Here is a 54,834-nt window from a genome sequence, read left to right as displayed (position 1 = left end):
CGCAGCGTGCTTGTCCTTCAGGTAGGCGTGCAGGCCGTGTTCGAAAGCCAGGATCTTCTTGACTTCCACATCGTCCATGAAGCCCTTGTTGACCGCGAACAGCGTGGCGCCCATCAGGCTGATGGGCAGCGGGCTGTACTGTGCCTGCTTCAGCAGCTCGGTGACGCGGGCGCCGCGGTCGAGTTGCTTGCGGGTGGATTCGTCGAGGTCGGAAGCGAACTGCGCGAACGCAGCCAGTTCACGGTACTGCGCCAGGTCGGTACGGATACCGCCAGACTGGCCCTTGATGATCTTGGTCTGGGCCGAGGAGCCGACGCGCGACACGGAAATACCGGCATTGATAGCAGGGCGGATGCCGGCGTTGAACAGCGAGGTTTCCAGGAAGATCTGGCCGTCGGTGATCGAAATCACGTTGGTCGGCACGAAAGCGGACACGTCGCCGGCCTGCGTTTCGATGATCGGCAGCGCTGTCAGCGAACCGGTCTTGCCCTTGACAGCGCCCTTGGTGAAGGCTTCGACGTAGTCGGCGTTCACGCGCGCGGCGCGCTCGAGCAGACGGCTGTGCAGGTAGAACACGTCGCCGGGGTAGGCTTCACGGCCTGGCGGACGGCGCAGCAGCAGCGAGACCTGGCGGTAGGCCACGGCCTGCTTGGACAGGTCGTCATACACGATCAGCGCGTCTTCGCCGCGGTCGCGGAAGTATTCGCCCATGGTGCAGCCCGAATAGGCCGACACGTATTGCATGGCGGCGGATTCGGAAGCCGAAGCGGCCACGACGATGGTGTAGTCCATCGCGCCGGCCTGTTCCAGGGCGCGCACCACGTTCTTGATCGAGGAAGCCTTCTGGCCGATCGCAACGTAGACGCAGGTCATGTTCTGACCCTTCTGGTTGATGATCGCGTCGATGGCCACGGCCGTCTTGCCGGTCTGGCGGTCGCCGATGATCAGCTCGCGCTGGCCACGGCCGACGGGCACCATCGAGTCGATGGACTTCAGGCCGGTCTGCATCGGCTGGTCGACCGATTTACGGGCGATCACGCCCGGTGCAACCTTTTCGATCACGTCGGTCATCTTGGCGTTGATCGGACCCTTGCCGTCGATTGGCTGGCCCAGTGCGTTCACCACGCGGCCGATCAGCTCGGGGCCGACCGGCACTTCCAGAATGCGGCCCGTGCACTTGACGGTGTCGCCTTCGGAGATGTGTTCGTATTCGCCCAGAATCACCGAGCCGACGGAGTCGCGCTCGAGGTTCAGGGCCAGGCCGAAGGTGGGGGTGCCGTCGGCGGTGGCTGGGAATTCCAGCATTTCGCCCTGCATCACGTCGCTCAGGCCATGGATGCGCACGATGCCGTCGGTCACGGACACCACGGTGCCCTGGTTGCGAATGTCGGCGCTGGCCGTCAGGCCTTCGATGCGGCTCTTGATCAGCTCAGAAATTTCTGCGGGATTGAGTTGCATGACTCTTTCCTTCTTTCTTTGGTTTAGCAAACAACCGGAGCCACAGGCTCTGGCCGAAAACGAGAGGCTCGCCGCTGTTAAGCGGTCAAGGCCAGTTTCATTTGTTCCAGGCGGGCTTTGACCGAGGTGTCCAGAACCTCGTCACCCACCACGACACGGATCCCGCCAATCAGCTCAGGCTGCAGCGCAACCGAGAGGTTGAGTTTGCGACCGAACCGCTTCTCCAGCACCGAGGACACATCCGCCAACGCGGCCGCGTCCATGGGAAACGCGCTGAACACCGTCGCATCCGACGAGCCACCCAATGCGTTTTTCAACGTACGGAACTGGTTCGCGATTTCCGGCAGGGCACTCAGGCGCCCGTTTTCGATGACCGCGCGCAGGAAGTTTTTCGCCGCGTCGGGCAATGCCGTCTTGGCGACGCCCGCGATCACGTCGAACACCTGGTCGACACCAGCATTCGGGTTGCCCGCGAATTGCTGGAGCTGCGGATTGGCGGCGATGGCCGCCAACTCGTCGAGCCAGACGGACGCGCCAGCCGCATCGCTCGCAGAGGCCTTGAACAAGGCTTCTGCGTAAGGGCGGGCAATGGTTGCTAATTCAGCCATGGTCGTTCTTTACAGCCTAGAGTTCGGTTTTCAGACGGCTCAACAGGTCAGCGTGCACACCGGCATTGACTTCCTTGCGGAGAATCTGCTCGGCGCCCTTCACGGCCAGCGTGGCGACCTGCTCGCGCAAGGTTTCACGCGCCTTGACGGTCTGCTGTTCTGCTTCGACACGGGCGGCAGCCACAATCTTGTTGGCTTCTTCCGTGGCGCGAGCCTTGGCCTCTTCGATGATGGCCTGACCACGGCGTTCGGCGTCTGCCAACCGGGTCGCGGTCTCGGTGCGCGTCTTGGCCAGTTCCTCTTCCACGCGCTTGTTGGCGCTGGTGAGTTCGGACTTGGCCTTGTCGGCGGCTGCGAGACCGTCAGAGATTTTCTGCGCCCGCTCGTCCAGCGCCTTCGTGATCGGCGGCCACACGTATTTCATCGTGAACCACACCAGAATCGCAAAGACAACGGCCTGCAGGAACAGGGTTGAATTAATGTTCACGGCTTAATTCCTTTCGGTCGTGAAAGGTCGCCCGAAATCAGATCGCAAAAGGCTTGGCGAAGGCGAACAGCAGCGCGATAGCGACGCCGATCAGGAAGGCCGCATCGATCAGACCAGCCAAGATGAACATCTTGGTTTGCAGTTCGTTCATCAGCTCAGGTTGACGTGCCGACGATTCAAGGAACTTGCCGCCCATCAAGGCGATGCCGATGGAGGCGCCCATTGCGCCGAGACCGACGATCAAACCACAAGCCAGAGCGACGAGACCGAGAATGTTTTCCATGATTGCTCCTAAAAAGTACAGGTAAAAAGAAAAAGAAAAGCTAAGAACGAACCTAGTGCGCGTCGTGGGCCTGTCCCACGTAAATCAACGTCAACATCATGAAGATGAAGGCTTGCAAGGTAATCACCAGAATGTGGAAGATGCTCCACACGGCTCCGGCGATGACATGCCCAATACCCAGCCAGAACCCGCCTTCGAGCGGATTGAATTGCCAGGCCCACACGCCACCCATCAGGGCGATCAGCATGAATACCAGTTCGCCGGCGAACATGTTGCCAAACAGCCGCATGCCGTGCGAAATCGTCTTTGCCAGGTATTCGATCATCTGCATGAGGAAGTTGATCGGATACAGAAACCAGTGATCGCCGAAGGGCGCTGCGACGAGTTCGTGGGCCCAGCCGCCCACACCCTTCATCTTGACGTTGTAGACCAGGCAGACGAACAGCACGCTGACCGACAGGCCGAGGGTGGTGGACAGATCGGCCGTCGGCACGACACGCAGGTAGGCATGGTGCGGATCATGGCCAGCGGCACCGTAGATCGCGGTCCAGAGGCTGGGCAGCAGGTCGACCGGCAGCATGTCCATGGCGTTCATCAGGAAAATCCAGACGAACACGGTCAATGCCAACGGGGCCACGAGCTTGCGGCTCTTGGCGTTGTGGATCACACCCTTGGCCTGGCTTTCGACCATTTCGGAAAGGATTTCGACCGCAGCCTGGAACCGGCCGGGCACACCCGGCGTGGCCTTGCGGGCGGCGCGCCAGAGAAAGAAACAACCGACCACGCCGAGAATCACCGAATAGATCAGCGAGTCGAGGTTGAAAAGACTGAAATCGACGATCTTGGCTTGCTTGACGCTCTCGAAGGAGAAGTCACGCTGCAGATGCTGCAAATGGTGAACGATGTAGTCGCCGGCCTTGGGGCCTTCCGTACCAACGTGCTCAGTCGCCATATAAAAACAGTCCCTTAATTCGGCTTGACTGGAACCCGGCGCCGCGAATGCAGCACCAAAGCCAGCCAATACACTTTTATCGTCACCACAAAGCCAGCCAGCAAGGCCAACCAACTCAGCGCCTCGACCAACCGGGGCGCCGCGAATAACATCGCAACCGTCAGGGCGATCTTGACCAGCTCCCACACAAAAAAGCCCAGCATCGCACCACCGGGCAAAAGTCGCATGAAACTGCTGGACACGCCGCGCGCGAACAACGCCGCAGGCACGACCACCGCCAACGCACCATAACCTGCAGACCATCCAACGGACGGCCTGCCGGTGAAGAGCCACGCGGCCAGCGCCACGACACCCCCCACCACCGCCTGCCAGAACGGCACCCGCCAGAGCGACACCACCGACAGAGAGGCTGGGTTCCGCTGCCGCCAGGCTTGCGCCTCTTCCGCGCTCAAGGGCTTGAATTCAGGCTTGAATTCGAGATCCTCGCCCCTAGCTTCAGCTTCCGCCTTCATGTCCGCTTGCATTGTCACCCTGTGAAATTACAACCAGGTTACAGCCTGACCAATTCAGCAAAGCCCCTGATTATACGTAGAAACCCCCCTCGGTCCACACAAAGTGACAGCAACGTGGCAAAGGCGTGACGCCGCACTGTCAAGTGCCACAGGTCACAATGCACAGACAAACCGAGGGCTTTCATGGATATTTTCTCAAAGCTGCTGCATCTTGCGGCAGCCATCGTCTGGCTGGGCGGCATGACTTTCATGCTATGGGCGCTGCGCCCGGTGGCGCTCGCGCAGCTGGCGCCACCGCTGCGCATTCCGTTGCTGACCGGGGTGATGGTGCGCTTCTTCATGCTGGTATGGGCCTGCATCGTGGTGATTTTGGTAACCGGCTTGTTCGCGATCGCCGCCGTCGGCATGAAGGCCGCCCCGATCGGCTGGCATCTGATGCTCGGCCTGGGCTTGCTCATGATGGCGATCTTCGGCCATCTGTTTTTCGGCCCTTTTCGCAGGCTCAAGGCGGCCTCAGCCCGGGCCGACTGGCCAGCGGCGGGGCAGCAACTCGCGCGCATGCACCCCTGGGTGCTGGGCAACTGCATCCTCGGCTGGATCGCCGTGGCGGCCGTCCTGCTGCTGCGCTGAGCCGCCATGGGGTTGCGCAGACGCTTCGGCACCTCGATCCTGGCGGCGGTGCTCACGGCCTGCCAGGGCGCCAATCCCTACGCCGACGCCGGGTTCGCTCATCGCACGGCGGAGGGCTTCCGCAACAACCATACCGACAGCGTGCCGGGCAGCGCGCGCGACCTGGTGCGTTGGCGCTGGAATGCGTGGCGCATGGATCTGCCGCCCGCACCGAAGCAGCCGACACCGGTGGTCGCGGCCGATCTCGCCGGCATCCGCGCCAACGCCGTCGCGGGCCAGGCAATGCAGCCGGCCGCGACCTGGATCGGCCATGCCACCGCGCTGGTGCAGGCCGGCGGCCTGAATGTGCTCACCGATCCGATGTTCAGCGAAAGGGCTTCGCCCGTGCAGTGGATGGGGCCACAACGCACGCAGCCGCCGGGCGTGGCGCTGGCCGATCTGCCGGCCATCGATGTGGTGCTGATTTCGCACAACCACTACGACCACCTGGACGCGGCCAGCGTGCAGGCGCTGAATGCCCGCGCCGCGGGCCACACGCTGTTCCTGGTGCCGCTCGGCCTGAAGGCCTGGTTCGCCGACCTGGACATCACCAACGTCGAGGAGCTCGACTGGTGGCAGTCGCGCGAGGTGCGCGGCGTGTCGTTCAACCTCACGCCGGTGCAGCATTGGTCGGCACGAGGCATCGGCGACCGCCTGCAGACCCTGTGGGGCGGCTGGGCGGTCTTCGCGCCGGACTTCCACTGGTACTTCAGCGGTGACTCGGGCTACAGCAAGGATTTCAGCGACACGCGCGCCCGCTTCCAGGCGCGGCAGGCGCAGGGCGGCGGCTTCGACCTCGCCCTCATCGCGGTGGGCGCCTATGAGCCGACCTGGTTCATGCAGGGCCAGCACGTGAACCCGGCGCAGGCCGTGCAGGTCCATCGCGACCTCGGCGCCAAGCGCAGCATGGGCGTGCACTGGGGCACATTCAACCTCACGGACGAAGCCCTGGACCGGCCGCCGGCCGACCTCGCGCGGGCGCGCCAGGCCGCGCGACTGCCCGAGAGCGACTTCTTCGTCCTCGCCATCGGCGAAACGCGACGATTCGACCGCAGGCCTGCACCGTGAAGCCACGATCCGGATAATCGCGCCATGACCATGTCCCCCCTCCCCACCGTGCTTCCCAATTTCCCCTGCTACCTCAACGGCGCCTACACGCCGCTCAACGAAGCCAAGATCAGCGTGATGGACCGCGGCTTCATCTTCGGCGACGGCCTCTACGAAGTCGTGCCGGTCTACGGCGGCCGCCTGTTCCGTTTTGCCGACCACATGGCGCGGCTCGAACGCAGCCTGAAGGAAATGCGCATCGCCAACCCGATGGGTCGCGACGCATGGGAGGCGATCGCCCGCAGGCTGATCCAGGCCCAGGCCGAGGCCATCGGTGCCGACGTCGCCAGCCTCCACCAGTTGGTCTACATCCAGATCACCCGCGGCGTGGCCATGCGCGACCATGTAATGCCCGACAACATCGCGCCCACCGTGTTCGTGATGGCCAACACGGTGAAGATTCCCACCGAAGCCCAACGCGCCAAGGGCGTGGCCTGCGTCAGCGCCGACGATTTCCGCTGGGAGAAGGCGCACATCAAGGCCACCAGCCTGCTGGGTGCGGTGTTCTCGCGGCAGATCAGCTTCGACGCGGGCGCCGTGGAAACGGTGATGTTCCGCAACGGCTTCCTCAGCGAAGCGGCGTCGAGCAACGTCTGGCTCGTGAAGGACGGCGCGGTCATCGGCGTGCCCAAGGACAACCTGGTGCTCGAAGGCATCCGTTTCGGCCTGATCGAGGAGCTGTGCCGTGCCACCGGCATTCCGTTCAGCCTGCGCCGCGTCAGCCGCGAGGAGGTGCTGGCCGCCGACGAGCTGCTGCTCTCCAGCGCCACCAAGGAAGTCCTGCCGATTGCCACGCTGGACGGCGTACCCGTGGGCAAGGGCATTGGAAAAGGCCAACCCGGCCCGATCTACCACAAGCTGTACGCCGCTTACCAGGACGCCATCCGGCGCACGGCGGAATAAGAACGGAGCCCCGAATGACCTCTTCCGACAAAGATCTGCCCGCTGGCGACGCCGTCGACCCACGCAAGGATTCGCTGATCGAATACCCGTCGCCTTTCCCCATCAAGGTGATGGGCGAAAAGGTCGATGGCTTCGTGCATGCCGTGACCAGCATCGCCAAACAGTTCGACCCCGGCTTCGACGCCAGCACCGTCGAACTGCGCGAGAGCAAGGGCGGCAAGTACCTGGGCGTGACCATCACCGTCACGGCCACCTCGCGCGAACAGCTCGACGAGTTGTACCGCACCCTCAGCAGCCATCCGATGGCGAAGATGGTTTTGTAGGGCGGGCAGGAACCGATCGCATGGATGCAAGCTTCCTCGGCCGGGTGGACTACCTGCCGACCTACCAGGCCATGCAGGATTTCACGGCCCGACGCACAACCGATGAGCGTGATGCGCTATGGATTTGCGAGCATCCTCCGGTATTCACGCAGGGGCTTGCCGGCAAGGACGAACACCTGCTCGTGCCCGGTGACATCCCGGTCGTGGCCACCAACCGCGGCGGCCAGGTCACCTACCACGGGCCCGGGCAGGTGGTCGCTTATCCGCTGATCGACCTGAAACGCGCCGGCTATTTCGTCAAGGAATACGTGTTCCGTATCGAGGAATCGCTGCTGCGCACGCTCGCCCACTTCGGCGTGACCGGCCACCGCGTGGGCGGCGCGCCCGGCATCTACGTGCGGCTGGACGACCCGTTCGGGCATCAGCGGCTGGCGCCATCGGCGCCGGGACGCGACCCTTTTCTCGGCCTGGGCAAGATCGCCGCGCTGGGCATCAAGGTCAGCCGGCACAGCACCTACCACGGCCTGGCCCTGAACGTGGCGATGGACCTGGAACCCTTCTCCCGCATCAACCCTTGCGGCTACGCGGGTCTGCAGACCGTGGACCTTTCTACAATCGGGGTTCAAACCACTTGGGACGAAGTCGCGGAGGTGCTGGCACGAAAGCTCGGCACCTACCTCGCACCGTAATCTGATGAGCAATCCAGAAGTCGTGCCTGCACCTGTCGTGAGAGAGGCGCAATCCGTCGAAACCTACAACCCGCTGGCCAAGCAAAAGGCCGGCGCCAAGCTGTCGCGCATTCCCGTCAAGGTGGTGCAGGCCGAAACCCTGAAAAAACCCGACTGGATCCGCGTGAAGGCCGGCTCGCCGACCACGCGCTTCTACGAGATCAAGCAGATCCTGCGCGAGAGCAACCTGCACACGGTGTGCGAGGAAGCCAGCTGCCCCAACATCGGCGAATGCTTCGGCAAGGGCACGGCCACCTTCATGATCATGGGCGACAAGTGCACGCGCCGCTGCCCGTTCTGCGACGTGGGCCACGGCCGCCCGGACCCGCTCGACAAGGACGAACCGCTGAACTTGGCCAGGACCATCGCCAAGCTCAAGCTCAAGTACGTGGTGATCACCAGCGTGGACCGTGACGACCTGCGCGACGGCGGCAGCGGCCACTTCGTCGAATGCATCCAGAACATCCGCGAGCTCTCGCCCGAGACGCAGATCGAGATCCTGGTGCCCGACTTCCGCGGCCGCGACGACCGCGCGCTCGAAATCCTCAAGGCCGCGCCGCCCGACGTGATGAACCACAACCTGGAAACCGCGCCACGCCTGTACAAGGAAGCCCGGCCGGGCAGCGACTACCAGTTCAGCCTAAACCTGCTGAAGAAGTTCAAGGCGCTGCACCCCAGCGTGCCGACCAAGAGCGGCATCATGGTCGGCCTGGGCGAGACCGACGAAGAAATCCTGCAGGTCATGCGCGACATGCGCGCGCACGACATCGACATGCTGACCATCGGCCAATACCTCGCGCCCAGCATGAGCCACCTGCCGGTGCGCCGCTACGTGCACCCGGACACCTTCAAGATGTTCGAGGAAGAGGCCTACAAGATGGGCTTCAGCCACGCCGCCGTGGGCGCCATGGTGCGCAGCAGCTACCACGCCGACCAGCAGGCCGAACACGCCCTGGCCAACGCCGCGGGCGCCTGAGCCCTCAGCGCGGCCCGAGCGGGGCCGGGCCCGAATCGCGGCCGGCGCCGCCGCCGGGCAAGGCCGGCGCGGGTGGCACGGGTTCGGCCATGGCCAGCGCCGGCTCATCGGCCATCAGCACACGCTGCGCCCAGGGCGCGAGCCGGCCCGCGTCGGCGCGCAACACTTCCTGCTTCACGGCCAGGATCTGCGTCGGGTGCATCGAGAAACTGCGCAGGCCCAGCCCCAGCAGCAGCCGGGTCAGGCTCACGTCGCCAGCCATTTCGCCGCAGACGCTCACGCCCTTGCCCTGCGCCACGCATTCGGCGATGGTGTCGGCGACGAGCCTGAGCACCGCCGGATGCAGCGGATCGTACAGGTGCGCCACCGATTCGTCGGCGCGGTCGATGGCCAGCGTGTACTGGATCAGGTCGTTCGTGCCGATCGACAGGAAGTCGAAATGCCGCAGGAAAAACTTGACCGTGAGCGCGGCGGCCGGGATCTCGATCATCGCGCCGAGCTTCACCGGGCCGTGGGCGACGCCGCGGTTGTCGAGTTCGGCCCGCGCGAAGTCGAGCAGCGACAAGGTCTGGCGGATCTCGCTGCCGTGTGCCAGCATCGGGATCAGCAGGCCCACCGGGCCGTGCACCGCGGCGCGCAGGATGGCGCGCAGCTGGGTCAGGAACATGGCCGGATCGGCCAGGCTCCAGCGGATGGCGCGCAGTCCGAGCGCCGGATTCAGATGGGCGTCTTCCTTGGCCGAGCGGTCGAGCGGCTTGTCGGCACCGACATCCACCGTGCGGATCGTGACCGGCAGGCCCTGCATGCCCTCGACCGCGCGGCGGTAAGCCTGGTACTGCTCTTCCTCGTCGGGCAGTTGCCGCTCCTGGCGGCCCATGAACAGGAATTCGCTGCGGAACAGGCCGACGCCGACGGCACCGGCCTTGACCGCGCCGGCCGCATCCTCCGGCATCTCGATGTTGGCCAGCAGTTCGACCTTCTGGCCGTCGATGGTCATGGCCGGCGTATGGCGCAGCCGCGTCAGGCGCTCGCGTTCGAGTTCACCCTGGCGCTGCTTGAAACCGTATTCGGCCAGGATGATGGCCGACGGATCGACGATCAGCACCCCGGCGTCGCCGTCGATGATGATCCAGTCGTCCTGCCGCACGAGCTGGCTCGCGTTGCGCGCGCCGACCACGGCCGGGATGTCCAGGCTGCGCGCGACGATGGCCGTGTGCGAGGTCTTGCCGCCCACGTCGGTGACAAAACCGGCGAAAACGCTCTGCTTGAACTGCAGCATGTCGGCCGGCGACAGGTCGTGAGCGATCAGCACCAGCGGCACGTCCACCGTGTCGTCCAGCAGCAGGTCCTGCTGGCGCGCATGGCTGCCGCCGCGGCGCGAGGTCGGCGGCGGCGCCACCGGCGAGGCCACGCCGCGCATGTAGCGCAGGATGCGTTCGACCACCTGCTCGAGGTCGGCCTTGCGCTCGCGCAGGTATTCGTCTTCCATCTCGTCGAACTGGCGCGCGATGATTTCGAGCTGCGTGGTCAGCGCCCATTCGGCGTTGTAGAGCCGATCGGTGATCCAGTGCTTCACGCCGGAGATCAGCGTCTCGTCCTCCAGCAGCATCAGGTGCACATCGAGCAGGGCCGTGAGTTCAGCCGGCGCGTCCTTGGGCATGTCCTGCTGCAGCCGCACGATCTCGTCGGCCACGGCGTTGCGCCCATCGCGCACCCGGTCGATCTCCGAAGCCACCCGGTTCGGCTCGATGAAGTAATGCGCCACGTCCACGCGGCTCGAAGCCACGAGCACCGCCCGCCCGATGGCAATGCCACGCGCGACGGGCAATCCATGGATGGAAAAAGTCATTTGCCTGCACCTTCCAGAGACACCGCGGAACGGGCTTGGCCTGGCCGCTGGTGTTGCCCCCTGCAAGGGGGGGCGAGCGACACGCAGTGCGCGAACTGGGGGTGTGCCACAGCTATTCGCCTTCGCCGAACTTGTCCGCGATCAGGGCCAGCAAGGCATCCATGGCCTCCTGCTCGCGCGGGCCGTCGGTGTCGAGCGTGACGCTGGAGCCGATGCCGGCGGCCAGCATCATCACGCCCATGATGCTCTTGGCGTTGACACGCCGTTCGCCCTTGGCGATCCACACTTCACATGGAAAACTGCCGGCCAGCTTGGTGAGCTTGGCCGACGCGCGGGCGTGAAGGCCCAATTTATTGCTGATGGTCGTGGTTGTTTGGATCATTCTTCTTTCGGGCCTGGTTCTGTGGTGCGGTGATCGCCACCTGCATGATGCCTTGGGTACCTCCGACCATGGCGCGTGCCACCAGCGCGTCGAGCGACTCGTGGCGATAGCTGACGGTGCGCAGCAGCATCGGCAGGTTCACGCCGGTGATGAGCCGCGAGCGCACCCCATCGACCAGTTTCTGCGCGACGTTGCAGGGCGTGGCGCCGAACACGTCGGTCAGCACCAGGGTATGGGAAGTGCGGAGTTGCTGCATGGCCACGCGGGCCATGCCGATGGTTTCCTCGGGCGAGACGTTGGGTTGCACGTCGAGCGCCACCACCCCGTGCTCGCAGTCCGGAAACACGTGCAATGCACACTGCCGCAGCGCATGGGCCAGGGGAGCGTGGGCGATGATGAGGATGCTGTTCATTGGGTGCAATTATGGGTGAGGCCGCAACGGCACCGACGTAAAGTCCGGCGCCGCCACATCGGCCAGGCCCGTTCGACGCTATGGGAACTTCAGGCCGGCGAAAAACGTGTCGGCTGCCGCCTCCAACGCGGCATCCTGCCGCTGGGCATACACCACGGCATGGAAAACGTCCACGCCGCCCGGCCCGATGCGCGCGAACCACACCGCCTGCGCCGCCACCGGGGCGCCGTCGGCCCGCTGCCCGGTGGCCCGGCTGCGCAGCGAGGAAGCGAACGTCATCGCACCAGGCGGGGTGAAAGGCTGATCGGTCGCATCGGCGGCCCGCATGTTGGCCAGCACCGCGGCCCGCCAGCCGGCCAATACCGGCCCCACCTGGGCCGCATCGGCCAGCCGCGCATGCGACACCGCGAAGGTCGCGCCCGCGGCCTCGCAGCCCGCCATGTCCATCATCACCGGGGTGCCGCCGAGCGGGACCTCGCGCGAACCGTGGTCGGGCTTGCAGGGCAGCAACACCACCAAGGGATGCACGTCGGAGCGCACTTCGCGCCAATTGAGCGCCGGCTGGCATGCCGCCGCGCAGCACGCTGCGGCGAGCGCAATGGACTTGTAGAAAGCTGGCATCGGTGGATTATGGGCGCGGCGGCGACTTCCCACGCCACCCCGACCTCGGCGCGATCCGCGCCTGTCGTGTGCGTGTCGTAGGTGTCGTGCGCAGCCGATACACTGAGCGCTTACTGTCGCGTTGGTCTCGTGGCGTAGCGTGCCGCTGCTCCGGCTTGGGAGCACAATCTCGCTGCGATGGCCGCAAAGGTTTTTCGAATGCCCTCTGGAACCACTTTTTCGCCCTCTTTTTCGTCGTCGGCCCAGGCGCCGTTGAACCCGATTGCGCCGCAGGCGGGTTTCGCCCAGCTCGACATCGCCGGCGTCATCGGCCTGCAGCTGGCCGAGCCGCTGTCGCAGATGCAGCAGATGGTGCACAACTTCCTGCAGTCCGGCAAGATTTCGCGCGCCGAAGTGCAGCAGCTCGGCAGCATGATCGACAGCGCGCGCAAGACCGCCATGCAGAGCCAGCAACTCGCACGCCTGGCCAACGGCCGGCTGCGCCAGTCGCTCGAAAAGCTGAGGCTCGACATCCTGGTGACCCAGGCCCTGGCCGAGCACATGCCACGCATGCAACAGCTGGGCATCGTGTCGCAGCAGCAGATCCATCCGGTCGAGGTGATCTTCGATCCGGGCCTGTTGATCAGCCTGGTCGACGCGGGGGTCGAATGGATGTCGCTGCGCGGACACCAGCTCGACGTGGCCCTGCATCTGGAGAGTTCGCCCGAATTCAGCACGCTGCGCTTCACGGCCAGGCCCCTGCCGGAAGCCGGTGAGTTTGCCGAGACACCGCCCGAGTTCGAAAAATTCTCCTGGTACCTGCTGATGGAGATCGCGCGCACCATGGGTGTGAAGGTGACGCGTTCGGTGTTCGCCACCGAAACCACGCTGACCCTCGAATTCCAGCGCAGCAGCGCGCCGCCGCCGGAGGCGCTGGATCACCCCGAAACCCGCTCCAGCGTCGATTCCTGGCAGCACACGGAAGCGGCCCAGTCCGGCACCGCCCCCCTGCTGGTGACGGCCGACGACAAGCTGCGCCGCAGCGTGGAGATCGTCTGCCTGAACATGGGACTGGTGCTCAACGTGGCCACCACCTCGGCCCGCGCGGCGCGCCACTGCGCCAAGGAGCGGCCGCCGCTGATCATCTTCGACGACCGAGCGGACGACGACGAACTGGAGGCGCTGAAGGCCGAACTGGCCCAGACCGACCCGTTCTTTCCGCTGATCGAGATCGTGCACGACGCGAACACCCTGCTGATGTCGAGCTGGATGAGCGACTCGGTGACGCGTGTGAGCGTGGAGAACCTGCGCACGCACCTGCCCCGCGCGCTGATGATGGGGCTCTCGAAAAAAAAGTGATCGTGCGGTAATCCCTTCCAGGGCATCGCGGAACTGGCTTTGCCAGCCCCAGATGCTGCCCCCTGCAGAGGGGGCTGAGGCCTACGGCTCAGAGCCTGCCTGCGCAGGCTTGGACAGGCCGAAGAGCGTCGCGCCTCTGGCGCAGGCACCGAGGAGCGACGCGCAGTGCGCGACCTGGGGGCGTGCTTACTTCACCGCGCCGAACACCTTTTTGAGGATGGCGCTGCCGGCGCTCACCGGGTCCTGGCGGATCTTCCGCTCCTCTTCGCCGATCATCGTGAACAGGCCGTCCAGCGTCTTGTTGGTCACGTAGTTCTCGATGTTGGCGTCGTCCTTCTTCACGAGGCCCAGGCTGGCCGCCTTGCCGGCCACCTGGTTGTATTGCGCGGCCAGTCCGACCTTCTGCGTCGCCTGGGTCACCACCGGCAGGAACTCGCCGAACAACGGCGTGCGCGTCTTCTCCGAGAAGAATCGCGTGACGGACGTGTCGCCGCCGGTGAGGATGTTCTTGGCATCGCTCACGTTCATGGTCTTCACGGCATTGACCAGCAGCCCCTTGGCCTTGGGCACGGCCGCTTCGGCGGCGCGGTTCATGGCGGTCACCAGTTCGTCGACGCGCTTGCCCTGGCCCAAGGTCTTCAGCAGCCGGGCCGCGTCGTTGAGGTAACCGGGCAAGGGAATGCGAACTTTTTCGTTGCCGAGGAATCCATCGGGTTGGCCCAGCAGGCTGACGGCCGATGCCGCTCCTTTTTCGAGCGCGGCCTTCAGCCCCATCGATGCCTCCTGGTCGGTCAGGTCGGCGATGGACAGCGCATGCGCGGTCTCGTAGGTGGCCAACAGCAAACTGGCCAGCGCGGAAACCGACACGGCATTAAAATTTCGGCGATCCATAGGACCCTCCTTCCATGAAACGAACATTCATCGCGGCCGCCGCAGCAGTAGCCCTGCTGGTGTCCGGCGCCAGTGCCTATTATCTGGGCACGAACCGCCCGGCCGCGCCGCAGGCGACCTATGTTCTGCTCGACGGCAGCCAGAGGACCACGGCGGACCTGAAGGGCCGGGTGACACTGGTGAATTTCTGGGCGACGAGTTGCGTGACCTGCGTGGGGGAAATGCCCAAGGTCATCGCCACCTACGACAAATACCATGCGCAGGGCTTCGACACGCTGGCCGTGGCCATGTCCTACGACCCGCCGGCCTACGTGGTGAACTACGCCGAAACGCGCAAGCTGCCGTTCCAGGTGGCGATCGACAACACCGGCGCGGTGGCCAAGGCCTGGGGCGACGTGCAGCTCACGCCCACCACCTTCCTCGTCAACAAGCGCGGCGAGATCGTGAAGAGTTTCGTCGGCGAACCCGACTTCGCCGACCTGCATCGCCTGATCGAGAAGCTGCTCAAGGAGGCCTGAGTTTCACAAATAAAAAAGCCCACCTGCGCAGGTGGGCCGGGCGCCGATAGCTATTCAATCCATAGCATCGGCGCTTTTTTTGTGCGCAAGGCTCACTGGCCGCGGAACGCGTCGTGGCAGGCCTTGCAGGAAGCGGCCGTCGAACCGAAGGCCGTCTTCAGCGTGTCGATGTTGCCGGTCTTGGCGGCGGCAACCAGCTTGACGGTGTCGGCCACGAGTTTGTCGCTGTGTTCCTTGAACTTGGCCTGTTCGGTCCAGACCTCAGGCTTGGCCCGGGTGTTGCCCTTGTCGGTGCCGGGCCCGAACGCGGCCCAGGGCAGCTGGGCGAGGTCGGCCACGATCTCGGCGTTTTCGATGGCCACCTTGGCATCGAAGGGTACGCGGCCATTGGCCATCGCACCCACGCGGCCGAAATTCTGACTCATCACGAACAAGGCGCTCTGGCGGTACTTGATCGCGTCTTCAGGCTTGGCGAACTGGGCAAATGCCGGCGCCGAGCAGACCACAACCGATGCCGCAAGGGCGAACGAGGCGATAACTTTCATGAGGTACTCTTTCGTGGGTTAAGATTTTTATGAGCCGAACGGCTGAGTGTAATTTCCGCTGAAAGTTCTGCAGAAGCCGAAGCCGTTGCCGGTCATGGCGGCACGCCAGGGAAAACCCCAGGCCTGCCCGCACCGCAAAGGCCTCAGCGCCGCCCAGGAGTCACCAATGGCAAACGTCGTCCGCGTATGGGATCTGCCCACGCGTCTTTTTCACTGGGCCCTGGCCCTGAGCGTGGTGGCCCTGGTGGTGACGGCCTACGTCGGCGGCAACGCCATGGTCTGGCACCTGCGCCTGGGCTACACCGTCCTGAGCCTGCTGTTGTTTCGGCTGGTATGGGGCTTGATCGGCGGTCGCTGGTCGCGGTTTTCCGCGTTCATCTATTCGCCGGCCACGCTGCTGCGCTACCTGCGCGGTCGCGGTGATCCCGCGCATTCCGTGGGCCATACGCCGCTGGGTGCGGTTTCGGTGTTCGCGCTGCTCGCGGCATTGCTGGTCCAGGTGGCCTCGGGGTTGATGAGCGACGACGAGATTTCCGCCGCCGGGCCGTTGACCCGTTTCGTGGCGAGCGAAACCGTGGAGAAAGCCAGTTGGTACCACACCCAGGTGGGCCAGTGGATCGTGATCGGCCTGGTCGCGCTGCACACGGCGGCGATCCTGTTCTACGCCTGGCGCCGGCACAACCTGGTGGCATCGATGATCCACGGCGACAAACACCTGCCGCACGATCTGCCGTCCTCGCGCGACGACGCCGTCTCGCGCATCGCCGCGGCGCTCCTGTTCGCCGTCTGCGTGGCGGTTGTGACCTGGCTGGTGGGCCTGGGTACACCCTGAAACACCCTGAGCGCCACCCCTGGTGGTGCGGGTCGCGTCGAGCCGCTAAACTGAATCCGTGACTTCGCCTTCATCCCAGCCTTGAACACACCCACGATCGCGCTGCGCACGCCCGTCGAACCCGAAGAAATCGATGCCGCGCGCGCCATCTTCCGGGAATATGCCGACCAGCTCGGGGTGGACCTGTGCTTTCAGGCGTTCGACGAGGAACTCGCGAGTTTGCCGGGCGACTATGCGGCCCCGGGCGGCAGCCTGTTGCTGGCCCTGGTCGATGGCGAAATCGCAGGCTGCTGCGCGCTGCGCCCGGTCGACGACGTGGACTACCCCAACGCCAGCGAAATGAAGCGCCTCTACGTGCGCAAGGCCTTCCGCGGCTTCGGCCTGGGCCGCCAACTGGTCGAAGCCACGCTGGACGCCGCGCGCGCCGCGGGTTACCACTGCGTGCTGCTCGACACCCTGGACGACATGGAAGCCGCACGTGCGCTGTATGAAGACCTGGGCTTCACCAGCATCGCCCCCTACTACCACAACCCGATTCCCGGTGCGCATTACCTGCGTGTCGAGCTTTGACGGTTTGACAACACGCACGCGGCCATATTTCACGGTCGCCGGCTCATTCTTCGAGCCCGCCCGATTATTCTGGGTCGAATCCCCGCCATCAGGTAGATTCACAAAAAGTTACGTCTTCCCTTTCCACCCCGCCTCATGCACATCGCCCGCCGTAGCCCGGACTGGATCCATGAATGAAATGGTGGCCGGCCTTCGCTGACTGGCGTCTTTCGACGCGCATCGTGATCCTCTCGCTCGCGCTGCTGCTGGTGGTGCAGGCGACCAGCCTGCTGGTGGTCCATGCCAGCATCGAACGCAACGCGCGCAACCAGGTCGCGCGTGAACTGGCCATCGCCGAGCGCATCTTCAGGAGCCTGGTCGATCAACGGACACAGCGCCTGTCCCAAGGCGCGGCGGTGCTGTCCACCGATTTCGGATTTCGCGCAGCCGTGAACTCGCACGACACGGAAACCATCAAGTCGGCACTGGACAACCACGGAGACCGCACCGGAGCCAAGGTCGCGGCCTTCCTCGACACCAGCCTGAAGCCGCTCGCGGTCAACGATGGCGAAACCACGCTGGACGCCGCCCTGCTGCGGCAGATCGCCACGCCGCTGCAGAACAAGGACACCGGCAGCCAGCTAGCGGTGATCGGCGGCCGGCCCTACCTGTTCGTCATGGTGCCGATGCGTGCGCCGGTGCTCATCGGCTGGATCCTGATGGGCTTTCCCACCGAACAGGCGCTGGTCGACAACCTCTACCAGCTCTCGGGCGCGCGCATGGCGCTGCAGGCAGTCGACTCGGCCGGGCCGGCCAGCATCGTGATGAACACGCTGCCGCCCGAAAACCTGCGCGATCTCCTGAAGGCTGGACTCGGTGTGACCGAATTCAGGAGCCAAGGCGACACGCTGATCATCCGCCACCTGAGCCTGAGCGTCATCGGCGGTGAACTCGACCTGTTGCTGCTGCATTCTCTGGAACAGGCGGTCGGGCCATTCAACCAGTTGCAGCTGACGCTGCTGGTGATCACCGGCCTGGGCCTGCTGTTGTTCGGCCTGGGCAGCGCCTGGACCGCCCGTCGCGTGACCACGCCGCTGCGCTCCCTGGTCGAGGCCGCGGAAAGGCTGGGCGAAGGCCACTACGACCAGCGCATGGAACACATGGCGCGGCGCGACGAGATCGGCGACCTGGCCAATGCGTTCGACCGCATGCGCATGAACATCGCCATCAGCCAGAACGAAATCCAGCAACTCGCCTACTGGGACCGGCTCACCCGGTTGCCGAACCGCGTGCGTTTTCGCGATGCGGTGAAGGAAGCGATCGCCACGCGGCAGGAAGTCAATCTCGCCCAGCGCAGCCCGCTGGCCGTGGTCACGCTGAACCTGGACCGCTTCAAACACGTGAACGACGTGCTCGGCTACGCCCTCGGCGACCGGCTGCTCAAGGCCGTGGCCGAACGCCTGCTGATACAGGTCGAACACCAGGAAGCGGCAGTGGTGGCGCGCCTGGGCGGCGACGAATTCGCGGTGCTGCTGCCCACAGCCGGCGCCGCGGCGGCCATGGCCGTGGCCCAGCGCATCGTGCGTTCGTTCGAGATCCCGCTCACCTACGACGACCAGACGGTCGATCTCAGCGCCAGCATCGGCATCGCCTGCTGGCCCGAACACGCCGTCGATGTGGACGCGCTGCTGAGCCGCGCCGAGATCGCGATGTACACCGCCAAACGCAACACCACGGTGACGCAGCTCTACGACGCGGCACTCGATTCGTCGAGCACGCAGACCCTGTCGCTGCTGTCCGAACTGCGCCATGCGGTGCAGAACCACGAGCTGCGGGTCTTTCTGCAGCCCAAGATCTCGCTCAAGACCGGCGAGGTGGTGGCCGCCGAAGCGCTGGTGCGCTGGCAACATCCGACCCGCGGGCTGATCCCGCCGATGGCCTTCATCCCCTTTGCCGAGCAGACCGGCTTCATCCGCCAGATCACGCTGTGGGTGTTCGACGAGGTGGCGCGCCAGTGGGACAGCCTGCAGCCGGCGGCCCCCCGGGGCCAGCCTCTGCGCGTGGCCATCAATCTCTCCACGCGCGACCTGATGGACCCTGATTTCCCGGCCAAGCTCGCGGTGCTGCTGGCCACCCACGGCGCGTCATCCGCTTCCTTCTGCCTGGAGATCACCGAAAGCGCCATCATGGACGATCCGCTGCGTGCCGAGACCACGCTGAACCAGTTGTCCGAACTCGGCTTCAAGCTGTCGATCGACGACTTCGGCACCGGTTATTCGTCGCTGGCCTACCTGAAGCGCCTGCCGGTCGATGAGCTGAAGATCGACAAGTCCTTCGTGATGGGCATGGGGAACGACCCCGACGACGGCAAGATCGTGCGCTCCACCATCGATCTGGCGCACAACCTCGGCCTGAACGTGGTCGCCGAGGGGGTGGAGACCGCCGCAGCCTGGGAGCTGCTGCGCGAACTGAGCTGCGACGAGGCGCAGGGCTACCACATGGGCAAACCCATGCCGGTCGCCGAGTTCCCGGCCTGGCGCGAGCGCTGGCTGCAGCGCTACGAAACCGAAAACCTCTCCTAGGCCCTGGTCGGGTGCGACGGAGCGCCGTCCCCGTTTTGATACTTTCTTGATACGCCCGGGCCGACTCTCTGCGCCGTTTTGACACCTGTTTTCCTAAGCTTCGTGCATCGAAGTTTCAAGGAATCGACGTGTCTCAATTGGGTATGGATGTCATCTGGACCGCGGCGATCGCGCTGCTGTGGATCGCGATGGTGTGGTTGGCGCTGGCTTTCGACAAGCTGGCCAAGCGCGCCGAACGACCCGGAGCGAAGTCATGATTTCACTCGAAGTGTTGTATGGCTTCGGCGGTCTTTGCGCCGTGCTGTTGCTGGCCTATCTGGTCTATGCGCTGATCTGCGCCGAGGAGTTTTGATGTTCCTCATGTCATCTTCGGCGTGGCTTTTGCTCGCCCTCTTCCTCGTCGTGCTGCTGGCCGCGGCCTGGCCGCTCGGCCTCTGGCTGGCTCGCCTCAGTGCCGGCCGCCTGCCGCGTTTCATGCAGCGTGTGGAAGCGCCGCTGTACCGGCTCGCCGGCGTCGCGCCAGAGCAGTCCATGCCCTGGAAAACCTATGCGCTGTCGCTGCTCGCGTTCAGCGCGCTTGGCGTGTTCGCCGTCTACCTGCTGCAGCGCCTGCAAGGCGTGTTGCCGCTGAACCCGGCCGGCATGGCTGCCATCACGCCCGACTCGGCCTTCAACACCGCGGTGAGCTTCGTCACCAACACCAACTGGCAGGGTTACGGCGGTGAGTCGGCGATGAGCTACCTCACGCAGATGCTCGCCCTCACGGTGCAGAACTTCGTCTCGGCGGCCGTCGGCATCGCCGTGGTGTTCGCGCTGATCCGCGGCTTCGCGGCCAAGTCCACGGCCGTGATCGGCAACTTCTGGGTCGACATCACCCGCATCACCTTGTGGCTGCTGCTGCCGCTGTCGCTGGTGTTCGCGCTGTTCCTCGCGGGCAACGGCGTGATCCAGAATTTCGACGCGTACAAGGACGTGGCCACGCTCGAGACCACGGCCTACCAGGTGCCCAAGCTCGGCGCCGATGGCCAGCCGCTGAAGGACGCGGCCGGTGCGCCGGTCATGGAAGACAAGACCACGCCCACGCAGACCCTGGCCATGGGCCCGGTGGCCTCGCAGGAAGCCATCAAGATGCTCGGCACCAACGGCGGCGGCTTCTTCAACGCCAACTCGGCGCACCCGTACGAGAACCCGACCGCGCTGACCAACTTCCTGCAGATGCTGGCGATCTTCCTGATCCCGGCCGCTTTGTGCTTCGCCTTCGGTCGCGAGGTCGGCGACCTCCGCCAGGGCTGGGCCGTGCTGGCCGCGATGACGGTGATGTTCGTCATCGCCGTGTTGTGCATCATCCCGCCCGAGCAGACCGGCAACCCCTTGCTGCCGCCGCTCGGCGTGGACCAGATCGCCAACGCCACCGGAGCCGCCGCACAGTCCGGCGGCAACATGGAAGGCAAGGAGGTGCGCTTCGGCATCAACGCCTCCAGCCTGTTTGCCGTGATCACCACCGCTGCGTCGTGCGGCGCGGTCAACGGCATGCACGACTCGCTCACGCCCCTTGGCGGCATGGTGCCGCTGGTGATGATGCAGCTCGGCGAGGTGGTGTTCGGCGGCGTCGGCACCGGCCTGTACGGCATGCTGGTCTTCGCCATCCTGGCGGTGTTCATCGCCGGCCTGATGATCGGCCGCACGCCCGAATACCTGGGCAAGAAGATCGAAGCGCACGAGATGAAGCTGGCCTCGGTCTGCATCCTCGTCACGCCCATCGTGGTGCTGGTCGGCGCCGCGGTGGCCGTGTTGGCCGCCGATGGACGCGCCGGCGTCGCCAACCCCGGCGCGCACGGCTTCTCGGAAATCCTCTACGCGCTGACCTCGGCCGGCAACAACAACGGCAGCGCCTTCGCGGGCCTGTCGGCGAACACGCCGTTCTACAACACGCTGCTCGGCCTGGCGATGTGGTTCGGCCGCTTCGGCGTGATCGTGCCGGTGCTGGCGATTGCCGGCGCCCTGGCCGCCAAGAAGCGCCTGCCGGTGACGGCCGGGACCATGCCCACGCACGGCCCGCTGTTCGTCACCCTGCTGATCGGCACGGTGCTGCTGGTTGGGCTGCTGAACTACGTGCCGGCACTCGCGCTCGGCCCGATGGTCGAGCACCTGATGCTCTGGGCCAAACCATGAATGCTATTTATTTGGTAGCTGCCTGTGCAATATCCGATTGCGCTAGCGCCCTATTTCGCTTGAATCTTCGAAAGACCTCCCTATGAACACCGCAAAGCCCCTGGTGTTGTTCGACCCCGCCCTGCTCAAGCCCGCGCTGGCCGCCACCTTCGCCAAGCTGAGCCCGCGTGTGCAGTGGCGCAACCCGGTGATGTTCGTCGTCTACATCGGCAGCATCGCCACCACGCTGCTGTGGCTGCAGTCGCAGGCGCAGTCGGGATTCATCCTGGCCGTCTCGATCTGGCTGTGGTTCACCGTGCTGTTCGCCAACTTCGCCGAGGCGCTGGCCGAAGGCCGCAGCAAGGCGCAGGCGGCCTCGCTGCGCGGCTTGAAGAAGAGCACCTGGGCCAAGAAGCTCAAGGAACCGAAACACGGTGCGACGTGGCTCCCGGAGCAAGCAGAGAACCTGCGCAAGGGCGACGTGGTGCTGGTCGAAGCCACCGACATGATCCCGCTCGACGGCGAAGTCATCGAAGGCGTGGCCTCGGTGGACGAGAGCGCCATCACCGGCGAATCGGCCCCGGTGGTGCGCGAATCGGGCGGCGACTTCTCGTCGGTGACCGGCGGCACGCGGGTGCTCTCCGACTGGCTGGTGGTGCGCATCACGGTGAACCCCGGCGAATCCTTCCTCGACCGCATGATCAGCATGGTCGAAGGGGCGAAGCGCCAGAAGACGCCCAACGAGATTGCGCTGACCATCCTGCTGGTGGCGCTGACCATCGTGTTTCTGGTCGTCACCGTGACGCTGCTGCCGTATTCGATCTACAGCGTGGATCAGGCGCAGGCCGGTACCGTGGTCAGCCTCACGGCCTTGACGGCGCTGCTGGTGTGCCTGATCCCGACCACCATCGGCGGCCTGATGTCGGCCGTGGGTGTGGCCGGCATGAGCCGCATGATGCAGGCCAACGTGATCGCCACCTCGGGCCGTGCGGTGGAAGCCGCGGGCGACGTGGACGTCTTGCTGCTCGACAAGACCGGCACCATCACCCACGGCAACCGCCAGGCCACAGGTTTCCTGCCGGCCCCCGGCGTGACGCTGGCGCGCCTGGGTGCGCTGGCCATGCAGGCCTCGATGGCCGACGAAACCCCGGAAGGCCGCAGCATCGTGGCGCTGGCGCAGAAGGCCGGTCATGCGCAGACGCTCGCCGGCAAGGTCACGGAGATTCCCTTCACGGCGCAGACGCGCATGAGCGGCATCGACGTGGAAACGGAGGGCCAGTTGCGCCAACTGCGCAAGGGCGCGGTGGATGCGATCCGCAAACACGTGGAAGCCCACGGCGGCAGCCTGCCGGTCGAACTGGCGCGCGCCGCGGAGGAAGTCGCCCGCCGCGGCAGCACGCCGCTGGCGGTGAGCGAAGGCAGCCAGGTGCTCGGCATCGTCGAACTCAAGGACATCGTCAAGGCCGGCATCAAGGAACGTTTTGCCGAACTGCGCCGCATGGGCATCAAGACGGTGATGATTACCGGCGACAACAAGCTCACGGCCGCGGCCATCGCCGCCGAGGCCGGCGTGGACGACTTCCTGGCCGAGGCCACGCCGGAGGACAAACTCAAGCTGATCCGCAGCTACCAGAGCGAAGGCCGCCTGGTGGCCATGACCGGCGACGGCACCAACGACGCCCCGGCACTGGCCCAGGCCGACGTGGCCGTGGCCATGAACAGCGGCACGCAGGCGGCCAAGGAGGCCGGCAACATGGTCGACCTGGACTCGAACCCGACCAAGCTGCTGGAGATCGTGGAGACCGGCAAGGCGCTGCTCATGACGCGCGGCTCGCTCACCACGTTCTCCATCGCCAACGACGTGGCCAAGTACTTCGCCATCATCCCGGCGATTTTCGTCTCCACCTATCCGCAACTGAGCGCGCTCAATGTGATGCAGCTGGCGAGCCCTTCGTCGGCCATCCTGTCGGCGGTGATCTTCAACGCGCTGATCATCGTCTTCCTGATTCCGCTGGCGCTCAAGGGCGTGCGTTACCGGGCCGTGGGCGCGGCCGCACTGTTGCGCCGCAACCTCGCGATCTACGGCCTCGGCGGCCTGGTCGTGCCCTTCATCGGCATCAAGGCCATCGACCTGCTGCTGTCCGCCGTCGGCCTGATCTAAGGAAACCCTCATGAACAAGATATTCCGCCCAGCCCTGGTGAGTCTGGTCACCATGACCCTCATCACCGGCCTGGCCTACCCCGTTGTCGTCACCGGCGCCGCCAAGGCGCTGTTTCCGGCGCAGGCGGCCGGCAGCCTGATCGAGCGCGACGGCAAAACCATCGGCTCCACGCTGATCGGCCAGAACTTCTCCGACCCGAAGCACTTCTGGGGCCGGCCCTCGGCCACGGCGCCGATGGCCTACAACGCGAGTGCTTCCGGCGGCTCCAACCAGGGCCCGCTGAACCCCGCGCTGCAGGACGCCGTGAAGGCCCGCATCGCCGCGCTGCGCGAAGCCGACCCGGGCAACACCGCGGCCGTGCCGGTCGACCTGGTCACGGCCTCGGCCAGCGGCCTGGACCCGCACATCAGCCCCGCCGCCGCGCAGTACCAGGCGGCGCGTGTGGCGCGGCTGCGTGGCCTGCCGGCCGACAAGGTGCAGGCGCTGATCGCGCAGAACACCGAGCAGCCGCTGTGGGGCGTGCTCGGCGAGGCCCGCGTGAACGTGCTGCAACTGAATCTGGCGCTGGAGGCGCTGCGTTAAGCATTCGAGGGAACACCATCGCCTATGCCGCCTATTCGGAACGTTGGGGTTCGTCGCTGCGGGGCATCGCGCCACGCCGCCGACCGGTTTTCGTGGTGATGGACATCACCGTGCCCAGCCGCGACGCCTGTCCCGTGCGCCGCGCGCTGGCCCACGGCTCCGGCGCGGGCATCCTGCGCTGCGTGCCGCTGCCGCACGACCGGCTGGTGCGCCTCGAAGTGCATCTGCCGCTCGGACAGGAGGCGGCAGTGATGCAATGCGTCATCGGCTGCGTGCCCTGCGGCCAGATTGGCCCTGTACGGACCTGGGACGAACACCTGACGCACCACGGACTGGCCCATGGCCACTGATCTCGCGGCAGCACTCTGCGCCCTGGCGGCCTTCGCGCTGCCGGTCGGCCTGGCCTGGCTGCTGGTCGCGCGCGGCGATCGGCGGGGATCGGCCAAAGACGGCCGGACGCCGCCGCCGTCGCGGCCAAGACGGTGATACCCTGCCGCTGCGGCTGAAGCCCCCGCCACGAAAGACCGCCCCTTGGCCCAGAACCACGACCACCGCCCCGACCCCGACCAGTTGCTGGAGAAGCTGCGCGGCGTCGAAGCCCGGGCGCAGCGCGGCAGGCTGCGCATCTACTTCGGCGCGAGTGCGGGCGTGGGCAAGACCTACGCCATGCTCAGCGCCGCGCAGCGCGCGCACCAGGCCGGTGACGACGTGGTGGTCGGCCTGGTCGAGACCCATGGCCGCGCCGACACCGCCGCGCTGCTGGCCGGCCTGCCTAACCTGCCGCTGCGCGACGTGGCCTACCGTGGCCGCACGCTGAAGGAATTCGACCTCGACAGCGCGCTCGCGCGCCGACCCGCGGTGCTGCTGGTCGATGAACTGGCGCACTCCAATGTCGATGGCTCGCGCCACCCCAAGCGCTGGCAGGACGTGGAGGAACTGCTGGCCGCCGGCATCGACGTCTGGTCCACCCTCAACGTGCAGCACCTGGAAAGCCTGAACGGCACGGTGGGCGCCATCACCGGCATCCGGGTGCACGAGACCGTGCCCGACACCGTACTCGACGGGGCCGACGAAATCATCCTGGTCGACGTCACGCCCGACGAACTCATCACCCGTCTGAAGGCCGGCAAGGTCTATCTGCCCCAGCAGGCCGAACGCGCTGCGCAGAACTTCTTCCGCAAGGGCAACCTGATCGCGCTGCGCGAGATCGCCCTGCGCCGCACCGCCGAACACGTGGAAGACGACGTGCGCAGCTACCGCGTCGAGCATTCCGGCCCGGCCCATGCGCCGGCCGGCGCGCTGCCGGTGTGGAACACCTCGGGGGCCATCCTGGCCTGCATCGGCCCCGAAGCCGGCGCCGAGCAGACCGTGCGCACCGCCGCCCGCATGGCTGGCCAGCTCAACGTGCGCTGGCATGCGGCCTATGTGGAGACGCCGCGGCTGCAGCGGCTCGGGCGCCAGCAGCGCGACCACATCCTGGCCGTGATCCAGCTCGCCGAGGAACTCGGCGCCGACACCGCCGTGCTCGCCGGCCCCGACGCCGCGGCCGAACTCGTGGCCCAGGCCCAGGCGCTGAACTGCGCCACGCTGGTGGTGGGCCGCCCCCGCCTGCGTGCGAGCGCGCTGCCCGCGTGGCTGAGTCTGGCGCAGGGGCGCACCATGACGCGGCGCCTGGCCACGCTGGCACCCACGGTCGACATCGTCGAAGTCGGCCAGGTGGACAGCACGCGCCGCATGTCACGCGCCGTGCCGATGGCCCCCACGGCGCCCGGTGACCGGACGGAAGGCGCCGGTGGCGCGGAACGCCGCGCCGACGAGGGCCGCGACCCGATCGCCTGGTGGGGTTACGCCTGGGCCGTGGCCGTCTGCATCGCCGTCACGGCGCTGGCCACGCCGCTGGTGCATTTTTTCGACCTGGCCAACATCGTGATGCTGTTCCTGCTCGGCGTGGTGGGCGTGGCCATGCGCTTCGGCCGCGGGCCGGCGGCGCTGGCGGCCTTCCTCAACGTGGCGGCGTTCGACTTCTTCTTCGTCGCGCCGCAGTTGTCGTTCTCGGTGGGCGATGCGCAATACCTGGTGACCTTCGTGGTCATGCTCGCCGTCGGCCTGCTGATCGGCCAGCTCACGGCCGGCCTGCGTTTCCAGGCGCGCATCTCCAGCAGCCGGGAACGGCGCGCGCGCTCGCTGTTCGAACTCACACGGGATCTTTCCGCGGCGCTGATGCCGGTCCAGGTGGCTGAACTCGGCGCGGCGGCCGTGCAGCGCGACTTCGGTGGCCAGGCCCTGGTGCTGGTGACGGGCGAGGACGACCGCCTGCTGCTACCCGCCGTGCATCCGCCCGGCTTCGACGCGAGCGTGGCCGACTGGTCGCTGCGCAACGCCCAGCCCGCGGGCCTGGCCACGTCCACCCTCTCGGCCCAGACCTGGCACTACGTGCCCTTGCGCGCGCCGATGCGCACGCGCGGCGTGCTGGCGCTGCAGCCAGCGCAGGCGCGCTGGCTGCTGATCCCCGAGCAGGTGCAGCAGCTCGACACCCTCGCACGCCAGATCGCCATCGCGCTGGAGCGCGTGCACTACGTCGAGGTGGCGCAGCAGGCCGTGGTGCAGATCGAATCCGAGCGCCTGCGCAACGCGCTGCTGGCCGCCATCTCGCACGACGTGCGCACGCCGCTGACCGCCCTCATCGGCCTGGCTGAAACCCTGCAGCGCGCCGAGCCGCCGCTGGCGCCCGAGCAGGCCGATATCGCCCAGGCCATGGGCCGCGAAGCGCGCGAACTCGCCGCACTGGTGACCAACCTGCTCGACATGGCGCGGCTGCAGAACGGCGGCGTGCACCTGCGTAGCGAATGGCAGTCGGTGGAGGAAGTGGTGGGCGGCGCCATCCGCGCGGCTCAGCACGCCCTGGGCGGCATGGCCGTGCGCACCCACATCCCCGCCGACCTGCCCCTGGTGGAATTCGACGCCGTGCTGATGGAACGCGTGCTCGTGAACCTGCTGGAGAACGCCGCCAAATACGGCGCCGCGCCGATCGAAGTGACCGCCAGCGCCACGCCCGACACGCTGCGCCTGGCCGTGCGCGACCACGGCCCCGGCCTGCCCGCCGCGCTGCTCGGCAAGGAAGACACCTTGTTCGAGAAGTTCACGCGCGGCGCGGCGGAATCGGCCACGCCCGGCGTCGGCCTGGGCCTGGCCATCTGCAAGGCCGTGGTGGATGCGCACCAGGGGAACATTGGCGCCGCCAACGCCGCCGACGGCGGTGCAGAATTCACCATCGAACTGCCGCGCCGCGATCCGCCCGCGCTGGCCGAAGCCCCGGAATAAAAGCCATGTCCAGCCCCACCGCCATCCTGATCGAAGACGAGCCGCAGATCCGCCGCTTCGTGCGCGCCGCCCTCGAGGCCGAGGGCTGGCAGGTGTTCGAAGCCGCCACCGCGCAACGCGGCCTGCTCGATGCCGGCACGCGCAAGCCCGACCTGGTGGTGCTCGACCTCGGCCTGCCCGACAGCGATGGACTGGAAGTGATCCGCGACGTGCGCGGCTGGTCGGCCGTGCCCATCATCGTGCTCTCCGCCCGCGCCGATGAGGCCGACAAGATCGCCGCGCTCGACGCTGGCGCCGACGACTACCTCACCAAACCCTTCGGCACCGGCGAGCTCATGGCCCGCGTGCGCGCCACCCAGCGCCGCCCGCGCGCCGCGCAGGGCTCGGAGTCCGCCAGCGGTGACGAGGAATCGGTGTTCCGCTTCGGCGACGTGGAAGTCGACCGCGCCGCCCGCCTGGTACGCCGCGCCGGTGCCGAAGTGCACCTCACGCCCACCGAATACCGGCTGCTCGGCGTGCTCATCGCCAACACCGGCCGCGTGCTCACGCAGCGCCAGCTGCTGCGGGAAGTGTGGGGGCCGTCACATTCGGAGCAGGCGCATTACCTGCGGGTGTACATGGGGCATCTGCGGCAGAAGCTGGAGGTGGATCCGGCGCAGCCGAGGCATTTGTTGACGGAGACGGCGGTGGGGTATCGGTTGGTGCGGTGAGGAGAACGCCCAAGGTAAGTTGCTCCGTAAGGAAAGTAGCGACTGAAGAACCCCAGCCCGATACGCGTTGGCATCCGCTTGACAGACAGTCAGGCTGCGCAGATCAGCTACGGCGTTTTCGAAGCTCTGACAGCGCTTGTTTGGCAATGACAAGCAGGCGAGCACCATCGCTCCCCTGGAATGGCGCAAGGTTCACGAGCATGTACACGATGTTCACGCCTATGAGAGCGAACACTGCGCTATTCACGACAATGCTCTGAGACGAGCCATCAACCAGCAAGAAGCCGATGGTGATCACCAAGACGAGCAGCTGAGCAAGCAGCCCGCCCGCCGCCAAAAAAGCTGCGTGCGATAGCCGTCTCGGCACGTCCGAGATGCAGCAGCCGCCATAGCCTGACAAGACGATGGCGTGCACTTTCAAAGAGCAAATCCGTGCGACTACTGCGTGACCCACCTCGTGGAGAACGAGCAGCGTCACCAGGCATAAGAGCACAGCGAGATAGTTGGCAACGCCTGAACCACCTGCGTGTTTTGCAGGAAGGTAGGCAATAGCGGCCCCCAGGAATGGCAGCGACCAATTCACATAGATTGGAACGCCGCGGATGACCATCCGAAGGCTTGGGCCTGGAGGGCGGATGTGCTTCATTGATGCCCAACGAAGCTCAGCGGGCGGTAAAGCCGTCCGCTGGCGCGACCTGTTGGCCCGACAAGTTACCTTCGTCACCTGTGTTCCTCCTGCCGCCGCCGCAATCCTGGCGAAGCAAGCTCTCTATTCGAACAAGCGCATCGTTCGTCCGCTTCATTTCCGCCAGCTGTGCCTCGCCCAGCTGCTTCATCTCCGTGACGTGCTGTTTGTAGCTCATAGCGCCGCCCTTTTTCATCAAAAAAATCCAAACGGCAATGAGGAGGAGCATTGGCCCCCAGCTAATTAGAAACTTGATCACGAGTGGGTCCGCTTGAAGGAAGGGTTAGCGCGCATTCTGACTGGACACGACATGCCTGACACCAAGGATGAGTAAGGCTAACGCCCCGGAGCCAAGACAAAACCAGTGCAGCGCGGACAGAGAGATGACTCGAAAGAGCGGGTTGGATTCGCTGAACGGCGCAAATGGCGTGATGTCGGAGTGCATGACGCTGTCGAGGACGATATGTGAATAGGTTCCTGCCGCTGCGCCTAGCGCTACAGCCAGGAGGCTCAAAGACTGCCACTTGAACGGATTCGGGAGCTAGTGCCGGCGAGCAAACCAACGGCAAGCGAGAAACAGTGCGAAAGCTAGCAGTGCCACCAATGAGGCGCCCACATAGGTATGAAAGAAGCGATGCAAACGCTCTTGATCCGTGAGCATGTAGTACAACGGCTCAATGTCTATCAGGACATTGGCTGTGCAGAAGGCTAGAAAGCTCACGTGCTTGGGCGCGACGGCGTGGATCGCCGCTCCCGGACCGAAGTGAAACGGCGTAATGGGCATGCTCTGCTGCGCGCTAACGTGATTTCGTTTTCATCCCCGAAATTTAACCACCAAGAGGGCGCCCTCGTCATGGGCCTCCTCAGCGAATATTGCCCCGTGCCCGCTGGCGTTTTCTGGTGATACGGTACAAAAAAACAGTTTAACCAGGGACCTCCGACGCTCCGCGTGGCCGCCTGATTCGGCCCGGCAGCGTTCGCCCGCCCCATACCCTCAGAACGTCACCCCCGCACACAAAACAATGTTCGCATACGGCGTGCACTCCCCCGTGCGCACCACGGCCTTGGCGCTGGCGGTCATGCGTTTCAACTCCTCGTGCGACACCAGTTCCGGCGTCACGCTCAACTGGCCCGCGCACCAGGCGGGCAGTGCGCCCTTCTGCTCGCGCGCCAGGGTTTCGCTGGCCAGCACCACACGCTCCACCTGCATCTCTGTCAGCACGGCGCGCAGCACGTCGGCCAGCGGCGGCAGGCCGGAGGTGACGGCGAGGTCGATGCGCTGCGGTCCATTGGGGATCGGCAGCCCGGCATCCCCCAGCACCAGCATGTCGCCGTGGCCGAGCGACGCGATGACGCGGGAGAGTTCGGCGTGCAGCAGGGCGGTGCGTTTCACAGCGGGCTCCAGGCGGCGGCCGGCGGGCTTTGCAGCACTTCGGCGCGGGTGGGGATGGAGGGCTGCGCGCCGGGCCGGGTGACGCACAGGGCGGCGGCGCGGATGCCCAGGGCGGCGGCTTCGTCGAGCGTCTGGTTGGACGCCAGCGCCACGGCCACGGTACCGAGGAAGGTATCGCCGGCGGCTGTGGTGTCGACCACCTTGACCTGTGGCGCGGGGTGGTGGCGTGCGCCGTCGGCATCCACGGCCACAGCGCCGGCCGCGCCCAGGGTGACGATGACCCGCGCCACGCCGCGTGCGCGCAATGCGGCACCGGCTTCGGCGGCCTCAATCGGCGTGGCGACGCTGCGCCCGGCCAGCGCACCGGCTTCCACCTCGTTGACGACCAGCGTGTCGATCAGCGGCCACAACGCGGCGTCGAAGGGCTGCATCGGCGACGGGTTCAGCACCACCTTGCAGCCCGCGCCATGCGCCAGTTCCATGCCGCGCTGCACCTGCGCGAGCGGGGTTTCGAACTGGGTGACGAACACCTGCGCACCGGCCAGCCGGGCCTGCAGCGCCGCTTCGTCGAACTGCAGCTTGGCATTGGCGCCGGCAATCACCACGATGCGGTTCTGGCCCGAGTCTTCGACCAGGATCACGGCGGTGCCGGTGGGGGCGGCGAGGTCGGTGTAGAGCGCGTCGGTGTCGATGCCGTCTTCCTGCAGGGCGCTGCGCAGGGCTTCGCCGTCGGCGTCGGCACCGATGCAGCCGACCAGGCTCACCTGGGCGCCCTGGCGCGCGCAGCTCACGGCCTGGTTGCCGCCCTTGCCGCCCGGGATGCGGTGGATCGACTGGCCGTGCAGGGTTTCGCCGGCCGCGGGGGCGTGCGGCACCCGGAGCACCAGGTCCATGTTGAGGCTGCCGAGCACGACGATGTGGGGCATGGGATGGGAAGGATCTGGGTTCATGGGGACTGGGGGGTGAAACGTGCGGTGGAGGCCCGCACGCGGAGCTCGGGTTGCAGCACCAGCTTGCGCATCTCGCGCCGGCGCCCGTCCACGCGTTCGAGCAGCATGTCGACCGCGAGGGCGCCGATGAGGTGTTTGGGCTGGGCCACGGTGGTCAGCGGCGGGCAGGTGTAGGCGGCGAGTTCGATGTCGTCGAAGCCGACGATGGAGATGTCGTCGGGCACGCGCAACCCGCTTTCGTGGAGGGCGCGCAGCGCGCCGATGGCCATGAGATCGTTGCAGACGAACACGGCCGAGGGCCGGTGCGCACCGCGCAGGATGGCGTGCATGGCCTCATAGCCGCCCTGGCTGGTGAAGCCGCCGCGCCACAACATGGCGCCCGCGTCCGAGGCGGCGCCCGACTCGGACAGCGCCAGCCGCCAGCCTTCGATGCGCTGCTCGCCGGCCGAGACATGCTCGGGCCCGCCGATGCAGGCGATGCGCCGGTGGCCGAGCGACAGCAGGTGCCGCACCGCGAGCAGGCCGCCGTCCCTGTGTGCCGTCTCGACCAGGTCGCAGCCAGGGTCGTCGATCTCGCGGTCGAGCAGCACGGTGGGCATGGGCAGGCCGCGCAGCTGGCTCACCAGCGCTTCGTCGTCACCGGTGGAGACGACGATCAGGCCGTCGATGCGGCGCTCGGCCAGCACCTTGAGGTAGACGCTCTGGCGCGAGGATTCGTCTTCGGTATTGCACAGGATCAGCGTGTAGCCGGCGGCGAAGCAGCGGTCTTCCACCACGCGCACGATCTCGGCGAAATACGGGTTGGAGCTATTGGGCGTGAGCATGCCCAGCGTGCGCGTGGTGTTGCTCTTCAAGCTGCGCGCCACGGCGCTCGGCACGTAGCCGAGCGCACGGATCGCCGCTTCGACGCGCGTGCGCCCCTCCAGGCTCACATGACGCGTGTCGTTGACGACGTGCGACACGGTGGTGACCGAAACACCGGCGTGCAGCGCCACGTCCCGGATGGTGGCCATCAAAGACCTTTTCTATCCGCACGCCGCTGGCGCAGCGTGTCGATGATGACGGCCACCACGATCACGGCGCCGGTGATGATGCGTTTGCTTGGCTCGCTCGCGCCGACCTGGGCCAGCCCGGCTTCGAGCACGGCGATGATCAGCACGCCGAAGAAGGTGTTGACCACCGAGCCGCGCCCGCCCATGAGGCTGGTGCCGCCGATGACCACGGCGGCGATCACCTGCAGCTCGATGCCGACGCCGGCGTTCGGGTCCGCCGCCTCGAGCCGCGCCGACTGCATGAGCCCGGCCAGGCCGGCGAGCAGCCCGGTGAGCGCGAAGACGATGATGCGGATCGGCCGCGGGTCGATGCCGGCCAGGCGCATGGCTTCCTCGTTGGTGCCGATGCCCACCACCTGGCGGCCGAACACCGTGCGCGTGAGCACCAGCTGCGCCACGACGACCAGCACCACGGCCAGCACGAAGGCGACCGAGATGCCGCCGATCCACGGCGCGGCCAGGCCCGAGATGGCGTCGCCCACGTACTGGGTACGCGAATCCGTCACGAGGTAGGCACCGCCGCGCACGGCCTCCAGCATGCCCAGCGAGACGATGAAGCTCGGCAGGCGCCAGGCCACCGATACGGCGCCAGTCACCGTGCCGCAGACCAGGCCGGTGGCCAGGCCGAGCAGCGCGGCCAGCGGTACCGCCAGCTTCCACTGCAGGATGGCCGCCGCCGTGACGGCCGCGCTGAGCGCGAGCACCGAGCCGACCGAGAGGTCGATGCCGGCGATGATCAGCACGAAGGTCATGCCCACGGCCATCACCGCGAGCGCGGGGATTTCGTTGGCGATGGAGACGAAGGTGTCGCGCGTGAGGAAGTATTCGCTCATCGAGCCGAACAGCGCGATCATGCCGACGAGCACGGCGGTGAGGCCGAGGTAGGTGCCGAGCTGGCCCCTGAACGCAGATGAGGCGGACGGCGCGTCGGACTTGGCGGGAACGGGGTTAGCGGCAGCGTTCATGGTGTGACGGCGGTGGCCGGGGTCGAAAGAGTCGTAGAAGTGAGGTGTGGGTCGCCACGCCCGGCCGCATCGCTGAAAGCCGCGGCCAGCAGCGATTGCTCGCTCCATTGGCCGCGCTCGAACACGGCGACGAGGCGGCCCGCGCTCATCACGCCGATGCGGTCGCACATGGCCATGAGTTCGCGCAGATCGCTGGAGACCATCAGCAGGGCCTTGCCGGCATCGGTCATGCGGTCGAGTTCGGCGTACAGGTCGGCACGCGCGCCAACGTCCACGCCGCGTGTGGGCTCGTCGAGCAGCAGCACCTTGCATTCGCGGTGCAGCCAGCGTGCGAACACCACCTTCTGCTGGTTGCCGCCACTGAGCGTGGAGACGGGTTGTTCGATGTTGCGCGAGCGCACGCGCAGCAGGGTCGAGAGGCGTTGCGCAATGCCGCGCTCCTTGGCGCGCTGCAGCCAGCCGCCGCGCGAGATGGCGCCCAGGTCGCTGAGCGTGGTGTTGACGCGGATCGATTGCGGAAGCAGCAGGCCTTGCGACTTGCGGTCTTCGGTGACGAGGCCGATGCCGGCGCGGATGGCCTGCATGGGCGAGCGCCAGCCCTTGCGCACCTGCTGGGTCACCTGGCCGTTGGCATGCAGCGTGATCTCGCCGCGGTCCGCACGGTCGGCGCCGAACAGCAGCCGCACGAGTTCGGTCCGGCCCGATCCGACCAGGCCGGCCAGGCCCATGACTTCCCCGGCGCGCAGTTCGAGATTCACATCGCGCACGGCCTGCGCGCGGCCGATGCCACGCGCCGTCAACAGCACCGGGCCGGCCACGCGGCGCGCACGGCCCTCGTCCTGCAGCACCTCGCGCCCGACCATGCGCTGCACGAGCTCCTCTTCGCGCAGGCCGGCCATGGCTCGCACGTCGACGAGGCGGCCGTCACGCAGCACGGCCACGCGGTCGGCGATGCGCTGCAGCTCTTCCAGGCGGTGCGACACGTAGACGATGGCCACGCCGCGCGCCTTCAGCAGGTCGATCTGCTCGAAGAGATGCGTGGTCTCGCGCGGCGTGAGCATGGCGGTCGGCTCGTCGAGCACCAGCACACGCGTGTCGTCCTGCAGGTTGCGCGCGATCTCCACCATCTGCTGCTGGCCGATGCCAAGGCGCGACACCTTGGTGGCCGGATCGATGCCGTGCATGCCGATCTTGGCCAGTTGGCGCGCGGCCTGCGCATGCAGCTCGGCGCGGTCGATCCAGCCGGCGCGGTTCGGCAGGCGGTCGAGCAACAGATTCTCGGCCACCGACAGCGTGCTCACCAGGCCCAGCTCCTGCATCACCATGCGCACGCCGAAGCGTTCGGCATCGCGGCGCGAGGTCGGCCGGAAGGCCTGGCCGCCAAGCAGCATCTGCCCGCGCGTGGGCGGCACCAGGCCGCAGACGATCTTGGACAGCGTGCTCTTGCCCGCGCCGTTCTCGCCGGTGAGGGCCAGCACCTCGCCAGCGTTCAACACCAGCGAAACGTCGTCGAGCACCGGCGCGGCGTAGTCCTTGCCGATGGTGCTCAGGGTGAGCACGGGCGTGGCGGGGCTCACGGCCACGCCGCCCATTCGAGCCGTTCGGCCTGAGCTTGTCGAAGGCTTGTGCGCTCAAGGCACGGCTTCGACAAGCTCAGCCCGAACGGTGTTTTTCCCGGTTGAACCGTGTGGGGGCAAGAGGTCATGGCAGCGCGGGCGCGGTGACCCGCGCCCGTCCCGGTTTTTTTACTTGGAGGCTTTGGTGACCAGGACCACGTCGGTCTTCACCACGGCGGGCATGTCGGCCTGCTTCTTCTTGTCGGCGATGGCCTTGAGCGCGGTCTCGATGCCGAACACGGCCTGCTTCGCGGCGAACTGGTCGGCGGTGGCGAGCACGCGGCCATCGGCCAGCATCGGCTTGATGGCGCCGATGTTGTCGTAGCCGACGACCAGCACCTTGCCGGTCTTGCCCGCGGCCTTGACCGCCGCCACGGCGCCGAGCGCCATGCTGTCGTTGCCGGCCAGCAGCGCCTTCAGGTCGGGGTGCTCGCGCATCATGCCGGCGGCCACGGTGTTGCCCTTGTCGATTTCCCACTGGCCGGACTGCACGCCGACGACGGTCATGCCGCCGGCCTTCATCGCGTCCTGGTAGCCCAGCGTGCGCTGCTGCGCATTGAAGGTGGTGGACACACCTTCGATGATGCCGACCTTGTCGCCGGCCTTGAGTTCCTTGGCCAGTGCATCGCCCACGAGTTTGGCACCGGCGCGGTTGTCGGGGCCGACGAAGGGCACCAGGATGCCCTTTTCCTTGAGCGCATCGGCGTCGAGCTGGTTGTCGATGTTGACCACCAGGATGCCCTTGTCGATGGCGGCCTTGATGACCGGCACCAGGGCCTTGGAATCGGCCGGCGCGATGACCAGCGCGTTGATCTTCTGCGCCACCATCTGCTCGACCATCTTGATCTGCGCGGCGGTGTCGGTCTCGTCCTTGATGCCGTTGGCCACCAGGGTGTATTCGGCGGCGTGGGCCTTCTGGTGCGCCTTGGCGCCGTCTTCCATGGTGCGGAAGAATTCGTTGGCCAGCGACTTCATGACCAGGGCGACCTTGGGCTTTTCCTGCGCGAAGGATGGCGTGGCGGCGAAGGCGCCGAGCAGGCTCAGGGCAACGGCGCCTTGGACGGCGCGACGGGTGAACTTCATGGATGTCTCCTTGGAATGAGCGTCGGCACACAGGCCGGGGGACGCGATGTTATCAAAAGCAAACGTTTGCGCAAACGTTTGCGGCACCAGGATTACCCTGATGCCGACGGGGCAAAACGCGCTTGAAACCAGCCTGCCGTCGCACCAAAACGGCGAGCCGGCTCATTTTCCGCGCCACTTTGAGGCGTTGGCGTTAGCTCGCAACCCGGCTATCGAGGCGCGGAGTTGCCGGCGCCCTGGCCGAAAATTGCGCGCAAATCCGTCTTGTCGCTGACTTTGCGGTCGAGATTCAGGCTCTCTTCCAGGTCGTCGAGGTGCCGCCGCATCAGGTCGATCGCCTTCCTCAAACGGTGCGCACGCAGGTGTTCGATCAGCTTGCCATGGTCGTCGTGCCAGCAGCCCATTTCGCTGACGTTGTCGTAGAGGCTGGTGACCAGCGACGTGCGCGCCACCAGTTGCCGCACCTGATCGGCCAGGATGGCATTGCCCGCCACTTCGGACAGGATCAGGTGGAACTGCCCCGAGAGCCGCACCGCTTCGCGCATGCGGCCGGCGTGGCGGTGGGCATCCTCGTCGGTGATGCATTTGGTCAGCAGCTTGAAGTCGGCGCCCGAGGCACGCGCCGCCGCCAGTTCGACCACGCCGGCTTCGATGGCCTTGCGCGCGGCGAAGATCTCGCGCGCTTCCTGTGCGTCGGGACTGGCCACGAAGGCGCCACGGTTGGGCTGCATGCGTACCAGTTGCTCGAAAGCCAGCCGCGCGAAGACCCGCTCCATCTCGCGCCGCGAGATCTTGAAGGCGTCGCACATCGCCAGTTCGTTCAGCCGCGTGCCCGGCATCAGCCGCTGGTCGACGATGGCCTCCACCACGCTGGTGTAGACCTGGTCCACGGTGGGCGCCGTGCCTGCTGCCCGGTCCTTTTTGCCGACGGTTTGTTTCGTCATCTTGCGTCCTTGGAGTCATCTGAAAATTGCGCGCAATCTCATGCAGTTATTGTGCCAATTTTTACTTTGAAATCGCAAACAAAACTGGCACGCCGGTTGCTTTGAAGCCATGGCAATACCGCATCTCTTGGCTGGAGGACATCATGGCCCGCTCTTTTCATCTGAAATCGTTCCTCACGCTGGGCGCGCTGGCGCTGGGGGTTCTGGGCCAGGCCAGCGCACAGCCGGCGTTGACCGAAGTCAAGCTGTCGCTGAACGCACCGTTCGACGGCAGCAACGCTGCCTTCTTCCTGGCCGCCGAAAAAGGCTACTACGCGGCCGAAGGCCTGACGGTGAACATGGACCCCTCGGGCGGCTCCGGCGAGGCCGTGACCCGCATCGGCGGCGGCGCCTACGACTTCGGCTTCGCCGACGCCAACGTGCTGCTCGACTTCAACGCCCGCAACCCGGCCAGCGCCGGCAAGGCGGTGTACATGCTGTATTACCGCTCCCCGCTGGCGATTGCGAGTTTCACCAAGGCCGGCATCAACAAGCCCGCCGACCTGGCCGGCAAGAAGATCGGCGGCGCACTCAGCGACGGTGCCTACAAACTCTTCCCGGTCTATGCCAATGTGACCGGCATCAAGCCCGACGCCGTGAAATGGGAATACGGCGACCTGCGCCTGCGCGAAGCCATGCTGCTCAAGGGCGACGTGGACGGCATCCTCGGCTTCGACTCCACCATGTACTTCGGACTGACCAAGCAGGGCATCAAGCCGGCCGACATCAAGTTCCTCTACTACGCCGACGCCGGCATGGACATCTACGGCAATGCCATCGTCGCTTCCAAGAAGATGGTCGAGACCAAGCCGGGCGTGGTGAAAGGGTTCGTCGCCGCCTCCGCCAAGGGCTGGCGCGACGCCATTGCCAATCCGGCCGCCGCGATTGCCGCGCTGAAGAAGGTGAACCCGCTGACCAACGAACAGCTCGAACTCGAGAAGCTGCAGTGGCTGATCAAGAACCAGATCGTCACGGCCGAGTCGAAGGCCGATGGCATTGGCGGCGTGCGCAAGGAGCGGCTCGACAAGTCCGTCGAGGTCTTGTCCAAGGCCTTCGAACTGCCCGGCAAGTCGGTGGGCGCCGACATCTTCAGCAACGCGTTCCTGCCCGCGGCCGACGTGCGCAAGCTGCCATGAGCATACGCCCTCGCACGCTCGAAAACGCCATGCCGTGGTGCTTCGTGATCGGCCTGCTGCTGGCGTGGGAAGCCGTGTGTGTGCTGTTCGACGTACCGCCCTTCCTGCTGCCGAGCCCGCACGCCATCGCGCTGTCGATGCGCCAGTGGACCGGCCCGATCCTGGAGAACGCCGGCTTCACGCTGCTCTCGACGCTGGCCGGCTTCGTGCTGGCCGTGGTGCTCGGCGTGGCGCTGGGCGTGGGCATCGGCTCGTCACGCCTGGTGTACCGCGGCCTGTACCCGGTGCTGGTGGCCTTCAACAGTGTGCCCAAGGTGGCGGTGGTACCGGTGTTCGTGATCTGGTTCGGCGCGGGCACGGTCCCGGCCATCCTCACCGCCTTCATGGTGTCGTTCTTCCCCATCGCGGTGAACATCGCCACCGGCCTGGCCACGGTGGAGCCGGAACTGCTCGACGTGTTGCGCGCGCTGGGTGCGAGCCGGCGCGACATCCTGGTGAAGATCGGCTTTCCGCGTTCCATGCCTTATTTCTTCGCCTCGCTGAAGGTGGCGGTGACGCTGGCCTTCGTCGGCGCGATCATCTCCGAGACGGTGGCCTCCAAACGCGGCATCGGCTACCTGATGATGGCCGCCACGTCGAACTTCGACACGCCCCTGGTTTTCGCCGGGCTGATCGTCACCTCGGTAATGGGCGTCGCGATGTACGCCATCTTCGCGCTGATCGAAAAACGCACGACCTTCTGGTCGCAGCGCGACGGCGGCATGTTGTCCTGATCGGCGAAGCACCATGAACCACTTCGACCTCATCATCCGGGGCGGCACCGTGGCCACGGCCAGCGACACCTTCCGTGCCGACGTGGGCATCCGGGGCGGCACCATCACCGCACTCGGCACCCAGTTGGGTGACGCAGACCGCATCATCGACGCCAGCGGCAAACTCGTGCTGCCGGGCGGTATCGACGCGCATTGCCACCTCGATCAGCCGCGCGCCAAGGGCCTGGCTTCGGGCGGCGCGCTGATGGCCGATGACTTTCACTCCGGCAGCCTGTCCGCGGTCTTCGGCGGCACCACGACCATCATTCCGTTCGCGGTGCAGCACCGCGGCCAGTCGGTGGTTGCCGCAGTGGAGGACTACCACCGCCGCGCCAATGGCAAGGCCTATGTCGACTACGGCTTCCATTTGATCGTGTCCGACCCGACGCCGCAGGTGCTGCAAGAAGAACTGCCGGCGCTGATCGCCGACGGCTACGCTTCCGTCAAGGTCTACATGACCTACGAGGCGATGCGCCTGTCGGACCGGCAGATCCTGGACGTGCTCGACGTGAACCAGCGCGCCGGCGCGCTGACCATGATCCACGCCGAGAACTACGAATGCATCGCCTGGCTCACCGAACGGCTCGAAGCCGAGGGCAAGACCGCGCCACGCTTCCATGAGGATTCGCGGCCGATGGTCGTGGAGCGGGAAGCCACGCACCGCGCCATCACGCTGTCGGAGGTGGCCGAGGCCAACCTGTTGATCGTGCACGTGTCGGGCAAGGACGCCATCGAGGAGATTCGCCGCGCCCGCACGCGGGGCGTGAAGATCTTCGCCGAGACCTGCCCGCAGTATCTGTTCCTCTCGACGAGAGACTTGGCCCTGCCCGACTTCCTGGGCGCCAAGTGCATGTGCAGCCCGCCGCCGCGCGACCCTGTGAACCAGGCCCATGTGTGGCAGGGCGTGGAAGACGGCCTGTTCGACATTTTCTCTTCCGACCATGCGCCCTACCGCTTCGACGACAGCGGCAAGCTGATGTACGGGCCGAAGATCTCGTTCAGCAAGGTGGCCAACGGCATCCCCGGCCTGGAGACGCGTGCGCCGCTGCTGTTTTCCGAAGGCGTGATGACGGGCCGGCTCGACCTGAACCGCTTCGTGGCGCTGAACTCGACGAATGCCGCCAAGCTCTATGGCCTGCACCCGCAAAAGGGCACGATCGCGGTGGGTGCGGATGCCGACATCGCCATCTGGGACCCGGAGCGCCAGGTCACCATCACCAACGCCATGCTGCACCACAACGTGGACTACACCCCCTACGAAGGACGGGTGCTGACCGGCTGGCCCGTGACGGTGCTGTCGCGCGGCCAGGTCATCTGCCACGAAGGCGAGCTGGTCGGCCAGGCCGGGCACGGCCGCTTTCTCAAACGATTCCGTCCCGCCAAAGGAGCCAAGACATGGACTTGAAGATCACAGGCAAACGCGCGCTGGTGCTGGGCGGCAACCGCGGCATCGGCCAGGGCATTGCCCGCGCGCTGGTGGAAGAAGGCGTGCACGTCGCCATCACGGGCCGCGACGCCGGCCGCATGGCCGAGGCCGAGGCCGAACTGAAGGCCGCCCGGGCGGGCGCCGAGGTGAAGGCTTTCGCCATCGACCTGGCCGACACCGCCGGCCTCGCCGCTTTCGCCGCGAAGGTCTCGGCCGAGTTCGGCGACATCGACATCCTGGTCAACAACACCGGCGGCCCCGGCTACGGCGGCGCGAGCGATCGCGGCATCGCCGAATGGACTTCGAATTTCAACGAGATGGTGTTGTCGGTGATCACGCTGACCGATGCGCTCCTGCCCGGCATGCGAAAGCGCGGCTGGGGCCGGGTGATGACGGTGGTGTCGTCAGGCGTGATCCAGCCGATACCGATCCTCGGCGTATCGAACACCCTGCGCAATGCACTCGTCACCTGGTCCAAGACCCTGTCGGCCGAGGTTGCCAAAGAGGGCGTGACGGTGAACGTGCTGGTGCCCGGCCGCATCGATACCGAACGCGTGCGGCTCACCGACGACGCCGTGGCGCAGAAAGAGGGCATCAGCAGCGAGGAGGCCCGCCGCCGTTCCACCGCCACCATCCCCATGGGCCGCTACGGCAGCCCGGCCGAATTCGGCGCGCTGGCTGCGTTCGTGGCGGGGCAACCGGCGAGCTACATCACGGGCAGCATGCTGCGCTGCGACGGCGGCAACGTCCGTTCGATCTGAACCCTATCGGAGCACGACATGACCAGCTTCACCACACCCCATCTCAAGCTCACCCATGCCGGCGCGCTGCAACTGCTGACCGCCGCCGTGGCCAAGGCCACCGCCATGCAGCAGCCACAATGCATCGCCATCGTGGATGACGGCTGCAATCTGCTGGCCTTCCTGCGCATGGACGGCGCCAAGGTCCTCTCCGAGAAATCCGCGTTGCACAAGGCCATGACCGCCGCCTCCAGCCGCGTGCCCACGGGCAACACGGCCGTCGACCTGGAAACCCGGCTGGCGCTGGCCACCGGCGGTCAGGTCACCAACCTCAAGGGCGGCCTGCCCATCGTGGTGGACGGACATGTGATCGGCGGCATCGGCGTCGGCTCGGGCACCGGCGACCAGGACCGCGAAGTGGCGAACGCGGCCCTCGCCGCGCTCGCCGCGCTCGCCGGCGCACGCACCTTCGAATAGCGGATGGCAAACACCATGTCCCCCACTTCCACCGACCCCGCCTTCATCGAGTTCCGCGACGTCTGGCTCGCCTACAACGACGAACTGCTCGCGCAGAACCACTTCGCCGTCGAGGCCATCGACCTGCAAGTGCGCCAGGGCGAGTTCATCGCCATCGTCGGGCCTTCGGGCTGCGGCAAGTCGACCTTCATGAAGCTGACCACCGGCCTGAAGATGCCGTCGATGGGCAAGATCCTGATCGACGGCCAGCCCGTCACCGGGCCGCTGAAAATCTCGGGCATGGCCTTCCAGGCGCCTTCGCTGCTGCCGTGGCGCACGACGGTGGACAACGTGCTGCTGCCGCTGGAGATCGTCGAGCCCTACCGCTCCAACTTCAAAGCCAAGCGCAAGGAATACGAGGAACGCGCGCGCCGGCTGTTGCAGAAGGTCGGCCTCGGCGGTTATGAAGACAAGTTCCCGTGGCAGCTCTCCGGCGGCATGCAGCAGCGCGCGAGCATCTGCCGCGCCTTGATCCACGAGCCGAAGATGCTGCTGCTGGACGAGCCGTTCGGCGCGCTCGACGCGTTCACGCGCGAGGAGCTGTGGTGCATCCTGCGCGACCTGTGGACCGAGCAGCGGTTCAATGTGATCCTGGTGACCCACGACCTGCGCGAAAGCGTGTTCCTGGCGGATGCGGTGTACGTGATGAGCAAGAGCCCGGGCCGCTTCGTGGTCAAGCGCGAGATCGACCTGCCGCGGCCGCGTGAACTGGAAGTCACCTACACGAAAGAGTTCACCGACATCGTGCTCGAGCTGCGCAGCCACATTGGCGCAATACGGCAGGCTTCAACGGTGGCCGCTTAGCGCCGTCATCCGCCGCAGCCAGTCCGGCAGGCTATGTCTTGCCCTGTTCGGTCGCCTGGTGGCGCCACGCGGGCAGCCTGGCGCCGCAATCGCTGCAGAACAGTGCCCCCGGGGCGTGGCCTTCGCTCAGGCATTCGTGGCAGGTGCGCGTGGTGGGCGCATGGCCCTGCCGCTGCAGCGTGAACTCGGCGCTGACGATGCCGGTGGGCACGGCCAGCGTGCCCCAGCCCAGCAGCATCATGACCGAGGCGATCGTGCGTCCGAGGTCGGTGTGTGGCGTCAGGTCGCCGAAGCCGACGGTCGTCATCGTGGTGATCGCCCAGTAGATGCCCACCGGGATGCTGGTGTAGCCATGGACCGGCCCTTCGACGACGTACATCAGCGTGCCCATCACCACCACGACCAGCATCACGAAGGACATGAACACCAGGATCTTGCGCCGGGAGGCCGCCAGTGCCTGGCCCAGTGCGCCGTATTCGGCCACGTACTCGGTGAGCTTCATGATCCGGAAGATGCGCAGCAGCCGCAGCACCCGAACGTCGATCAACGCGTACAGGCCGGGCACCAGGATGGCGATGTAGGTCGGCAGCAAGGCCAGCAGGTCGATGATGCCGAAGGCACTGCGCGCGTAGCGGGCCGGCCGGCGCACACACGCGAGCCGCGCCACATATTCGAGCGTGAACGCCGCCGTGAAAATCCATTCGAGCACCTGGAACAGCGCCGCATGCCGCGCGTGGACCGAGGCCATGCTGTCGAGCACCACCACCGCCACGCTGGCCAGGATGAAGGCGATGAGCAGCAGGTCGAAGAGCCTGCCCGCCCGCGTGTCGGCTTCGAAGATCACGGTGTACATGCGCAGCCTGAAGCCCGCGTCGGGTCGTCCGAACGTCTTGTCCCTGGTCGGCTGGGCGGTGCTGGTTTTCGGCATGGACGGCATCTTATGCCAGTGCCACCGGCGCCCGTGCTTTCGCCGCGCCGGGGCCACCGCGGGCCCGGTGCGCCACGGGCCGCCTGGACCGCCGCCCCGTCGATTTAGGAGAAAATGGGCTGCTGCGCAGATTCCATCGGCGCCACCCGCTACCGAATTGGTAGCAAAGCGAGCCCACCATGTCTTTACCTCCCGACCGCCCCGTCCCGCCGCAAAAGGCGCCTCCTCCTTCCAGCAGCCAGCCGTTTCGCCGCGCTGCACCGCCCGCAGCGGCGAGCAACGAACCGGTTCGGCTGAACAAGCGCATGGCCGAACTCAACATGTGTTCACGCCGCGAGGCGGACGAATGGATCGCCAACGGCTGGGTCAAGGTCAACGGGCAACCAGCCGAGATGGGGGTCAAGGTCACACCGAGCGACCGCATCCAGATCGACAAGGCGGCCAAAGGCCAGCAGGCGAACCAGGTCACCATCCTGATCAACAAACCCATGGGTTATGTGAGTGCGCAGGCCGAGGACGGCCACGAGCCGGCGGTGACGCTGTTCACGCCGCAGAACCGCTGGGTGGAAGACAACGCGCGGTTCTTCTTCCACCAGAACCAGCTGCGCGGCCTGGCACCGTGCGGCCGGCTCGACATCGACTCCATCGGTCTGCTGGTGATGACACAGGACGGCCGCATCGCACGCCAGCTGATCGGCGAGGATTCGCAGATGGAGAAGGAATACCTGGTGCGCGTGGCCTACCACGGCCTGGGCCAGCCCGCGCCGACCGGGCAGCTGGTGCGCATGGACGACGACGATCCGGTCACGACCAATGTGCAGTCGGTGTTCCCGCCCGCCATGCTGGCCAAGCTGCGCCATGGCGTGAGCCTGGACGGACAGGCACTGAAACCGGCCAGGGTGAGTTGGCAGAATCCAGAGCAGTTGCGTTTCGTGCTCACGGAAGGCAAGAAGCGGCAGATCCGCCGCATGTGCGAACTGGTGGGGCTGAAGGTGGTGGGCCTGAAGCGGGTGCGCATCGGCAATGTGATGCTGGGCAACCTGCCGCTGGGGCAATGGCGCTATCTCGCGCCGCACGAGAAGTTCTGAGGCCGTCGGAAAGCTTCCAGACGGCCTCGGTGGACCGGGGTCAGCGGATGAACAGCGCGATCAGGATGATGATCGGGATCGGCACGCCGAGGAAAAACAAAAGCAGTGAACGCATGGCAGTCTCCTGGTGGTTGAAATACGGGGTGATTTAGGGGTTCAAAGATCGCGCTGGCGACCGCCGAAGGTGGCCATGAAGCTCGCGAAGAAGGCGCCGGCCAGCAGCGAGACAAACAGCCACAGGGCGCCGTAGGTCGAGGCCTTGCGTGCCTTGTCGGCCGCTTCCTTGGCTTTGTCTTGCGCCTCCTTCAGTTGCGCCTGCATGCGCGCATAGGTGTCGGCGACGCGTTTTTCGGCATCAGCCTGGCTCAGCCCGGTGCGCTGTGCCACGAGTTGACCGACATAACGCACGTCTTCCGGTGGCAAGACACCCGTCGCGACGCTGCGCATGAGGATGCGGCTGACCTCGGCCGTCGAGGGTGCAGGGGCGCTGTAGCCGGCTTCCGTGGCGGCGCCGGCCGCTGGCGCAGAGGCGGCCGCCGGAGTGCTCATGTCACGGCGAAACAGGCTGTCGATGAAATACGCCGAAGGGCCGCCGTTCGCGTCGGCCGTCTCCTTGGCACCGGCGGCGGCAGCGCCCACGCCCGCGGTGGCGACCGTGGCGGCAGCGCCACCAGCGATCGACGCACCGGCCTGCACGCCGCTGCCGACGATGCTGCCGATGGCCGAGCCGATAACGGCGGCGGTGACCAGCGAGGCGATGGCCCACGACAGGAACCCATGCGCCGTGTCGCGGAAATAGACTTCGTCAGTGTGTACGCCGGCCCAGCGGCTGCGTAGCCGCCCCGCCAGATAACCACCCATGCCCGAGGCGAGCAGTTGCGTCACCGTGACCCAGACGATGGTCGAGAAGCCGAGCGCAGCCGCACCGATGCCCGACTGCGACCAGGGCGAGACCGAGGACAGGCCGAGCCCGAGACCCAGAATCAGCAGGATCATGGACAAGGCTGCTGCGGCGGCCGCACCGGCCAGGATCGCCCCCCATGAGACCGCACTGGCGGTGCCCACGGGTTCGGCTGCCTTGATGTATTCGTTCCTGCCGAACGTGTCTCCTGTGGCGGTCGTCATCGCTTCTCCTGGTAGTTGTATGAGGAGGCATGATCGGCCGCGCTGCCGGGGCCTGCCGTCGGACGGCGGTTGGAAGGCCTGTAGGAAATCCCCGCCGACGGCCGGAACGTGCGAGCCTGGATGGCGCGCTAGAACCGGCGCGTCGCCGACATGGCCAGCAGCCAGGTGCGCCCCGGCGCGGGCTCGAAGAAGCGGCCGTTGCCTTCGTTGACGATGACCGAGCCGGCGTAACGTCGGTCGAACAAGTTGTCGACCCGCAGCAGGCCCGACCATTCCCATGGTCCTTCCTGGAGCTTGTAGCCGGCATAGGCGGCGGCCACCGCATAGGCCGGGGCGGCATCGGTATTGGCGTCGTTGGCGTAGACCTTGCCCACGTAGCGCATCTCGGCGCCCGCGCGCCAGCCGAGCGGCGGCGCCCACGCCAGCGAGGCGAACAACGAGGCCGGCGCGACGCCTGGAATGCGGTTGCCGGCGGCGATGCGCTGGGTGGGCGTGGTGCAAGGTGTGGCGGCGCAGGTGGTGAACGCGTCGGCATAGCGGGCCCGCAGGACGCTGTAGGCCACCTGGGCGCGCACGTTGTCGAAATAGTCGTTGGACCAGCCGAGCTCGAGGCCATTGCGGCGGGTGGCCCCTGCGTTCTGGAAGGTGGAGCGCCCGCCGACGTTGGTCTGCGTCACGATCTCGTCGTCGGTGCCGGTGGCGAAGACCGCAGCGGTGAGCTCACCCAACTGTGCGCTGCGCGTCTTCACACCCGCCTCGAAGCTTTTGCTGCGCGAGGACTGCAGGCCGAGGTTCAGGCCGGTGCCGCCGCCGGAACGGTAGGCGATCTCGTTGAGCGTGGGCGTCTCGAAGCCACGCCCGGCCGTGGCGAACAGGTGGACCTCGCGGCTGGCCGCGTACATCAAACCCACAACCGGCAACGTGGCGCTGTAGCGCGTGCTGCCGCTGTCGTCTGGATTGCTGCCTGCGATGTATTGATCGCGTGACCGAAAGCGGATCTGGCTGTGGCGCAGGCCGGCGGTCAGCGACCATTGCGGCGCGAACGCCCAGCTGCCCTGCAGGTACTGGTCGGCGTTGGACACGTCGTTTTTTTCGTCCCGGCGCAGGGCACCCGTCACCCCGAGCGTCGCCCCGGAGAAGTTCTGAAAGCCGCGCCGCTGCTCGTTCAGATCGTCGTAGGCCACGCCGCCGACCAGGGTCAACGGCGCACCGAGCAGGCGTGTCTGGTGCGTCCAGCGCAGATCGGCGCCGCGGTAGTCGCGGCCCAGATCGATCACCCCGCCGGGGTGCAGCGCATTGGCCTGGGTGGCCACCGGAATCGACTGGTATTGCACGGTCGTGCGGCGACCGAGGTAGGTGGTGAGCTGGAGTGCGTTCGCGGCGTCGACGCGCCGGTCGTAGACGAGGCCGAGCTGCGTCTGATGCACCGCCTTGCGCGTGTTGAAGGCCAGCGCCGAAGGGTCGACGCCGCGCGGGTTCGCGGCCCACTGCGCACGGGTGAGCCCGAGCGGATCGTCGGCTTGCGGCAGGGACAGGCTGTTGGCGATCAGTGTGACCTTGCTGTCATCGTCAGGCTTCGTGGTGAGCTTGAGGTTGCCCAGATTTCGCTCGGCGCTGCTGTGCTCGCGGTAGCCATCGGTCTGGAAACGGCTGATGCTGGCGACGTAGCCGATACCGCCACTCTGGCCGCTGGCCTTGGTGCCGAAGCGCAGCGCACCATCGCTGCCGGCCGAAACGTCGAACTGGACTTGCGGCGCACCCCGGCCCTCTTCGGTGAACACCTGGATCACGCCGCCCGACGAATTGCCATACAGGGCGGAGAACGGCCCTCGCAACACCTCGATGCGGCCGATGGTGCCGAGGTCCACGTGCGAGATCTGGCCCTGGCCGTCGGGCAGGGTGGCCGGGATGCCGTCCACGTACAGCCGCACGCCGCGGATGCCGAACGTGGAGCGTGCGCCGAAGCCGCGCACCGAGATCTGAACGTCCTGCGCGTAGTTCTGCCGATCCCGCGCTTGTAGACCTGGCACCGTGCCGAGCATCTCGGAGATGTTGGTCTGGGCGCGGCCCGCACGGGCCTCGTCCCCCTCGATGCGGTCGATCGACGCCGGCACGTCGAAGGCGAGGGCATCGATGCGTGTTGCCGTGACGGTGATCTGAGAAAGGGTGCGCGGCTGTGGCGATGGGGCCGGCGATCCGGCCTGGCCCAGCGCATGGAACGGAACCGCGGCGATCAGCCATAACGGCGACGCCGCTCGGCTGGCAAGGGAGGTGATGGGCATGGCCTGGATTATCGAGGTCACCATGAACCGGCTTCCCGTCGAGGGCCATAGCGCTCTTCGGCGTGCGCAATGCAAAAAGCCCACCGAGGTGGGCTTTTTGCACTTGATTTGGTTGCGCGAGGAGGATTTGAACCTCCGACCTTTGGGTTATGAGCCCAACGAGCTACCAGACTGCTCCATCGCGCGGCAAGATAGAATTATAGCACGTTATGCTTGTTCTGCTTCGGTGGAAGAAACTTCTTTGGTTTCTGCGCGGTCGACCAGTTCAACCAGGGCCATGGGCGCGTTGTCGCCGACGCGGAAGCCCATTTTCAGGATGCGCGTGTAGCCACCCGGGCGGGCGTTGAAACGGGGGCCAAGGTCGTTGAACAGCTTGGTGACGCTGTCGCGGTCGCGCAGGCGGTCGAATGCCAGGCGGCGGTTCGCCACGGTGGCTTCCTTGGACAGGGTGATCATCGGTTCGATGACGCGGCGCAGTTCCTTGGCCTTGGGCAAGGTGGTCTTGATGACTTCGTGCTCGATGAGCGAGTTCATCATGTTGCGCAGCATCGCCAGGCGGTGCGAGGTGGTGCGATTGAGTTTACGTAGTCCGTGTCCGTGACGCATGGTGCTTTTCCTTTCAGTTTTAATACACGCAGCCGGATCAGGTACTGCGTGTTGCACATGAGACTTCCCAAAGGAGTCTCTTTTCAAATCGAGAGTCCAACTGGACCCTCTCAATCAAGCAGGGCCCTCGAAGGGCCCTGTTCGAATCAACGCTTGTCGAGACCGGCCGGTGGCCAGCTCTCCAGCTTCATACCCAAGGTCAGGCCGCGCGAAGCGAGGACTTCCTTGATTTCATTCAACGACTTGCGGCCCAGGTTCGGCGTCTTGAGAAGTTCGTTCTCGGTACGCTGAATCAGATCGCCGATGTAGTAGATGTTTTCGGCCTTCAAGCAATTGGCAGAACGAACCGTCAACTCGAGCTCGTCCACGGGACGCAGCAGGATCGGATCGAACTGCGCATTGCCGCGTGGCGCCGGCTGCTCGAACACACCAGCCAACTCGCTGCCTTCCAGTTGGGCGAAGACCGCCAACTGTTCAACCAGGATTTTAGCCGATGCGCGCACGGCGTCTTCGGCGGTGATCGCACCGTTGGTTTCGATCTCGACCACCAGCTTGTCCAGGTCCGTGCGCTGCTCGACACGGGCGCTTTCGACGGTGTAGCTCACCCGCTTGACAGGCGAGAACGAGGCGTCGAGCACGATGCGACCGATCGACTTGGTCTGCTCGTCGGCGTAACGGCGCAGGTTGCCGGGCACGTAACCGCGGCCCTTTTCAACCTTGATCTGCATGTCCAGCTTGCCGCCGTGCGACAGGTGCGCGATGACGTGTTCTGGATTGATGATCTCGACGTCGTGCGGCGTCTGGATGTCGGCAGCGGTGACGATGCCCTCGCCGTCTTTGCGCAGGCTCAGGGTGACTTCGTCACGGTTGTGGAGTTTGAAAACGACGCCCTTGAGGTTCAAGAGGATGTTGACCACATCTTCCTGCACACCATCGATGGACGAGTATTCGTGCAAAACACCAGCGATCGTCACTTCAGTGGCCGAATAGCCCACCATGGACGACAACAGCACCCGACGCAGGGCATTGCCCAGGGTGTGTCCATAGCCGCGTTCGAACGGCTCCAACGCGACTTTAGCCCGGTTGTTGCCGAGCTGCTCCACGTTGATGGCTTTGGGTTTCAGCAAATTGGTCTGCATGCAGGCTTCCTCTCAATACCCCCGGCTCGTTACACCGGTAAGGCTGGTGAAGGTCCTGGACCGCGGTGCCCCGCGATCCAGGAACGAAATCGATCGAAAAATGCGAAACACCCCGCGAATCGACGCGGGGTGCAGGCTAAAAATTAACGCGAGTACAACTCGACGATCAACGATTCGTTGATGTCGGAAGCGAATTCGTCGCGATCAGGTACTTTCTTGAACGTACCTTCGGCCTTCTCGATGCTGACCTCGACCCAGGCGGGCAAACCGACCTGTTGCGCCAATTGCAGAGCTTCGACAATGCGGTTCTGCTTCTTGGACTTTTCGCGGATCGCCACGACGTCACCGGTCTTGACCATGTAAGACGGGATGTTGACCAGTTGGCCATTGACGGTGATGGCTTTGTGCGAAACCAGTTGGCGCGCTTCTGCACGCGTCGAACCGAAGCCCATGCGGTAAACCACATTGTCCAGGCGGGATTCCAACAGGAACAGCAGGTTGGCACCGGTATTGCCCTTGCGGCGATCGGCTTCTTCGAAATAACGGCGGAACTGACGCTCCAGCACGCCATACATGCGTTTTACTTTTTGCTTTTCGCGCAGTTGCAGGCCGAAGTCAGAGGTACGCGCACCCGAGGTGCGGCCATGCTGACCTGGCTTGGAGTCGAATTTGGCCTTGTCGCTGATCGAGCGGCGGGCGCTCTTCAAGAACAGGTCGGTGCCTTCACGGCGTGAGAGTTTGGCCTTGGGGCCGAGGTAGCGTGCCACTTGAACTTCCTTTTATGTCATCTGCCACGGCATGGCCGTGGGAGCCACCCGCGATGGTCGCAGGTGGCGGTGGGCTTGTTTGAGAAAAACGAGACCGTCAGAACTGAATACGTTTAGATACGACGGCGCTTTTGAGGGCGGCAGCCGTTGTGCGGGACCGGCGTCACGTCGGCAATCGACGTGATGCGGATACCGAGTGCGCCCAAAGCGCGCACCGACGATTCACGACCAGGACCAGGACCCTTGATCTCGACATCCAGGTTCTTGATGCCTTGTTCGATCGCGGCACGGCCGGCGACTTCGGACGCCACCTGGGCTGCGAAAGGCGTCGACTTGCGCGAGCCCTTGAAACCCTGGCCACCCGACGAAGCCCACGACAGGGCATTGCCCTGACGGTCGGTGATCGTGATGATGGTGTTGTTGAACGACGCATGCACGTGGGCGACGCCGTCCGAAACGTTCTTGCGAACCTTCTTGCGTACGCGCTGGGATGCGTTACTCGATGGAGCTTTTGCCATAGTGATCTCTTGCCTTGTTTATTTCTTCAGGGACGCCGCAGCCTTGCGCGGACCCTTGCGGGTACGGGCATTGGTGCGCGTACGCTGACCGCGCATGGGCAGACCACGGCGGTGACGGAAACCACGGTAGCAACCAATGTCCATCAATCGCTTGATGTTCATGGTTGTCTCGCGACGCAAGTCACCTTCGATGGTGAACTGCGCGATCTGGTCGCGGATTTTTTCCAGATCACCATCGGTCAAATCCTTGACCTTCTTGGAATATGCGATGTCGCAGGCTTCGCAAATCTTGCGAGCGCGGGTGCGGCCGATACCGAAAATGGCGGTCAGGCCAATCTCAGCATGCTGCTGCGGCGGAATGTTAATACCAGCAATACGTGCCATGTGCGTCCTCTAAAACTCTGTGTATCAGCCTTGACGCTGCTTGTGACGCGGATCGGTACAGATCACGCGAACCACGCCCTTGCGCCGGATGACTTTGCAGTTACGGCAAATTTTCTTGACCGAAGCCGAAACTCTCATTTCATTCTCCTAAAACTCTTTAATCCGTTCGAACCTACTTGGCCCGGAACACAATGCGAGCCCGCGACAAGTCGTAGGGCGTCAACTCGACAGTGACCTTATCGCCAGGAAGGATTCGGATGTAGTGCATCCGCATCTTTCCGGAAATATGACCCAACACCACGTGGCCGTTTTCCAGTTTCACGCGAAAGGTCGCGTTGGGCAGGTTTTCGACCACTTCACCCTGCATTTGAATGACGTCATCTTTTGACATGTCGCTCAGCCGCCAGGTGAAGATTTGAAGTTAGCTTTCTTCAGCAACGATTCATATTGCTGAGACATCATGTAGTTCTGCACTTGGGCCATGAAATCCATTGTTACGACCACGATGATCAAAAGCGAGGTACCACCGAAATAAAACGGTACGTTGTACTTCAAGATGAGGATCTCGGGCAGCAGGCAGACGAAGGTGATGTACACCGCCCCCGCCAAGGTCAGCCGCAGCAAAATCTTGTCGATATACCGAGCCGTCTGTTCGCCAGGTCGAATGCCCGGAATGAACGCGCCGCTCTTCTTCAGGTTGTCCGCGGTTTCCCGGCTGTTGAACACCAAGGCGGTGTAGAAGAAGCAGAAAAACACGATCGCGCTGGCATAGAACAAGGTATAGATCGGCTGGCCCGGACTCAACATGCCGGCAATGTCCTTCAACCAGCGCATCGACTCGCCCGCGCTGAACCAACTCACGACGGTTGCCGGCAACAGGATGATCGACGAAGCAAAGATCGGCGGAATCACACCGGCCATGTTCAGCTTCAAAGGCAGATGGGAAGACTGACCGCCATACACCTTGTTGCCGACCTGCCGCCTGGCGTAATTCACCAGGATCTTGCGTTGGCCACGCTCCACAAACACCACGAAGTAGGTCACCAGAGCCACGACCACCACAATGATGATCGCCGCGATGATGCTCATCGCACCCGTACGCACCAGTTCCAGCAGGCCACCAATCGAACCGGGGAGGCCCGCCGCGATACCGGCGAAGATCAGGATCGAGATGCCGTTGCCGAGACCACGTTCGGTGATCTGCTCACCCAGCCACATCAGGAACATCGTGCCAGCCGTCAGGCTGACCACCGCCGTCATGCGGAAGCCGAAACCCGGCGACAACACGAGACCGGCGGAGCTCTCCAGCGCGACGGCGATGCCGAGTGACTGAAACAAGGCCAGACCCAACGTGCCATAACGCGTGTATTGGGTGATCTTGCGACGCCCTGCTTCGCCTTCCTTCTTCATCTGCTCGAACGAAGGCACCACGTAACCCATCAACTGCATGATGATGGATGCCGAGATGTACGGCATGATGCCCAGCGCGAACACGGTGAAGCGCGACAACGCACCGCCGGAGAACATATTGAACAAACTCAATATGCCGCCCTGCTGGCCGTTGAACAGCTGCTGCAGCTGCGTCGGATCGATGCCCGGCACAGGGATGTGTGCACCCACGCGGTAGACCACCAACGCGAGCAGCAAAAAGATCAGCCGGCGACGCAAGTCTCCGAACTTCCCTGTCTTTGCGATTTGTGCGCTAGTTGCCACCGAATGCTTTCGTCGAAATCAAAATTACACCAGGCTGCCGCCGGCGGCTTCGATCGCCGACTTGGCGCCAGCGGTCGCACCGATACCCGTCAGCTTGATGGCCTTGGTCAGCGTGCCGGTGTTGATGACCTTCACGACCTTGGCAATTTCGGCAATCAGGCCGGCTTGCTTCAGCGACAGCACGTCGACTTCGGCAGCGGCCAGCTTCTCCAGATCGCCCAGCGTCACTTCGGCATTGAATTTCAACAGTGCCGACTTGAAACCACGCTTGGGCAGACGGCGTTGCAGAGGCATTTGACCGCCTTCGAAACCGACCTTGTGGTAGCCGCCCGAACGGGACTTCTGCCCCTTGTGACCACGACCGGCGGTTTTACCCAAGCCGGAACCAATGCCGCGACCAACGCGACGCTTGGCGTGCTTTGCACCCGCTGCAGGCTTAATGCCATTGAGTTCCATGGTGGTCCCTTAATCGAGAATTTTGACCAGATAACTGATCTTGTTGATCATGCCGCGGACTTCTGGCGTGTCCTGCAGTTCGCTGACGCTGCGGATCTTGCGCAGACCCAGGCCGCGCACGGTCGCCCGGTGCGATTCCTTGGTGCCGATCGGGCTGCGAACCAGCGTCACTTTGAGTTTTTGTTGCGTTGTCATTTTCAGACCTCTGCTTAGGCGAGGATGTCTTCGACGCTCTTGCCACGCTTGGCGGCGATGTCAGCCGGCGTCGTGGAATTGCGCAAAGCGTCCAACGTGGCGCGAACCATGTTGTACGGATTGGAAGAACCGTGGCTCTTGGCCACGATGTCGGTGATGCCCATCACTTCGAACACGGCGCGCATCGGGCCGCCCGCGATGATGCCCGTACCCTTGGGGGCCGGCGCCATCATCACGTTGGCTGCGCCATGGTGACCTTCGACCTTGTGGAACACAGAGCCGTTCTTCAGCGTGACCTTGACCATGTTGCGACGGGCTTCTTCCATCGCTTTTTGCACAGCTGCGGGCACTTCTTTCGACTTGCCCTTGCCCATGCCGACGCGGCCGTCGCCATCGCCTACCACGGTCAGCGCGGCGAAACCAAGAATACGGCCACCCTTGACCACCTTGGTCACGCGGTTGACCGCGATCATCTTCTCGCGCAGGCCGTCTTCAGGCCCTTCGGCCTTACCCTGCATTTTCCCTTGAACTTTAGCCATGATTTATTCCGATCTGCTTAGAACTGCAAGCCAGCTTCGCGGGCAGCATCGGCAAGCGCCTTGACGCGGCCGTGGTACGCAAAACCTGAGCGATCAAACGCCACTTTTTCGATGCCGGCAGCCTTAGCCTTTTCGGCGATCAGCTTGCCGATGGCCTGGGCCGCAGCGGTGTTACCACCCTTGCCCGAGCCGCCGAGTTCCTTGCGCACCGACACTTCGGCGGTGGAAGCACTGGCCAGCACCTTGGCGCCGTCGCCGGAGATCACGCTGGCATAAATATGCAGGTTGGTGCGGTTCACCGTCAGACGCGCCACGCCTTGCGTGGCAATGCGGATGCGGGTCTGGCGGGCGCGGCGGAGACGCTGTTCTTTTTTCGTCAACATGTTGCGACTCCTTATTTCTTCTTGGTTTCTTTGATCGTGATCTTCTCATCCGCATAGCGGATGCCCTTGCCCTTATAGGGCTCGGGAGGACGAATCGCA

At 65.3% G+C, this 54,834-nt stretch carries 64 protein-coding genes and 1 tRNA gene (2 of these 65 cut by a window edge); 27 read left to right on the top strand and 38 right to left on the bottom strand.

Annotation, left to right across the window (positions count from 1 at the left end):
- The 6 genes from atpA to RD110_RS02700 form a co-directional block, all read right to left on the bottom strand.
- A protein-coding gene (gene atpA / locus RD110_RS02725) for a F0F1 ATP synthase subunit alpha (protein WP_076196450.1) crosses the window boundary here: on the bottom strand, positions 1–1,458 show its 5' portion. The gene continues 96 nt to the left of window position 1, outside the view; the window shows 1,458 of its 1,554 coding nt (coding positions 1–1,458); its start codon is at positions 1,456–1,458; its stop codon lies beyond the left edge, outside the window.
- A gap of 77 nt (positions 1,459–1,535) precedes the next feature.
- The gene (locus tag RD110_RS02720) at positions 1,536–2,066 is read right to left on the bottom strand and encodes a F0F1 ATP synthase subunit delta (protein ID WP_076196448.1); all 531 of its coding nucleotides are present in this window, start codon (positions 2,064–2,066) and stop codon (positions 1,536–1,538) included.
- 16 nt (positions 2,067–2,082) lie between these two features.
- Positions 2,083–2,553, bottom strand: coding sequence for a F0F1 ATP synthase subunit B (locus RD110_RS02715; protein ID WP_076196446.1), 471 nt, complete (start codon positions 2,551–2,553; stop codon positions 2,083–2,085).
- Positions 2,554–2,590: 37 nt separating this feature from the next.
- Positions 2,591–2,836: a F0F1 ATP synthase subunit C gene (atpE, locus tag RD110_RS02710; RefSeq protein WP_076196444.1), complete on the bottom strand. Its 246-nt coding sequence runs from the start codon at positions 2,834–2,836 to the stop codon at positions 2,591–2,593.
- A gap of 52 nt (positions 2,837–2,888) precedes the next feature.
- Positions 2,889–3,788, bottom strand: a complete 900-nt coding sequence (gene atpB / locus RD110_RS02705) for a F0F1 ATP synthase subunit A (protein ID WP_076196443.1) — start codon at positions 3,786–3,788, stop codon at positions 2,889–2,891.
- Between the two features lie 14 nt (positions 3,789–3,802).
- Positions 3,803–4,312: an ATP synthase subunit I gene (locus tag RD110_RS02700; protein WP_394329435.1), complete on the bottom strand. Its 510-nt coding sequence runs from the start codon at positions 4,310–4,312 to the stop codon at positions 3,803–3,805.
- 171 nt (positions 4,313–4,483) lie between these two features.
- Here RD110_RS02700 and RD110_RS02695 point away from each other — a divergent pair, with 171 nt between their 5' ends.
- From RD110_RS02695 to lipA, 6 genes are read left to right on the top strand one after another with little or no spacing between them, the layout of a single operon-like run.
- On the top strand, positions 4,484–4,930 hold the full coding sequence (locus RD110_RS02695) for a CopD family protein (protein ID WP_076196441.1): 447 nt from the start codon (positions 4,484–4,486) through the stop codon (positions 4,928–4,930).
- A 6-nt stretch (positions 4,931–4,936) separates the two neighbouring features.
- Positions 4,937–6,037, top strand: a complete 1,101-nt coding sequence (locus tag RD110_RS02690) for an MBL fold metallo-hydrolase (protein ID WP_076196439.1) — start codon at positions 4,937–4,939, stop codon at positions 6,035–6,037.
- 30 nt (positions 6,038–6,067) lie between these two features.
- Positions 6,068–6,979: an aminotransferase class IV gene (locus RD110_RS02685; RefSeq protein ID WP_076204286.1), complete on the top strand. Its 912-nt coding sequence runs from the start codon at positions 6,068–6,070 to the stop codon at positions 6,977–6,979.
- Positions 6,980–6,993: 14 nt separating this feature from the next.
- Positions 6,994–7,302, top strand: a complete 309-nt coding sequence (locus tag RD110_RS02680) for a YbeD family protein (RefSeq protein ID WP_076196437.1) — start codon at positions 6,994–6,996, stop codon at positions 7,300–7,302.
- A gap of 20 nt (positions 7,303–7,322) precedes the next feature.
- Positions 7,323–7,991 carry a lipoyl(octanoyl) transferase LipB gene (lipB, locus tag RD110_RS02675; RefSeq protein ID WP_076196435.1) on the top strand — a complete coding sequence of 223 codons (669 nt, stop codon included), beginning with the start codon at positions 7,323–7,325 and terminating at the stop codon, positions 7,989–7,991.
- Positions 7,992–7,995: 4 nt separating this feature from the next.
- Positions 7,996–9,006 (top strand): lipoyl synthase, encoded by a 1,011-nt coding sequence (lipA, locus tag RD110_RS02670; RefSeq protein ID WP_076196433.1) that lies wholly within the window; start codon positions 7,996–7,998, stop codon positions 9,004–9,006.
- 4 nt (positions 9,007–9,010) lie between these two features.
- Here the strand turns inward: lipA and ptsP are convergent, their stop codons facing one another.
- The 4 genes from ptsP to RD110_RS02650 form a co-directional block, all read right to left on the bottom strand.
- Positions 9,011–10,855, bottom strand: a complete 1,845-nt coding sequence (gene ptsP / locus RD110_RS02665) for a phosphoenolpyruvate--protein phosphotransferase (RefSeq protein ID WP_076196431.1) — start codon at positions 10,853–10,855, stop codon at positions 9,011–9,013.
- A gap of 112 nt (positions 10,856–10,967) precedes the next feature.
- Positions 10,968–11,237, bottom strand: coding sequence for an HPr family phosphocarrier protein (locus RD110_RS02660; protein ID WP_076196429.1), 270 nt, complete (start codon positions 11,235–11,237; stop codon positions 10,968–10,970).
- Entirely contained in the window at positions 11,206–11,649 is a 444-nt protein-coding gene (locus RD110_RS02655) for a PTS sugar transporter subunit IIA (protein WP_076196427.1), read from the bottom strand. The genes RD110_RS02660 and RD110_RS02655 overlap by 32 nt, the downstream gene beginning before the upstream one ends.
- A 78-nt stretch (positions 11,650–11,727) precedes the next feature.
- On the bottom strand, positions 11,728–12,270 hold the full coding sequence (locus RD110_RS02650; protein WP_076196425.1) for a hypothetical protein: 543 nt from the start codon (positions 12,268–12,270) through the stop codon (positions 11,728–11,730).
- A 198-nt stretch (positions 12,271–12,468) separates the two neighbouring features.
- Between RD110_RS02650 and RD110_RS02645 the strand changes: the two genes are divergently transcribed.
- Entirely contained in the window at positions 12,469–13,608 is a 1,140-nt protein-coding gene (locus RD110_RS02645) for a hypothetical protein (protein ID WP_157900038.1), read from the top strand.
- 186 nt (positions 13,609–13,794) lie between these two features.
- Here RD110_RS02645 and RD110_RS02640 read toward each other — a convergent pair whose 3' ends face one another.
- On the bottom strand, positions 13,795–14,499 hold the full coding sequence (locus RD110_RS02640) for a DUF4197 domain-containing protein (protein ID WP_076196421.1): 705 nt from the start codon (positions 14,497–14,499) through the stop codon (positions 13,795–13,797).
- A 14-nt stretch (positions 14,500–14,513) separates the two neighbouring features.
- Between RD110_RS02640 and RD110_RS02635 the strand changes: the two genes are divergently transcribed.
- Positions 14,514–15,017, top strand: coding sequence for a TlpA family protein disulfide reductase (locus RD110_RS02635; protein ID WP_076196419.1), 504 nt, complete (start codon positions 14,514–14,516; stop codon positions 15,015–15,017).
- 92 nt (positions 15,018–15,109) lie between these two features.
- Here RD110_RS02635 and RD110_RS02630 read toward each other — a convergent pair whose 3' ends face one another.
- The gene (locus tag RD110_RS02630) at positions 15,110–15,562 is read right to left on the bottom strand and encodes a c-type cytochrome (protein ID WP_076196417.1); all 453 of its coding nucleotides are present in this window, start codon (positions 15,560–15,562) and stop codon (positions 15,110–15,112) included.
- Between the two features lie 166 nt (positions 15,563–15,728).
- Here RD110_RS02630 and RD110_RS02625 point away from each other — a divergent pair, with 166 nt between their 5' ends.
- The 12 genes from RD110_RS02625 to kdpE all read left to right on the top strand — a co-directional run bounded on the left by RD110_RS02625 (position 15,729) and on the right by kdpE (position 28,451).
- Positions 15,729–16,394: a cytochrome b/b6 domain-containing protein gene (locus RD110_RS02625; RefSeq protein ID WP_076204283.1), complete on the top strand. Its 666-nt coding sequence runs from the start codon at positions 15,729–15,731 to the stop codon at positions 16,392–16,394.
- Positions 16,395–16,475: 81 nt separating this feature from the next.
- Complete coding sequence (locus RD110_RS02620) at positions 16,476–16,964, top strand: GNAT family N-acetyltransferase (protein ID WP_076196415.1); 489 nt, start codon at positions 16,476–16,478, stop codon at positions 16,962–16,964.
- A gap of 173 nt (positions 16,965–17,137) precedes the next feature.
- Positions 17,138–19,525 (top strand): putative bifunctional diguanylate cyclase/phosphodiesterase, encoded by a 2,388-nt coding sequence (locus tag RD110_RS02615; RefSeq protein ID WP_076196413.1) that lies wholly within the window; start codon positions 17,138–17,140, stop codon positions 19,523–19,525.
- Between the two features lie 128 nt (positions 19,526–19,653).
- On the top strand, positions 19,654–19,782 hold the full coding sequence (locus tag RD110_RS28790; protein WP_275425861.1) for a hypothetical protein: 129 nt from the start codon (positions 19,654–19,656) through the stop codon (positions 19,780–19,782).
- A complete protein-coding gene (gene kdpF, locus RD110_RS02610; protein WP_076196411.1) occupies positions 19,779–19,877 on the top strand; it encodes a K(+)-transporting ATPase subunit F in 99 nt (32 codons plus the stop codon). Before RD110_RS28790 ends, kdpF begins: the two co-directional genes overlap by 4 nt.
- An 8-nt stretch (positions 19,878–19,885) precedes the next feature.
- Positions 19,886–21,697 (top strand): potassium-transporting ATPase subunit KdpA, encoded by a 1,812-nt coding sequence (gene kdpA, locus RD110_RS02605; protein ID WP_076204281.1) that lies wholly within the window; start codon positions 19,886–19,888, stop codon positions 21,695–21,697.
- An 82-nt stretch (positions 21,698–21,779) separates the two neighbouring features.
- Positions 21,780–23,837: a potassium-transporting ATPase subunit KdpB gene (gene kdpB / locus RD110_RS02600; RefSeq protein ID WP_076196409.1), complete on the top strand. Its 2,058-nt coding sequence runs from the start codon at positions 21,780–21,782 to the stop codon at positions 23,835–23,837.
- A gap of 10 nt (positions 23,838–23,847) precedes the next feature.
- On the top strand, positions 23,848–24,420 hold the full coding sequence (kdpC, locus tag RD110_RS02595; protein ID WP_076196407.1) for a potassium-transporting ATPase subunit KdpC: 573 nt from the start codon (positions 23,848–23,850) through the stop codon (positions 24,418–24,420).
- A gap of 110 nt (positions 24,421–24,530) precedes the next feature.
- Positions 24,531–24,770, top strand: a complete 240-nt coding sequence (locus RD110_RS02590) for a hypothetical protein (RefSeq protein WP_157900037.1) — start codon at positions 24,531–24,533, stop codon at positions 24,768–24,770.
- A complete protein-coding gene (locus tag RD110_RS27695) occupies positions 24,760–24,906 on the top strand; it encodes a hypothetical protein (RefSeq protein WP_157900036.1) in 147 nt (48 codons plus the stop codon). Before RD110_RS02590 ends, RD110_RS27695 begins: the two co-directional genes overlap by 11 nt.
- Positions 24,907–24,951: 45 nt before the next feature.
- Complete coding sequence (locus RD110_RS02585) at positions 24,952–27,741, top strand: DUF4118 domain-containing protein (protein WP_076196405.1); 2,790 nt, start codon at positions 24,952–24,954, stop codon at positions 27,739–27,741.
- 5 nt (positions 27,742–27,746) lie between these two features.
- Entirely contained in the window at positions 27,747–28,451 is a 705-nt protein-coding gene (gene kdpE / locus RD110_RS02580) for a two-component system response regulator KdpE (RefSeq protein ID WP_076196403.1), read from the top strand.
- Between the two features lie 103 nt (positions 28,452–28,554).
- Here the strand turns inward: kdpE and RD110_RS02575 are convergent, their stop codons facing one another.
- The 9 genes from RD110_RS02575 to RD110_RS02530 form a co-directional block, all read right to left on the bottom strand.
- Positions 28,555–29,097, bottom strand: coding sequence for a zinc metalloprotease (locus RD110_RS02575; protein WP_157900035.1), 543 nt, complete (start codon positions 29,095–29,097; stop codon positions 28,555–28,557).
- A 16-nt stretch (positions 29,098–29,113) separates the two neighbouring features.
- Positions 29,114–29,395, bottom strand: coding sequence for a hypothetical protein (locus RD110_RS02570; RefSeq protein WP_157900034.1), 282 nt, complete (start codon positions 29,393–29,395; stop codon positions 29,114–29,116).
- Positions 29,396–30,130: 735 nt separating this feature from the next.
- Positions 30,131–30,529, bottom strand: a complete 399-nt coding sequence (rbsD, locus tag RD110_RS02560) for a D-ribose pyranase (protein WP_076196398.1) — start codon at positions 30,527–30,529, stop codon at positions 30,131–30,133.
- On the bottom strand, positions 30,526–31,455 hold the full coding sequence (gene rbsK / locus RD110_RS02555) for a ribokinase (protein ID WP_239467154.1): 930 nt from the start codon (positions 31,453–31,455) through the stop codon (positions 30,526–30,528). Before rbsK ends, rbsD begins: the two co-directional genes overlap by 4 nt.
- 20 nt (positions 31,456–31,475) lie before the next feature.
- Positions 31,476–32,492 carry a LacI family DNA-binding transcriptional regulator gene (locus RD110_RS02550; RefSeq protein ID WP_076196394.1) on the bottom strand — a complete coding sequence of 339 codons (1,017 nt, stop codon included), beginning with the start codon at positions 32,490–32,492 and terminating at the stop codon, positions 31,476–31,478.
- Positions 32,492–33,496, bottom strand: a complete 1,005-nt coding sequence (locus RD110_RS02545; RefSeq protein WP_076196392.1) for an ABC transporter permease — start codon at positions 33,494–33,496, stop codon at positions 32,492–32,494. Before RD110_RS02545 ends, RD110_RS02550 begins: the two co-directional genes overlap by 1 nt.
- Positions 33,493–35,088 carry a sugar ABC transporter ATP-binding protein gene (locus RD110_RS02540; protein ID WP_076196390.1) on the bottom strand — a complete coding sequence of 532 codons (1,596 nt, stop codon included), beginning with the start codon at positions 35,086–35,088 and terminating at the stop codon, positions 33,493–33,495. Before RD110_RS02540 ends, RD110_RS02545 begins: the two co-directional genes overlap by 4 nt.
- Positions 35,089–35,241: 153 nt before the next feature.
- Positions 35,242–36,195 (bottom strand): sugar ABC transporter substrate-binding protein, encoded by a 954-nt coding sequence (locus tag RD110_RS02535; RefSeq protein WP_076196388.1) that lies wholly within the window; start codon positions 36,193–36,195, stop codon positions 35,242–35,244.
- A gap of 209 nt (positions 36,196–36,404) precedes the next feature.
- Positions 36,405–37,139, bottom strand: coding sequence for a GntR family transcriptional regulator (locus RD110_RS02530; RefSeq protein ID WP_076196386.1), 735 nt, complete (start codon positions 37,137–37,139; stop codon positions 36,405–36,407).
- A 143-nt stretch (positions 37,140–37,282) separates the two neighbouring features.
- On the opposite strand from RD110_RS02530, the gene RD110_RS02525 reads away from it, so the two are divergent.
- The 6 genes from RD110_RS02525 to RD110_RS02500 are packed head-to-tail and all read left to right on the top strand — an operon-like array spanning position 37,283 to position 42,612.
- A complete protein-coding gene (locus RD110_RS02525) occupies positions 37,283–38,314 on the top strand; it encodes an ABC transporter substrate-binding protein (protein WP_076204277.1) in 1,032 nt (343 codons plus the stop codon).
- Positions 38,311–39,087, top strand: a complete 777-nt coding sequence (locus RD110_RS02520; protein WP_076196384.1) for an ABC transporter permease — start codon at positions 38,311–38,313, stop codon at positions 39,085–39,087. The genes RD110_RS02525 and RD110_RS02520 overlap by 4 nt, the downstream gene beginning before the upstream one ends.
- A 13-nt stretch (positions 39,088–39,100) precedes the next feature.
- Positions 39,101–40,531 (top strand): dihydropyrimidinase, encoded by a 1,431-nt coding sequence (hydA, locus tag RD110_RS02515; RefSeq protein WP_076196382.1) that lies wholly within the window; start codon positions 39,101–39,103, stop codon positions 40,529–40,531.
- Complete coding sequence (locus RD110_RS02510; protein ID WP_076196380.1) at positions 40,522–41,313, top strand: SDR family oxidoreductase; 792 nt, start codon at positions 40,522–40,524, stop codon at positions 41,311–41,313. The genes hydA and RD110_RS02510 overlap by 10 nt, the downstream gene beginning before the upstream one ends.
- A gap of 18 nt (positions 41,314–41,331) precedes the next feature.
- Complete coding sequence (locus tag RD110_RS02505; protein ID WP_076196378.1) at positions 41,332–41,769, top strand: GlcG/HbpS family heme-binding protein; 438 nt, start codon at positions 41,332–41,334, stop codon at positions 41,767–41,769.
- 15 nt (positions 41,770–41,784) lie between these two features.
- Complete coding sequence (locus RD110_RS02500) at positions 41,785–42,612, top strand: ABC transporter ATP-binding protein (RefSeq protein WP_076204274.1); 828 nt, start codon at positions 41,785–41,787, stop codon at positions 42,610–42,612.
- A gap of 31 nt (positions 42,613–42,643) precedes the next feature.
- On the opposite strand, the gene RD110_RS02495 is transcribed toward RD110_RS02500, so the two are convergent.
- Entirely contained in the window at positions 42,644–43,540 is an 897-nt protein-coding gene (locus tag RD110_RS02495) for an ion transporter (RefSeq protein ID WP_076196376.1), read from the bottom strand.
- A 305-nt stretch (positions 43,541–43,845) separates the two neighbouring features.
- Between RD110_RS02495 and RD110_RS02490 the strand changes: the two genes are divergently transcribed.
- Entirely contained in the window at positions 43,846–44,628 is a 783-nt protein-coding gene (locus RD110_RS02490) for a pseudouridine synthase (protein WP_239467243.1), read from the top strand.
- Between the two features lie 156 nt (positions 44,629–44,784).
- On the opposite strand, the gene RD110_RS02485 is transcribed toward RD110_RS02490, so the two are convergent.
- The 16 genes from RD110_RS02485 to rplF form a co-directional block, all read right to left on the bottom strand.
- A complete protein-coding gene (locus tag RD110_RS02485; protein WP_157900033.1) occupies positions 44,785–45,753 on the bottom strand; it encodes a hypothetical protein in 969 nt (322 codons plus the stop codon).
- A 128-nt stretch (positions 45,754–45,881) separates the two neighbouring features.
- Complete coding sequence (locus RD110_RS02480; RefSeq protein ID WP_083686067.1) at positions 45,882–48,035, bottom strand: TonB-dependent receptor family protein; 2,154 nt, start codon at positions 48,033–48,035, stop codon at positions 45,882–45,884.
- A gap of 109 nt (positions 48,036–48,144) precedes the next feature.
- Positions 48,145–48,221, bottom strand: a tRNA-Met gene (locus RD110_RS02475).
- 21 nt (positions 48,222–48,242) lie between these two features.
- Positions 48,243–48,641 (bottom strand): 50S ribosomal protein L17, encoded by a 399-nt coding sequence (gene rplQ / locus RD110_RS02470; protein ID WP_076196373.1) that lies wholly within the window; start codon positions 48,639–48,641, stop codon positions 48,243–48,245.
- Between the two features lie 146 nt (positions 48,642–48,787).
- The gene (locus RD110_RS02465) at positions 48,788–49,780 is read right to left on the bottom strand and encodes a DNA-directed RNA polymerase subunit alpha (RefSeq protein WP_076196371.1); all 993 of its coding nucleotides are present in this window, start codon (positions 49,778–49,780) and stop codon (positions 48,788–48,790) included.
- Positions 49,781–49,923: 143 nt separating this feature from the next.
- Complete coding sequence (rpsD, locus tag RD110_RS02460; RefSeq protein WP_076196369.1) at positions 49,924–50,547, bottom strand: 30S ribosomal protein S4; 624 nt, start codon at positions 50,545–50,547, stop codon at positions 49,924–49,926.
- Positions 50,548–50,660: 113 nt separating this feature from the next.
- Positions 50,661–51,065: a 30S ribosomal protein S11 gene (gene rpsK, locus RD110_RS02455; RefSeq protein ID WP_076196367.1), complete on the bottom strand. Its 405-nt coding sequence runs from the start codon at positions 51,063–51,065 to the stop codon at positions 50,661–50,663.
- Positions 51,066–51,083: 18 nt separating this feature from the next.
- On the bottom strand, positions 51,084–51,449 hold the full coding sequence (gene rpsM, locus RD110_RS02450) for a 30S ribosomal protein S13 (RefSeq protein WP_076196365.1): 366 nt from the start codon (positions 51,447–51,449) through the stop codon (positions 51,084–51,086).
- A 24-nt stretch (positions 51,450–51,473) separates the two neighbouring features.
- Positions 51,474–51,587: a 50S ribosomal protein L36 gene (gene rpmJ / locus RD110_RS02445; RefSeq protein ID WP_028820150.1), complete on the bottom strand. Its 114-nt coding sequence runs from the start codon at positions 51,585–51,587 to the stop codon at positions 51,474–51,476.
- Between the two features lie 34 nt (positions 51,588–51,621).
- Positions 51,622–51,840, bottom strand: coding sequence for a translation initiation factor IF-1 (gene infA, locus RD110_RS02440; protein ID WP_007869286.1), 219 nt, complete (start codon positions 51,838–51,840; stop codon positions 51,622–51,624).
- A gap of 5 nt (positions 51,841–51,845) precedes the next feature.
- A complete protein-coding gene (secY, locus tag RD110_RS02435; RefSeq protein ID WP_076196363.1) occupies positions 51,846–53,162 on the bottom strand; it encodes a preprotein translocase subunit SecY in 1,317 nt (438 codons plus the stop codon).
- 24 nt (positions 53,163–53,186) lie between these two features.
- Positions 53,187–53,618 (bottom strand): 50S ribosomal protein L15, encoded by a 432-nt coding sequence (gene rplO / locus RD110_RS02430; protein WP_076196361.1) that lies wholly within the window; start codon positions 53,616–53,618, stop codon positions 53,187–53,189.
- Positions 53,619–53,627: 9 nt separating this feature from the next.
- Positions 53,628–53,813, bottom strand: coding sequence for a 50S ribosomal protein L30 (gene rpmD, locus RD110_RS02425; protein ID WP_076196359.1), 186 nt, complete (start codon positions 53,811–53,813; stop codon positions 53,628–53,630).
- Positions 53,814–53,827: 14 nt separating this feature from the next.
- Entirely contained in the window at positions 53,828–54,352 is a 525-nt protein-coding gene (rpsE, locus tag RD110_RS02420) for a 30S ribosomal protein S5 (protein WP_076196357.1), read from the bottom strand.
- Between the two features lie 17 nt (positions 54,353–54,369).
- Positions 54,370–54,735: a 50S ribosomal protein L18 gene (gene rplR, locus RD110_RS02415; protein ID WP_076196355.1), complete on the bottom strand. Its 366-nt coding sequence runs from the start codon at positions 54,733–54,735 to the stop codon at positions 54,370–54,372.
- Positions 54,736–54,746: 11 nt separating this feature from the next.
- Positions 54,747–54,834, bottom strand: the final stretch of a protein-coding gene (rplF, locus tag RD110_RS02410) for a 50S ribosomal protein L6 (RefSeq protein ID WP_076196353.1). The gene runs 446 nt beyond the window's last position; the window shows 88 of its 534 coding nt (coding positions 447–534); its start codon lies off the right edge, out of view; its stop codon occupies positions 54,747–54,749.

Source organism: Rhodoferax koreense, from assembly GCF_001955695.1.
In the GTDB taxonomy this organism is placed as follows: Bacteria; Pseudomonadota; Gammaproteobacteria; order Burkholderiales; family Burkholderiaceae_C; genus Rhodoferax_B; species Rhodoferax_B koreensis.
This window is presented reverse-complemented; position numbering and strand designations above follow the sequence as displayed.

Bases quoted from the DNA above. Each gene is read 5' to 3' on its own strand.
- RD110_RS02540 (WP_076196390.1), bottom strand. From the start codon at position 35,088: ATGGGCGGCGTGGCCGTGAGCCCCGCCACGCCCGTGCTCACCCTGAGC.
- RD110_RS02490 (WP_239467243.1), top strand. From the start codon at position 43,846: ATGGCCGAACTCAACATGTGTTCACGCCGCGAGGCGGACGAATGGATC.
- RD110_RS27695 (WP_157900036.1), top strand. From the start codon at position 24,760: ATGGCCACTGATCTCGCGGCAGCACTCTGCGCCCTGGCGGCCTTCGCG.
- RD110_RS02720 (WP_076196448.1), bottom strand. From the start codon at position 2,066: ATGGCTGAATTAGCAACCATTGCCCGCCCTTACGCAGAAGCCTTGTTC.
- lipA (WP_076196433.1), top strand. From the start codon at position 7,996: ATGAGCAATCCAGAAGTCGTGCCTGCACCTGTCGTGAGAGAGGCGCAA.
- RD110_RS02495 (WP_076196376.1), bottom strand. From the start codon at position 43,540: ATGCCGAAAACCAGCACCGCCCAGCCGACCAGGGACAAGACGTTCGGA.
- kdpF (WP_076196411.1), top strand. From the start codon at position 19,779: ATGATTTCACTCGAAGTGTTGTATGGCTTCGGCGGTCTTTGCGCCGTG.
- RD110_RS02480 (WP_083686067.1), bottom strand. From the start codon at position 48,035: ATGCCCATCACCTCCCTTGCCAGCCGAGCGGCGTCGCCGTTATGGCTG.
- RD110_RS02510 (WP_076196380.1), top strand. From the start codon at position 40,522: ATGGACTTGAAGATCACAGGCAAACGCGCGCTGGTGCTGGGCGGCAAC.
- rpsM (WP_076196365.1), bottom strand. From the start codon at position 51,449: ATGGCACGTATTGCTGGTATTAACATTCCGCCGCAGCAGCATGCTGAG.
- RD110_RS02680 (WP_076196437.1), top strand. From the start codon at position 6,994: ATGACCTCTTCCGACAAAGATCTGCCCGCTGGCGACGCCGTCGACCCA.
- RD110_RS02550 (WP_076196394.1), bottom strand. From the start codon at position 32,492: ATGGCCACCATCCGGGACGTGGCGCTGCACGCCGGTGTTTCGGTCACC.
- RD110_RS02525 (WP_076204277.1), top strand. From the start codon at position 37,283: ATGGCCCGCTCTTTTCATCTGAAATCGTTCCTCACGCTGGGCGCGCTG.
- RD110_RS02630 (WP_076196417.1), bottom strand. From the start codon at position 15,562: ATGAAAGTTATCGCCTCGTTCGCCCTTGCGGCATCGGTTGTGGTCTGC.
- kdpE (WP_076196403.1), top strand. From the start codon at position 27,747: ATGTCCAGCCCCACCGCCATCCTGATCGAAGACGAGCCGCAGATCCGC.
- atpB (WP_076196443.1), bottom strand. From the start codon at position 3,788: ATGGCGACTGAGCACGTTGGTACGGAAGGCCCCAAGGCCGGCGACTAC.
- RD110_RS02640 (WP_076196421.1), bottom strand. From the start codon at position 14,499: ATGGATCGCCGAAATTTTAATGCCGTGTCGGTTTCCGCGCTGGCCAGT.
- kdpB (WP_076196409.1), top strand. From the start codon at position 21,780: ATGAACACCGCAAAGCCCCTGGTGTTGTTCGACCCCGCCCTGCTCAAG.
- RD110_RS02650 (WP_076196425.1), bottom strand. From the start codon at position 12,270: ATGCCAGCTTTCTACAAGTCCATTGCGCTCGCCGCAGCGTGCTGCGCG.
- RD110_RS02535 (WP_076196388.1), bottom strand. From the start codon at position 36,195: ATGAAGTTCACCCGTCGCGCCGTCCAAGGCGCCGTTGCCCTGAGCCTG.
- RD110_RS02660 (WP_076196429.1), bottom strand. From the start codon at position 11,237: ATGATCCAAACAACCACGACCATCAGCAATAAATTGGGCCTTCACGCC.
- rpsE (WP_076196357.1), bottom strand. From the start codon at position 54,352: ATGGCTAAAGTTCAAGGGAAAATGCAGGGTAAGGCCGAAGGGCCTGAA.
- RD110_RS02520 (WP_076196384.1), top strand. From the start codon at position 38,311: ATGAGCATACGCCCTCGCACGCTCGAAAACGCCATGCCGTGGTGCTTC.
- RD110_RS02575 (WP_157900035.1), bottom strand. From the start codon at position 29,097: ATGAAGCACATCCGCCCTCCAGGCCCAAGCCTTCGGATGGTCATCCGC.
- RD110_RS02500 (WP_076204274.1), top strand. From the start codon at position 41,785: ATGTCCCCCACTTCCACCGACCCCGCCTTCATCGAGTTCCGCGACGTC.
- infA (WP_007869286.1), bottom strand. From the start codon at position 51,840: ATGTCAAAAGATGACGTCATTCAAATGCAGGGTGAAGTGGTCGAAAAC.
- rplQ (WP_076196373.1), bottom strand. From the start codon at position 48,641: ATGCGTCACGGACACGGACTACGTAAACTCAATCGCACCACCTCGCAC.
- rplO (WP_076196361.1), bottom strand. From the start codon at position 53,618: ATGGAACTCAATGGCATTAAGCCTGCAGCGGGTGCAAAGCACGCCAAG.
- RD110_RS02700 (WP_394329435.1), bottom strand. From the start codon at position 4,312: ATGCAAGCGGACATGAAGGCGGAAGCTGAAGCTAGGGGCGAGGATCTC.
- RD110_RS02695 (WP_076196441.1), top strand. From the start codon at position 4,484: ATGGATATTTTCTCAAAGCTGCTGCATCTTGCGGCAGCCATCGTCTGG.
- RD110_RS02690 (WP_076196439.1), top strand. From the start codon at position 4,937: ATGGGGTTGCGCAGACGCTTCGGCACCTCGATCCTGGCGGCGGTGCTC.
- rbsK (WP_239467154.1), bottom strand. From the start codon at position 31,455: ATGCCCCACATCGTCGTGCTCGGCAGCCTCAACATGGACCTGGTGCTC.
- RD110_RS02545 (WP_076196392.1), bottom strand. From the start codon at position 33,496: ATGAACGCTGCCGCTAACCCCGTTCCCGCCAAGTCCGACGCGCCGTCC.
- ptsP (WP_076196431.1), bottom strand. From the start codon at position 10,855: ATGACTTTTTCCATCCATGGATTGCCCGTCGCGCGTGGCATTGCCATC.
- rpmJ (WP_028820150.1), bottom strand. From the start codon at position 51,587: ATGAGAGTTTCGGCTTCGGTCAAGAAAATTTGCCGTAACTGCAAAGTC.
- rplR (WP_076196355.1), bottom strand. From the start codon at position 54,735: ATGTTGACGAAAAAAGAACAGCGTCTCCGCCGCGCCCGCCAGACCCGC.
- atpE (WP_076196444.1), bottom strand. From the start codon at position 2,836: ATGGAAAACATTCTCGGTCTCGTCGCTCTGGCTTGTGGTTTGATCGTC.
- RD110_RS02465 (WP_076196371.1), bottom strand. From the start codon at position 49,780: ATGCAGACCAATTTGCTGAAACCCAAAGCCATCAACGTGGAGCAGCTC.
- RD110_RS02485 (WP_157900033.1), bottom strand. From the start codon at position 45,753: ATGACGACCGCCACAGGAGACACGTTCGGCAGGAACGAATACATCAAG.
- rpmD (WP_076196359.1), bottom strand. From the start codon at position 53,813: ATGACAACGCAACAAAAACTCAAAGTGACGCTGGTTCGCAGCCCGATC.
- lipB (WP_076196435.1), top strand. From the start codon at position 7,323: ATGGATGCAAGCTTCCTCGGCCGGGTGGACTACCTGCCGACCTACCAG.
- RD110_RS02505 (WP_076196378.1), top strand. From the start codon at position 41,332: ATGACCAGCTTCACCACACCCCATCTCAAGCTCACCCATGCCGGCGCG.
- RD110_RS02625 (WP_076204283.1), top strand. From the start codon at position 15,729: ATGGCAAACGTCGTCCGCGTATGGGATCTGCCCACGCGTCTTTTTCAC.
- hydA (WP_076196382.1), top strand. From the start codon at position 39,101: ATGAACCACTTCGACCTCATCATCCGGGGCGGCACCGTGGCCACGGCC.
- kdpC (WP_076196407.1), top strand. From the start codon at position 23,848: ATGAACAAGATATTCCGCCCAGCCCTGGTGAGTCTGGTCACCATGACC.
- RD110_RS02685 (WP_076204286.1), top strand. From the start codon at position 6,068: ATGTCCCCCCTCCCCACCGTGCTTCCCAATTTCCCCTGCTACCTCAAC.
- RD110_RS02635 (WP_076196419.1), top strand. From the start codon at position 14,514: ATGAAACGAACATTCATCGCGGCCGCCGCAGCAGTAGCCCTGCTGGTG.
- RD110_RS02530 (WP_076196386.1), bottom strand. From the start codon at position 37,139: ATGACGAAACAAACCGTCGGCAAAAAGGACCGGGCAGCAGGCACGGCG.
- rpsK (WP_076196367.1), bottom strand. From the start codon at position 51,065: ATGGCAAAAGCTCCATCGAGTAACGCATCCCAGCGCGTACGCAAGAAG.
- RD110_RS02655 (WP_076196427.1), bottom strand. From the start codon at position 11,649: ATGAACAGCATCCTCATCATCGCCCACGCTCCCCTGGCCCATGCGCTG.
- kdpA (WP_076204281.1), top strand. From the start codon at position 19,886: ATGTCATCTTCGGCGTGGCTTTTGCTCGCCCTCTTCCTCGTCGTGCTG.
- RD110_RS02615 (WP_076196413.1), top strand. From the start codon at position 17,138: ATGAAATGGTGGCCGGCCTTCGCTGACTGGCGTCTTTCGACGCGCATC.
- RD110_RS02645 (WP_157900038.1), top strand. From the start codon at position 12,469: ATGCCCTCTGGAACCACTTTTTCGCCCTCTTTTTCGTCGTCGGCCCAG.